Genomic DNA, 56,317 nt, shown 5'->3' on the forward strand with positions numbered 1-56,317 from the left:
CGTAGAGCGCCGCCAGGGGGAACTCCTGGGAGACGCCGCCTCCGCCGTGGGCCTGGATGGCGCGGTCGACGACCCAGGTCGTCACCTCGGGAACGGCGACCTTGATGGACTGGATCTCGGTGTGCGCGCCCTGGTTGCCGACGGTGTCCATCAGCCACGCGGTCTTGAGCACCAGCAGCCGGGCCTGCTCGATCTTCACCCGGGATTCGGCGATCCAGTGCTGCACCACGCCCTGCTCGGCCAGCGGCTTGCCGAACGCGACGCGCTCGGAGGTGCGCCGGCACATCAGCTCCAGCGCCCGCTCGGCCATGCCGATGGCGCGCATGCAGTGGTGGATGCGGCCGGGACCGAGCCGCGCCTGGGCGATCGCGAAGCCCTCGCCCTCACCGGAGATGACGTTGTCCACCGGCACCCGGACGTCGTTGAACACGATCTCGGCGTGACCGCCGTGGTCGGCGTCGTCGTAGCCGAAGACGTGCATGCCGCGCTTGACCTCGACGCCCGGGGTGTCCTTGGGTACCAGCACCTGGCTCTGCTGGCGGTGCCGCTCGGCGTCCGGGTCGGTCTTGCCCATCACGATCAGGATCTTGCAGCGGGGGCTCATCGCGCCGGAGGAGAACCACTTGCGCCCGTTGATGACGTAGTGGTCGCCGTCGCGGGTGATGCGGGTGCCGATGTTGGTCGCGTCGGAGGAGGCGACGTCGGGCTCGGTCATGCAGAACGCCGAGCGGATCTCGCCGTCCAGCAGCGGCTGGAGCCACTGCTTGCGCTGCGCGTCGGTGCCGAACTGCGCCAGCACCTCCATGTTCCCGGTGTCCGGTGCGGCGCAGTTGGTGGCCTCCGGTGCCAGCTGACCGGAGCGGCCCATGATCTCCGCCAGCGGCGCGTACTGCAGGTTGGTCAGCCCGGCACCGTGCTCACCGGGCAGGAAGAGGTTCCACAGGCCGCGCTTGCGCGCTTCGGCCTTGAGCTCCTCCATGATCGGCGGGTGCGCCGACCAGCGATCCAGTCCCTCGTCCATCTGCTCGGCGAACACGGGCTCGGCCGGGTAGATGTGCGAGTCCATGAACTCCAGCAGCTGACCGCGCAGCTCCTCGGTCCGTGCGTCGAACGCGAAATCCATCTCTCATGCCTCCTTGAGGGTCGCCAGGCCCTGCGCGACGAGCGGAGCGACCAGGCCACCGACGTGCTCGAAGCCCTCGCCGACGGTCTGGTCGTGGATGAAGCGGTAGTGGATCCCTTCCAGGATCACCGCGATCTTGAAGTAGCCGAACGCGAGGTACCAGTCCACATCGGACAGATTCAGTTCGCTGCGCTCGGCGTAGCGCGCGAAGAGCTGCTTGGCGCTGGGGAACCCGTACTCCGGCCCGACGCCCTTGGCGATCGGGTTGTTCTCCAGGCCGCTGAAGCCCTCCCAGTACACGGCCAGCAGGCCGAGGTCGGTGAGGGGATCGCCGATGGTGGCCATCTCCCAGTCCAGCACGGCCTTGATCCGCTGGTCGTCGCCGACGATGACGTTGTCCAGCCGGTAGTCGCCGTGCACGATGCCCACCCGCCCGCTGGTCGGCACCGAAGCCGCCAGCCGCTGGGAGAGCTCGTCGATGCCCTCGACCTCGCGGCTGTGGGAGGCCTTGAGCTGCTTGGTCCACCGGCGCACCTGGCGTTCCAGGAAGCCCTCCGGGCGGCCGAACTCGGCCAGGCCCACCGAGGCAGGGTCGATGGAGTGCAGGTCGGCGAGCACGTCCATCAGCTGGAAGGACAGGTCCTGGCGCTGCTGCTCGTCGAGCGTCTCGGTCTGCCCGGCCGAGCGGAAGACGGTGCCGCGCACGTACTCCATGATGTAGAACGGGGCGCCCAGCACCTCCTCGTCCTGGCACAGCAGCTCGGTGCGCGGCACCGGCACGCGGGTGGTGGCCAGGGCGGTGAGCATCCGGTGCTCGCGGCTCATGTCGTGCGCTGTGGCCAGCACGTGACCCAGCGGTGGGCGGCGCACGACCCATTCGCGGGTGCCGTCGCCGACGATGTAGGTCAGGTTCGAGCGGCCGCCCTGCACCAGCTCGCCGGTGAGCTCGCCGGTGACCATGCCGGCCATCTCGACGTCGAGGTACGCCCGCAACCTGTGCAGGTCGAGGCCGGGCAGCTCGTCGGTCTCGGGTGCGTTCACCTGGTCTCCTCGTCTTGCGGTACGGATCCGGTCGGCAGCAGTTCGGCCAGCCGGGTTCGGGTCTCCGCCGGGCCGGTGTGCAGCACGGCGTGCATGCCCAGGGCGCGGGCGGCGTCGACGTTCGGCGCGCCGTCGTCGACGAAGGCGGTCTGCTCGGCGGGCAGGCCGAGCTCGTCCAGGCTCATCCGGTAGATGCTCGGGTCGGGTTTGCGCAGCCCGACCTGGCCGGAGAGGACGGTGGACTCGAACAGGCCCGTCAGCTGCTCCCACGGGTAGGCGTCGATGTTCCCCCAGCTGTTGGACAGCAGTGCGGTGCGGATTCCGCGCTCGCGCAGTCCTCGCACCAGATCCAGCATGGCCGGTTCCGGGCGCATCCGCGCGAACAGGCGTCCGAGCAGGTCATCGGGTGCGACGGGCTCATCGTCGAGGGTGCGCAGCCGGGCGGCCATGGCCTTGTTGAAGCCGTCGGCGTCGAGCTCCCCGGTCTCCAGCAGGTGCACGGGCGTGCCCGCGGGCGCGTGGCGGGAGAGCCACTCCTTGAGCGCGGCGGAGAACAGCTCCGGGCGGATCCGCTCCTCGGTCAACCAGGCGTTGATCGAGTCGCGGGTGGGTGTGGTCAGCACACCTCCGTAGTCGAAGACGACCGCGCGGACGGTCGGGCCGGCAGCACTGGAACCCATGGACAGGACCGTACCGACTAGACGGTATGTAGCGCTAGCCCCAGTTCGGAGGGGTCGGTCGGGCCCGGGTGGGAGGGTGATGTCCGGGTCGCCCGGATGGAGGTCGCGCGATCACGGCGGGTCAGCGGGCGTCCGATTCATCCTGATCGAACGGAGCTGGTCAGGCCAGTGGCGCTCGTCGAGGTGGCGGTTGCGGGAACTCGTTTCGCTCAATCCGGTGACGCTGGGTCAAAGGTGGTAAGTCCGGCAAAAACGTCGTCGTTGACCTGGTGTTTACTCGTCGGTAGGTTACGAAATCGCCGCGCGGACAGCACTTTTCGACTCCCACCGATCGTGCAGGAGAGGCCAATGAAGTCCGTCCTCAGTGGAAGGCGCGCCGCGATCGCGGCCGCCTTCGCCGCAACCGCAGCCCTCGCCGCCGCCCCGCAGGCGGTGGCGGCCCCCTTCGACATCAACTTCGACTGCAACGGTGATGCGCCGACGGGCGCTCAGCAGTTCACCCTGCAGCAGAGCACCGATGTCTCCGCTCCCGAGACCGTGGCTCCCGGAGCGGCTTTCGACGTCGTCGTCGATCCCGCCGTGAACACCATCCCGGGCGAGGTCAACGGCAACACCGTCAAGGAGGTCGGCGGTTTCGACCTGAGGCTCCCGATCCCGGCGAACTCCACCTACGTCTCGGCCGAACTGGCCGGTGGCTCGAACCTGGGCCCGAACCCGCCGACCATCAACGTCGAGAACGGCGTCGCCACGGTGCACCTCGACGGCCCGATCGCCGGTGGCAGCGAGTTCGAGCTCCCCACGATCACCGTGCACCTCACCGCGGGTGAGTCCGGCACGATCGAGACCAAGCTGGCCGGGACCAGCTACGAGGACCCGGGGCTGACCTTCACCGCGGTCGTGTCCTCGATCATCGGTGACGTCGACGTCCCGTCGTCGTGCTTCCCGAACCCCAACCCGACGCTGACCACGACGACGATCGGTTGATGCCGGGAGTGGCGGGGCGCCACGGCGTCCCGCCACTACTTCCGCGTGATCAGGTGCGCGCCGATCCCGGCGATCAGACCCCAGAACACCGAGGCGATGCCGAACGCCGTCACGCCCGAGGCGGTGACCAGGAAGGCGATCAGCGCGGCGGTGCGGCTGCCGGTGTCGGCGGTGGCCTTGGCCATCGACCCGCCGATCGTGTCCAGCAGGCCGATGCCGGCCAGCGCGGCGATCAACGCGCCGGGGAACGCCGCGATGAGGCTCGCCAACGTCGCACCGAACACCGCGATGACCAGGTACAGCGCACCCGAGGTGATCGCGGCCTTGTAGCGCTGGCCGGGATCGGAGTGGACCTCCTCGCCCATGGCCAGCGCAGCGGTGATCGCCGCCAGGTTGATGCCGAAGCACCCCAGCGGAGCCAGCAGCACGTTCACCGCTCCGGTCCACGACAGCACCGGCGAGATCGGTGTGGTGTAGCCGTGGGTTCGCAGCGTCACGACGCCGGGCAGGTTCTGCGAGGTCATGGTGATCACGAACAGCGGGATGGCGATGCCGACCACCGAGTGCACCGAGAAGTCCGGCCACGTCCACACCGGAGTCGCCAGAGCCAGGTCGATGTCGCCGGCCCGCAGGCTGCCCCCGAACGCGGTTCCGGCCACGCCGATGACCAGCGCGATCAGCACCGCGTAGGGCGGGAGGAAGCGCTTGCCCAGCAAGTAGCCCACGAGCATCGCCGCGACCAGCGCGAACTGCTCCCGCATCGTGGTGAACAGGTCGATCCCGAACCGCAGCAGCACGCCGCCCAGCAGCGCGGCGGCGATCGCCGGCGGGATCAGGTTCACCGCTCGCTCGAACAGCCCGGTCACGCCGACCAGCAGCGACAGCGCCGCGGCCAGCAGGAACGCGCCGACGGCCTCCGGCATCGACAGCCCGTGCCCGCTGGCCGCCAGCAGCGCCGCGCCCGGGGTGGACCAGGCGAGCACGATCGGCGCGCGGGTGCGCAGCGACAGCGCGATCGACGTGACGCCGATGCCGATGCCCAGTGCCAGGATCCACGAGGAGATCTCGGCCGGTGTGGCTCCCAGCGCGCGTGCGGCCTCGAAGACGATGGCGGCCGAGCTCACCACCCCGACCAAGGTGGTGATGGACCCGGCGACCAAGGTGGAAACCGGTGCGGCGGGGATCCGCTGACGCAACTGCACGAGACCCGTCCGTTCTGTATATGGAACGATCGGGGATGTTAGGAGGTGCCCGTGGAACCGGTCAAGCTCGTCGGGGAGAACCTGCGCGCGGCCCGCACCGGCCGCGGCCTGTCGCTGTCGGAGGTGGCCAGGCAGGCCGGCATCGGCAAGGGCACGCTCTCCGAGCTCGAAGCGGGCAACCGGAACCCGACCCTGGAAACCCTCTACGCCCTCGCGACGGTGCTCGGCATGCCCCTCGGGCGGCTCCTGGCCGCCGAACCCGAGCCGCGAGACGGGGGAGCTCTCCACGTCCACCGCGCCGCCGGGCCCGAGATCTCGGGCCGCGCCGCCGACGTCGAGCTGCTGGACAGCGTCGACGACGGCCGGACGCGCCTGGAGATCTACCGGCTGCACGTCCGCGCGGGCACCCGCTACACCTCCCCGGCGCACCACCCCAGGGTGATCGAGCAGATCCACGTCCACACCGGAACCCTCGTCACCGGACCGGAATCGGACCCGCGGACGCTCGGTCCCGGCGACTACATCCGCTTCGACGCCACGGTCCCCCACGTCTACGAAGCCCCCGACGACGCCACCACAGCAACCCTCGTCATGCGCTACCCGGACTGACGAGCGGGCTCACGGTGGCCGAGGGCGTTTCGAATTTTGCGCGAAATTCGACACCACCCACGCGGTCGGGCGTGTGCTGGCTGGTCAGGAGCGCGCTGGGGTGGGAAAGCGAAAGTCCCTCCGGGACGGGGGACCGGAGGGACTTCCAGGGGTGAGCACCTGCCGTGTCGGGGCGGTTCAGGGGCTCGGGTGCGGGTGCCCTCGCAGGAGGAGGGCACCCGCCTCGTGAACGCTCAGGCGTTGTCCTGCTTGAGCATGTCGGAGCACTTCTCGCCGATGGCCATGGTGGTGATGTTGGGGTTCACCGCCACCAGGAACGGCATCACCGAGGCGTCGGCGACGCGCAGGCCCTGCACGCCCTTGACGCGAAGGCGCGCGTCCAGCGGCTTCGAGTTGTCTTCCGCGGCGCCCATCTTCACCGAACCGGCGGGGTGGTAGACGGTGTTGTGGGTGCGCTTGATGTAGTCGGCGATCTCGTCGTCGGTCTGCACGTCCTTGCCGGGGAAGAGCTCCTCGCCGGCCCACTCCTGCATCGCCGACTGCGCGACGATCTTGCGGGCCAGCTTGATGCCCTCGGTCATGACGCGGAGGTCGTGACCTTCCGGGTCGGTGAAGTACTTCGGGTCCACCTTGGCCTTGTCCCGGAAGTCCTTGCTGCGCAACCGAACCGTGCCGGTGGAGCGCGCGCGGGTGACGTTCGGGGTCAGGCAGAAGGAGTTCTCCGACGACGGGTAGCCCTGCCGCACGGTGTGCATGTCGAACGGCACCGAACCGTAGTGGAACATCAGGTCCGGTCGGTCCAGTCCGTCCTCGGTCCGGGTGAAGATGCCGATCTCCCACCACTGGGTGGAGTCCTCCACCATCGGCTTCTTGGCCTCCCAGCTGATCACGCCCTCGGGGTGGTCCTCCAGGGTGGAACCGACGCCGGGGGAGTCGACCAGCACGTCGATGCCGAACTCGCGCAGGTGCTCGGCCGGTCCGATGCCCGAGAGCATCAGCAGCTTCGGCGTGTCGATCGCACCGGTGGACAGCACGACCTCCTTGCGGGCGGTGATCGTCCGCGAGTGGATGAGGTCGTCGCTGAGGTACTCCACACCGTTGGCGCGGGTGCCGTCGAAGGTGACCTTCTTGGCCCAGGCGTTGGTGCGGATCTCCAGGTTCGGCCGGTCCATGATCGGGTGCAGGTAGGACACCGACGAGGAGGAACGGGTGCCGTCCTGCTTGGCGTTGATCTGGAACCAGTTGGCGCCGTGGGTGACGGTCTTGCCGGAGTTGAACTCGGTGGTCGGAATGCCCTGCTGCTCGCAGGCTTCCAGCAGCGCGGCACCGGTCGGGTCCTTCGGCGGGACCGAGCGGATGGTCACCGGACCGCTGCGGCCGTGGTGGTCACCCGGTCCGTCGTTGGTCTCCAGCCGCTTGTACAGCGGGAACATGTCCGCAGAGCCCCAGCCCGGCAGGCCCATCGACTCCCACTCGTCGAGGTCCTCGGCGGGCGCCCAGAACGCGATGCAGGAGTTGTGCGAGGAGCAGCCGCCCAGCACGCGGGCACGGGCGTGCCGCATGAAGGAGTTGCCGTTCTCCTGCGGCTCGATCAGGTAGTCCCAGTCGTAACCGGACTCCAGCAGCGCCATCCACTTCTTGAGCTCGAGGATGTTGCTGTCGCCGACGTCGGACGGGCCGGCTTCGAGCAGGCACACGGTGGTGCCGGGGTCCTCCGACAGCCGCGCCGCGACCGCCGCACCCGCGCTACCGCCGCCCACCACGACGTAGTCGAACTGATCGGTCATGGTCATTCCTTTCAGAACTCAGACGAGGGAGGTCTTCTCGTCGCCTTCGGAGTCCTTCTCGGACACCGCGTGGTCGGCGAGCACACCCACCTTGTGCCGCTGGATGAACCAGTAGTAGGCGAATCCGCCCACGGCCGCGATCCCGACGAACAGCACCGAGCTGTACTGCAGGTACCAGTGGTACGGCGGTTCGGCGTTGTAGACGTCCTTGCGCGGCCACGCGAGGTTGATCGACATCCCGAGGCCCCACAGCACGGCCAGGACGTTGATCGGAAGGCCGAGCTTGCCGAGGCTGAAGCGGCCCTCCTCCTTGGTCGACTTCCACTTGCCGCGCAGGCGCGCGACCAGCATCGGGATCGTCACCAGCAGGTAGGAGATGTAGATCAGGATGATCGCCAGCGAGGTGATGGCGGTGAAGATCTGCGGCTGACCGATGTTGACCAGCAGCAGCACGACCGCGACGACACCGATGAACACCGCCGGGGCGACCGGGGTCTGGAACCGCGGGCTCACCCGGGCCAGCAGCTTGCCCGCGGGCAGCGCGTTGTCGCGGGCCATGGCGAACATGATGCGGATCGCGGCGGTGTGCACGGCCAGCACGCACACGGTGATCGCCACGAAGATCGCCAGCAGGAACAGTCGGCCGACGAACGGGCCGAGCGCGTCGCTGAGGACGAACTGCAGACCGGATTCGGCCAGCTCCGGGGCGCTGAAGTCGCGGGTGGCCATCATGCCGAACAGCAGGATCAGACCGCCGAGGACGAACGAGGCGATCAGCGCACGCAGGATGGCGCGCGGCGCGTTCTTGTGCGGGTCGATCGACTCCTCGCCGAGCGAGGCGGCGGTGTCGAAGCCGTACATGACGTAGGACGAGGCGATACCGGCGACCAGGAAGGCGCTCAGGTAGCTGCCGCCGTAGGCGGCCTCGGTGCCGTTGGTGTCGAGGACGACCGTCGGCGGGTTCACCACGACCAGCGCCAGCGCGATGATCAGCAGTACCGCTGCGGCGAGCTCGATGAACACACCGGTGGAGTTGATCTGCGCCATCAGCTTCACGCCGTAGGCGTTGACCAGCGTGGTGAACAGGATCAGCACCAGCGCCAGCAGCACCGCGTTGACCGCGGAGTCGGTGGCGCCGGAGCCGTCACCGACCAGCTGGAAGCCGGACCAGATCTGCGGCAGGGTGTTCTGGTAGGCCAGCGCGGTGGCCGAGATCGACACGATCGAGGCCAGCAGCATCATCCAGCCGGCCAGCCAGCCGACGTGGGGACCACCGAGCTTCTTGGCCCAGTTGTAGATGGAACCGGCGATCGGATAACGCGATGCCAGCTCGGCGAAACTCAACGCCACCAGCAACTGCCCCAGGAACACGATCGGCCAGGACCACACGTAGGCGGGTCCGCCGAAACCGATGCCGAAGTACGACAGTTGGAAGGCGCCGGTGAGCACCGAGATGTAGCTGATGCCCGCGGCGAAGGTGTGGAAACTTCCCAGGCTTCTCTTCAGCTTGTTGGTGTACCCGAACTCGTTGAGCTCGGCGTCGTGATTGGTGGGCGCGCTCATGCCCCGAACTCCTTCCCCGGCCGACCTCTCCCGCCCGGATGGCAGGAGCGGCGACGCGGGTTGGTTGTTTGCTTAGCGCGAAATCCCGCTTCCCGCAGTCGTTCTGCGGGCGGTGCGGTGGCGCGTCCGGCCACCGCACCGGCACAAGATTCCTTCCTTACTTCGAGGAGAACCAGTTCTGCGGACCGGGCCGCAGGTTCTGGTAGACGTGCTTGGCCTCCTGGTACTCGCCGAGACCTGCCCGGCCGAGTTCGCGTCCGATGCCGGACTGCTTGAAACCACCCCACTCGGCCTGCGGGAGGTAGGGGTGGAAGTCGTTGATCCACACGGTGCCGTGCCGCAGCCGGTTGGCCACGCGCTGCGCCTTGGCCGGATCGCCGGTGAACACCGCGCCCGCCAAGCCGTAGTGGGTGTCGTTGGCGATGCGGATCGCGTCGTCCTCGTCGGTGAAGCGCTCGACGGTCAGCACCGGGCCGAACGATTCCTCGTTGACCGCATGGGTTCCCTGCTTCACCTCGTCGAGAACCGTGGGCAGGTAGTAGTGCCCGTCGGCGTAGCGCTCGCCCTCGGGGCGCTTGCCGCCGGTGCGCAGCACCGCGCCCTCGGAGACCGACTGGGCGACGTAGTCGTCGACCTTCTGCAGGTGCGCGGCGGAGATCAGCGGGCCGGTCTCGGCGTCGTCGTCGAACGGGCCGCCGATGCGGATCTGCTCGGCGCGGCGCACGATCTCGTCGACCAGCGCGTCGTGCAGCTCGTCCTGCACGATCAGGCGGGCGCCCGCGGAGCAGACCTGGCCGGAGTGCAGGAAGATCGCGGTCAGCGCGAAGTCCACGGCGGTGTCGAAGTCGGCGTCGGCGAAGACCACGTTGGGGTTCTTGCCGCCGAGCTCCAGGGCGACCTTCTTGACGGTCGGCGCGGCCATCGCCGAGATCTTGCGGCCCGTGTGCAGACCACCGGTGAAGGAGATCAGGTCGACGTCGGGGTGCTCGGCGAGCACCGAACCGACCTCGGCACCGGTGCCCAGCACCAGGTTCCCGACGCCGGCGGGCAGTCCGGCTTCCTCCAGCGCGCGCATCAGCAGGATCGCGGTGGCCGGGGTCAGCTCGCTGGGCTTGAGGATGAAGGTGTCGCCCGCGGCGATGGCCGGCGCGACCTTCCAGGCGACCTGCAGCAGCGGGAAGTTCCAGGGGGTGATCATCCCGCAGACGCCGACGGGCTCGTACTGCACGCGGCTGATGGCGTCCGGGGTGCCGGTGTCGACGAGGCTGCCCGCGTCGGTGCCCGCGATCTTGCCGAAGTAGCGGAAGCACGCGGCGATGTCGTCCATGTCGTACTCGCTCTCGACCAGGCGCTTGCCGGTGTCGAGCGATTCGGCGCGGGCGAACTCGTCCTTGTCGCGGACGAGGATGTCGGCGACGCGCAGCAGCAGGTCACCTCGGTCCCAGGCCGAGCTGGTCGACCAGACGCCCTCGTCGAAGACCCGGCGCGCGGCGGCGATGGCCTGCTCGGCCTCGGCGCGACCGCCCTCGGAGACGGTGGCGACCAGCTTTCCGTCGGCGGGGCAGTGGATCTGCCGGGTGCGGCCGTCGGCGGCCGGCACCCACTTGCCGTCGATGAACAGCGTGGCTGCCGAATTGTCTGCTTGCGGCATGACTCTTCCCCGTTTGTCGCTCGTTTGTCCGCGTTCGCGGCCATCGTGAACACGCCTCGCGAGAGGCTGCTGGATCACAATGCGGCGGACGCCGATTCATCGCCACACGAATCCGCACCGGATGATGCGGAGCAATTCGCCGAATAGCGCCCCACATGGGCGCGATTCGTTCTCCGAATTCACCTCCTGGTGGTCCATTCGGTGGCTATCTGGCGCGTTTCTCGTCCAATTCGCACGACGCATTTCCGCATCGCGCACGTCCATTGGCTGCGGTGCCGGGAGAAGACACTAACACCAGGCATGTACATCTGTACATCATCGAGTGTTCAGGATTGGTCGAACTCGTGGAAAAATGCGCGTTGAACTGGTCAAACGCCTGGTCGGTGACGTGGACCGCATCGCGATCGGGGCGGACGTGGCAAGCTGGATCTCCGGATGCGGGCCGATCACCCCACCCCCGAATCGGTTCGCCACCCGGATGCCGAAGAACGTTCACGCGCTGTGACAGGGGAGGAACACCGAGCGCATGTCGAGCACCCAGCCCGCGGCGCCCGCTCGCCGCAAGGACCCCGATCGCCGCGAGCGCATCGCGCGCGCCGCGATCGAGGTGGTCGCCGAACGCGGCGTCGAGAAGCTCACGCACCGCAGCGTGGCGGCTGCCGCGGGTGTCCCGCTCGGATCCACCACCTACTACTTCGCGACCCTCGATGACCTGCTCGCCAGCGCCCTGCGGCAGGCTGCCGAAGACGACGTCGAGCACATGCGGAAGTGGGCGGCCGGCCTGGAGTCGGGCAGCGACCTCGCCCAGGCGCTGACCGACCTGGTGCTGCACTACCTCGGGCCCGCTCGCGCGCAGACGGCCGTCGAGCACCAGCTCTACATCGCCGCGCTGCACAAGCCGGCCTTGCGCCAGGTGAGCCAGGAGTGGGACACGTGGTTGGCCGAGCTGTTCGCCTCCTACACCGACGAGGCGACCGGCCGTGCCCTGTCGGTGCTGTTCTGCGGTTGGCAGCTGCAGGGGATCGTCCGGGAATCGGTGCCGAGCCGAGACGAAATCGAGATGACTTTTCGGCGGATGCTGCAGCCGGGCGCGAAAACCTGATTTCAACAGGCATTTCAGGGCGGGTGTCCGGACGGTCAACATCGGATGTCCGTTGGATTGCACTGGAATCAGGGCAGTTGATCTCAATGCTGTTTGCGAGGAAGATGTAGGCATAGCGATCCGTGGCATCGGTGTCGGTGATGTCGTCGAAGTTGTCGGTTTTCGGCCCGGCGGGCGCATCAACGGATGAATCACCGGTGCGGGCACGGACTTGCCGCGTCGGGGCGTGGCTCGCTCCCAGCAAAATTGATCAACTCAGGTGGGGTGAGACCGTGGGGCACAACGAAGACCGCGAACTGGTACCGCTGAAGGCGGATTTCGACACCGTCTGGTACGGATACCGTCGCTCGCAGGTGAAGTTCTACATCCAGCAGACCGAGGCCGAGCTGCGCCTGGTCACCGAGGACCGGGATTCGGCGTTAAGCCAGGTCAACGAACTGTCCGCGCAGCTCGACCAGGCTCGCGCCCAGGTCGAGGAGCTCAAGCAGGAGCTCGACGCGCAGGCGCAGGAGCCGATTTCCCTGGACGCGCTGTCCGACCGGATGCGCCGCATGGTCCGGCTGGCCCAGGACGAGGCCAAGGAGATCGTGGCCAGCGCTCAGGCGGCTTCCGAGCACGAGTGGGCCCGCTCCGAGCAGGCCGCAGCCGAGCTGCGCAACCGCTACGAGAAGCTGGTCTCCGAGGCCGATGAGTGGCGCCGCCAGTCCGAGGAGCAGCGCAACGAGCTGATCGCGCGCACCCGTTCCGAGGTGCAGGCGATGGCCAAGGAGGCCGAGCAGCAGCGCAGGCAGCTCGACGCGGAGGCCGAAGAGCGCCGCGTCCAGGTGGAGCACGACTTCGAGACCTCCATGTCCGCCCGCCGCGACGAGGCCATGCGCATCCTCGCCGAGCGCGAGCAGGCCAGCCGCGAGGAAGCTCAGCGTCGCGTCCGCGAGGCCACGGCCGAGGGCGAGCGCCGGATCCTGCGCGCCGACGAGTACTCGGCGACGATGCACAAGACCCGCCAGCAGCTCGCTGAGCAGGTGCGCAACGCGCAGCGGATCCTGGGCAGCGCCGAGCCGTTCCTGGTGGCCACCGAGAGCGGTTCCGACACCGAGGCTTCGGACGCGTACGTCGCCGAGACCGTCCACAATGGAGACTCGGACGTCGAGGTCCCGAAGCAGCGCGACGAGGAGACGCTGCCGCAGGAGGCAGAAGCCACCGTCTGATCGATCGGCCTCAGCCCGCGGGCCGCCCGCCTGGTGTTCGGCGGGCGGCCCGCTGCCGCGTCCGGGGGAGGTGTCGAGAACTCGCCCCGCGCTTCCCGGTGATCCGCTCGGCTGGCTAGATTGCTCCGATCGTTGTGCTCACCGGGAGGTCGGATGAACTGGCGCGGATGGGGAACCATCGCCGTGGCCTGCGCGATGTTGCTGGTCGGGATGCCTGCGGGGGCCGCTCCGCCGGAAGACCTCGCCCAGCGGCTGGAGGAGCTGCCGGGCATGACGGTGGTGGGGGAGCGGCCCACCGAACCCGGCTTCCGGTTGTTCGACCTGACCTTCACCCAGCCGGCCGATCACCGGCACCCGGACGCCGGTTCCTTCGAGCAGCGGCTCACCCTGCTGCACCGCGACCCCAGCCGGCCCGCGGTCCTCCACACCACCGGCTACGGGCTTCCGACCAGCACCAACCGCACCGAGCCGACGCAGCTGGTCGACGGCAACCAGGTGAACCTGGAGCACCGCTTCTTCACCCCGTCGCGCCCGGAACCCGCCGACTGGAACGATCTCGACATCTGGCAGGCCGCCACCGATGAGCACGAGGTCATCTCGGCGCTGCGCGGCATCTACGACCGGCAGTGGATCACCACCGGTGCGAGCAAGGGCGGCATGACGGCGGTGTACCACCGCCACTTCTACCCGGACGACGTGGACGGAACCGTTGCGTACGTCGCACCGAACGATGTGGACAACGATCGCGACGCCTACGACCGGTTCCTCTCTTCAGTCGGTACCGATCCAGCCTGTCGCGAGGCGCTGACCGCCGTTCAGCGCGAGGCCCTGATCCGCAGGCCCGAGATGATCGCCAGGTTCCAGTCGTTCGCCGACTCGCAGGGCATGACCTTCGACCGGATCATCGGCGACATCGATCGAGGCCTGGAGCTGGTCGTGCTCGACGCGTCGTGGAGCTTCTGGCAGTACCGCGGTCAGCAGGACTGCGGGCAGGTTCCGGCGTCCACCGCGAGCACCGACGAGATCTACCGGTTCCTGGACGAGACCGTCGAGTTCGCCTTCTACACCGATCAGGGCATGGAGCCCTACACGCCGTACTACTACCAGGCGGGAACCCAGCTGGGCTGGCCCGGCGTCTCCGACGAACCGCTGGCGGACCTGCTGCACCACCACGAGCTCAGCCAGCCGCGCAACCTGGTGCCCCGGGAGATCCCCATGGAGTTCGAGCCGGGCGTGATGCGCGAGGTCGACACCTGGGTCCGCAGCCAGGGCTCGGAGCTGATGTTCGTCAACGGCCAGAACGACCCGTGGAGCGCCGAGCCCTTCGAACCGGGCCGCGGCGACTCGCACTCCTACCTGGTTCCGGGCGCCAACCACGGCGCCAAGATCGCCGGACTGCCCACCGACCAGCGAGCCCAGGCCGAGGCCACGGTTCGCCGCTGGGCCGGGGTCGACGTCCCCGCGCTGCGCAGCACCGGCATCGACCACCAGCCGGTGGAGCGTCACCCGCGCTGACCTGCGACCGTCCGGTCGTAGAAGCGCATCAGGAAGTCGTGGGCCGGGCGTTCGACCGTCCTGGTCAGCGCCCAGCCCACGGCCGTGCCGGTGGCCAGCATCGCCAGCGTCTGCAGCAGCGGCGGCACGCCGCTGGTGTCCAGGTAGTGCAGCAGGACGTAGCCGATGGTCTGGTGGCTGAGGAACACGCCGTAGGAGATCCCGGCGAACCAGGTCACGCCGCGCGCCAGCGTCGGCGGCAGCTTCCAGTCCGGACCGCACGCCACCAGGGTCAGCAGCAGCATTCCCAGCCACATGCCGAGGGTGGATCCCCAGTCGCAGTCGAGCTGCCCGTCGGGCAGCCGGATGTAGTTGTGCATGGCCTGGGCGAACATGCAGCCGCCCAGCAGCAGCGCGAAGTGCCCGCGCGAGAGGCGCCCGGTGGAGACCATCCAGATCGCCACCCCGGCCGCGAACAGGTGCCAGCGGTGCGCGCCGAAACCGTCCACGAGCATCCGGTAGGTCTCCGGCGCTCCGGAGATGCGGATGTGCCACTGCGCGAGCGGCAGCAGCACCGCCGTCCACAGAACGCAGACGATCTTGTTGCCGTGGCCCAGTTTGGTGGCGTAGAGCACCGCGGCGAAGGTGAATCCCAGCAGCTGCAGCGGGACCGTCCAATGTGAACCGTCGAGGAAGGCGTAGACCGACGGCTTCCAGTTCCACAGCATCAGCAGGTGGCCGGCGAGGTCCCGGCCGTTCGGTTCCACCCAGCTGGGCGGGCGCAGGAAGCGCAGGACCAGCCAGATCAGCACCACCGCGCCGACGAAGGGCGGAAGGAGGCGCGCCATCCGCTTCCACCAGTAGCGCAGCAGGCTGCCGCGCCCGATGGTGGCCGCGGCGAAGTAGGCCGAGATCACCAGCAGCATGCTCGCGCCGACCTGGTACGGGAAGACGAGGGTGCGCGGGGAGAGCTCGGGATGGGTCACTCGGCTCATGTGGGTCGCGTGGTAGATCATCACCAGCACCACGCATCCGGTGCGCACGGCGTCCCAGCTGACTTTCCGGGTGCTCCGCTGCGGGGCGCTTCTCGCGCGCGTAGCGGTCAGTTCTTGCACGCTCGCTACCTCAAGGTCGGTCCGTCCGCATTCTCTGCTGGTAGAAGTGTGAATCTGGGCGAACAGTCTAGATGCCTGAGCTGTTCGGGTGAGGTGGGGGCGTGGGTGCGGTGCGGGCCAGCAGCGCGAAGCTCAGCGGCTCGGGCGTGCGCAGGTCGGCGTCGCCCGGTTCGGGCCGCCAGTCGGCTACCGGCACCGCGCCGGGCTCCAGCGGTTCGGCATCGCCGAGGAAGGACAGCACGGTGGCGCGGTCGCGCATGGCCGGGGGCGGGCAGTCGGGCAGCACCGCGAGGATGTCGTGCGCCGGTTTCGGCGCGAACTCGTCGGTGAAGTGCGACAGCGCCAGCAGCGAGCCGGGGGCCAGCGCGCCGGTGTAGTGGCGGATCACCTCGGCCGGCTGGTGGTGCTCGCCGAACTGGTGCAGCACGCCGAGCATCAGCACGGCCACCGGCTGGTCGAAGTCCAGCAGCCGCCGCGTTTCCTCGGCGGCCAGGACGGATTCCGGATCGCGGACGTCGGCGTGCACCATCGCCGCGGTCTCGCTCCCGGCGAGCAGCAGCTGACCCTGGGTGGCCGCGATCTGCTCGTTGTCGACGTAGACCACGCGCGCGGCGGGGTCCGCCTCGGCGGCGATCTCGTGCGGGCTGCCCGCGATGGGGATGCCCGAGCCGAGGTCCAGGAACTGCCGGATGCCCTGGTCGAGGCAGGTGCGCATCATCCGCCGCAGGCAGTTGCGCGCGGCCAGGGCTTCTAGCCTGGCGTAGGGGGCCTGCGCGAGGATGCGCCGGGCCAGCGCGCGGTCGGCGGCGAAGTTGCTGCCGCCGCCGAGCAGGTAGTCGTGCACACGAGCGTCGCTCGGACGGTCCAGGTCGAGGGTCCTGGTGATCATCGGTCGGTCCGCCAATGTGTCTGCGAGTGACTTTGCTGCTGCGTAGCGTAGTGATAGGCGCCCGCACTGATCAGGTGAAAAATCCCCAGCGTAGTGACGCAGCGTCACCTCTATGGAGTAGTGCGAAAGATCTGCGAATGGTGGCGACCGAGTTCCGGGACGGCGCGAAAAAGCATCTCCGCTTTTGTGAAAAAACCGAAAAAACTACGTGCATAACCGGCAGGGTCAGCTCCGGATGAAGATCGAATGCCGAGCTGGTTGGCACAGTGAGGCGAGTATCACCCAAAAGAGAGTCATCGGCTGTATGCTCTCCGTTACTATCTGCGTCGCGTACCAACGTGCCCAAAGCGAGCCCGACCCCGCATCCGGCGATGAGGAACCGTTGATGTCGACCGAGACCCAGCTGCAACCGCGCGGAGAGTTCCCCTACCGGATTCCGGCTGTCGTCGCGTTCGTGCTCACCCTCGTCATCTCCGGCGCGATCTTCCTCTGGGCCGTCCTCCAAGTCCCCGCGGGCACGGGATCCGTCGCCGTGATCGGCGGGCTGCTCGTCGTCGCGCTGTCGGTCGCCGTCGCCGGGGCCGTTCGCGGCGTGCAGATGACCCGGCACTACCGCCTCGCCGCGGCCAGCATGAACAGCGACATGGTGCGGCTGGCCGACGAGGCCCTGCCCGGCGTAGCTCGGCAGCTGCGCGCGGGAGTCGCCTCCGAGGAAGCGGTCAAGGAGCACAAGCTGGGATTCAGCGTTCCCCACCGGCGCGTCATCAAGGCCATGACCAAAGAACTGGCCACCAGCGAGAAGATGCGCGCCGCCGCGCTGTCGACGTGCGCCAACGCCGCAGGACGGGTTCAGGCGCTGGCCACCGGGATGCTCGCCGACCTCCGCGAGATGGAGGGCAGGCACGAATCCGAAGACGTCCTCACCGACCTGCTCAAGCTCGATCACAGCACCGCGCAGGCCGGCCGTCTCGCCGACAGCATCGCGGTGCTCACCGGAGCGCGCAGCGGCAGGCGCTGGACCAAGCCGATCGTGATGGAGAGCGTTCTGCGCGGCGCGATGGGCCGGATCAGCTCGTACCAGCGAATCCGCTTGCACTCCACCAGCACCGTCGCCGTCGTCGGCTACGCGGCCGAGGGCGTGATGCACGCGCTGGCCGAGATCATGGACAACGCCACCAAGTTCTCGCCGCCCACCGAGGAAGTGCACGTCTACGTCGAAGAGGTCCAGAGCGGTGTGGTCGTGACCGTTGAGGACAGCGGACTGGCGATGGGCGACGCCGCGCTGGCCCGCGCGGAGCAGGCGGTGTCCGACACCCCGCTGGACCTCGGCGAGATCTCCGGCAGCCGGCTCGGCCTGGCCGTGGTCGGATGCCTGGCCCGCAAGCACGAGCTGTCGGTGTCCTTCCGCGCTTCGGCGCGCGGCGGGACCGGCGTGGTCGTGATGATCCCGCACAAGCTGATCACCCAGCCACGCCAGGACAGCGAGCCTCCCGCGGAGGAGCCGGCCAAGCCGACCCTCGACGCGCACGCCGACACCGAGACCGAATCGACCGAACCCGGCGAGCTCCCCAAGCGCCGCCGCGGACGAACCCTCACCTCAGCGCGCTCGGCCCCCGCCCCCAGGCAGGCCGAGAGCAAGCGGCCCGACGCGGGCTCGCGCTTCGGCGCGTTCTCCAAGTCCCGCCGCGACGACTCGTCCACTTCGGACGAGGAACCCCGATGATGCCCCCGAAGACCCCGATTGGAGGTGTGGGGCAGCGGGTCACCCCGCCCGCCGTCCCGCAACCGCGATGACCATCGACACCCGTGAACTCGACTGGATGCTGGAGAACCTGCTGCAGAACACCCCCGGCAGCAGACATGCGCTGGTGCTGTCCAAGGACGGCCTCAAGCTCTGCCACACCGCCGGACTGAGCGCCGACCAGGCCGACCAGCTCTCGGCCATCGCCTCCGGGATCCAGAGCCTGTCCTACGGCGCGTCGGTGGAGTTCGGCGACGGCAGCGGGGGAGTGCGCCAGTCCATGACCGAGTTCTACGGCGGCGTGCTGTGCATCGTCGAGGCCGGGTTCGGCGCGCACCTGGCGGTGCTGGCCTCCGACGAGACCGACGTGGGCATCGTCGGCCACAACATGAACGAGCTCGTCGAGCAGATCGGCGAGCACCTGCGGAGTCCGAACCGGGCCGAGGTCTCATGACCAGGCGGCTGCTCGACGACGAGAACCCGGACCGGCTCTACATCGTCACCGGCGGCCGCACCCGTCCCGCCGACGACGCCTTCGACTCGGTGACCCTGGTGGTCGCCGAGGGCGAAGCGACCCCGGGCATGCAGTCGGAGCACGCCGCCATCCTGCGGCTCAGCCGCCAACCGATCTCGGTGGTCGAGCTCTCCGCCGAACTCCGCCTCCCGGTGAGCGTCGTGCACATCCTGCTCGGTGATCTCCACGCGATGGGCAAGATCACCGCACGACACCCCTCCGCCCGGCGCGACCCGTCGGAGATCCCGACTCCCGATTTCCTCAAGCAGGTGCTCGTTGGACTTCGCAACATCTGACCGAACCCCGTTGCTGCGCACCGCGTCCGACGGGTTGAAGATCGTCATCATCGGCGGCTTCGCGGTCGGCAAGACCACCATGGTGCGCTCGGTCAGCGAGATCAGGCCGCTGAACACCGAGGAGACCATGACCACCGCCAGCGTCGGCGTGGACTCCACCGCCGGCGTGGGCGCCAAGACCACCACCACGGTGGCCTTCGACTTCGGCCGCATCACCCTCAACGAGCGGATGGTGCTGTACCTGTTCGGCGCACCGGGGCAGGAGCGGTTCTGGTTCATCTGGGACCAGCTGTTCAGCGGCTGCCTCGGCGCGGTCGTGCTGGTGGACTCCCGGCGCATCGCCGACTGCTGGTACGCCATCGACCGGCTTGAGGAGCAGGGAACGCCGTTCGTCGTGGCGCGCAACAACTTCGGCGTTCCCAAGCACGGCCTGGAGCAGGTGCGCGACGCGCTGGACCTGTCCGGCGAGGTGCCGATGCTCGACTGCGACGCCCGGGACCGGGAGTCCAGCAAGGAGGTGCTGGTGCGACTGGTGGAGCACCTGCACGAGATGTCGCTGGCCCGGGGCCTGTGATGGACCCGCACGTGAGCACGACTCCCTTCTACGGCGCGCGTTTCCAACGCGACCCGGCCGCGGTGTACCGACAGCTGCGGCGCGACCACGGGCCGGTGGCGCCCGTGCAGCTGGAGGGCGGCGTCCCGGCCTGGTGCGTGCTCGGCTACCGCGAACTGCACTACGTGGTGGGCAATCCCGAGCTGTTCGGCCGTGACCCGCGGCGCTGGAACCGCTGGCACATCGTCCCGGAGAACTGGTCGCTGCGCGCCTACGTCGAGCCCCGGCCGTCGGCGCTGCTGGCCGACGTCGACGAGCACCGCACCCGCGGCGCCGTCGTGCGCGAAGCACTGGACACAGTGGACCAGTTCGAGCTCTCCGCTGCGGTGGAACGGATCTGCGACACGCTGATCGACCGGTTCGCCGGTCGCGGCTTCGCCGACCTCGTCGTGGAGTACACCCACCAGATCCCGCTGCTGGCGATGGCCAAGATCTACGGGCTGGCCGACGACGAGGCCCCGATGCTCACCCACGACGTCGCGCTGTCCGGGCAGGAGGGCGAGGAAGCGGTGCGCGCGCACGAGCGCACGGTCGCCCGGATGCTGCGGCTGGTCCGCGAGCGACGCGCGAGACCAACCGGAGACCTGGTGTCCCACCTGGTGAAGCACCCGATCGGCTTCACCGAGGACGAGATCGCCGCGGACCTGTTCATCACCCTCGGCAAGGCGCATCTGACCACATCGGACTGGATGGGAAACGCGCTGCGGCTGATGCTCACCGAACCCCGCTTCGCCGTCGACTTCGCGGGTGGGCGCAGCAGCGTCGGGCACGCGCTCAACGAGGTCCTCTGGGAGGACACCCCGATCCAGAACCACGTGGGCCGCTGGGCGACCCAGGACGTCCAACTCGGCGGAAAACCCATCCGGGCGGGAGATCTGCTGGTCCTGGGCCTGGCGGCGGCCAACGCCGATCCGCAGGTCCGGCCCCACGGGCACGAGGGCGCCACCGGCAACCACGCGCACCTGTCGTTCAGCCACGGCGAGCACGGCTGCCCCTACCCGGCCCAGGAGATCGCCCGCACCATCACCACCACGGGCATCGAAGTCCTCCTCGACCGACTCCCGGACACGAACCTCGGCGTCGACCCCGAAGACCTCACCTGGCGCCCATCAGTCCTGATGCGAGGCCTCACCTCCCTCCCCGTGACCTTCTCCCCGCACTAGGGCACATTCAGCATGCGGCGGAGCCGCATTCTCTTCTCACCACTCTGGCAACTCGCACCGGCGCGGGTTCTGAGCGGCTTCGTGGCGAGTACGCCGGGACGCCGATGTCCACCCTGGGGTAAGCGGCATACATCAGGAGCGGCGCACTGAGTCCACGGAGCCGCTCAGGTTCCGCTACCCGCACCGTTCAGCAGGGTGACCACACCCATTTCCTACAGCCAGCGGTAGCGGCGTTCTGGGCGGCCTGTTCCTCCGTAGCGGAGGCGTACTTCGGCTCTTCCGGACTCGACGAAGTGCTCCAGGTACTTCCGGGCGCTGACCCTGGAGATCTCGGTGGCGTCGGCGCACTCGGTCGCGGACAGGTCGCCGCCTGCGGCGGAGCGGTCGCGGAGGATGTCCTCGACCACGCGCGAGGTTTCGGAGGAAAGGCCCTTCGGGGGCGTGACGCCCCGGGCGCGGGTGCCGAAGAGGCGGTCGACGTCCTGCTGGGCGGCGGGCGCGTCGCCGGGGAGGTCGGCGAGGGTGCGGTGCAGCGAGCGGAAGCTCTCCAGGCGCTCCCGCAGCGCCTCGTAGCTGAACGGTTTGATCAGGTAGTGCAGCGCGCCGCCGTGGATCGCTCCCCGGACGGTGTCCAGGTCGCGCGCGGCGGTGATCACGATGACGTCCGGGTCGGCGGACGGACGGCCGCGCAGCTGGCGCAGCACGGTCATGCCGTCGATGTCGGGCAGGTAGATGTCCAGCAGCACCAGGTCCGGGCGCAGCTCGTCGGCGGCGACGACCGCGTCGGCTCCGGTGTGCGCCACGCCGACGACCTCGAAGCCGTCCACCCGCGACACGTACCCGCTGTGGACCTTGGCGACCATGAAGTCGTCGTCGACCACCAGAACTCTGATCATGCTCCCTCCCACGGCAGCCGCGCGGTGAACACCGCGCCGTCGGCGTTGTGCACCTCCACCGATCCGCCGCGCCTGCGGCAGATCTGCCTGGTCAGCGCCAGGCCCAGCCCGCGCTCACCACCGCGCGCCGCCTTGGTGGTGAAGCCGTGCCGGAACACCTCCTCGACGATCTCCGGAGCCACTCCCGGACCGGAATCGCGCACCACGACGGTGATCTCGTCGTTCTGCCGCAGCTCCACCTCGATCCACGCGTCGCGCGTGGACTCCAGCGCGTCGAGGGCGTTGTCGATGAAGTTGCCGAGCACGGTCACCACGTCGGCGGAGAGCTCCTCGTCGATCTCGCCGAGGAATCCGCCCTCGTTGAGCCGCAGCCCGACCCCGCGCTCGGCGGCCAGGCTCGCCTTGGCGATCAGCAGCGCGGCCGTGGCCGGGTCCTGCACGCGGGCGGTGACCTCGGCGTGCCACTGATCGCTGTGGTGGCTGATGCGCTGCACGTAGCGCTGCAACTCGGCGTACTCGCCGAGTTCCACCAGCCCGGAGATGGTGTGCAGGCGGTTGGAGAACTCGTGGGCCTGGGCGCGCAGCGTGTCGGTGGTGTCGCGGTGGACCGCGAGCTCGCGCTGCAGGTCGACCAGTTCGGTGCGGTCGCGCATGGTCACCACCGCGCCGACCGTGGAGATCGGCATCCGGTTGAGCACCACGACCCGGCCCTTCCGCAGCACGATCTGGTCCACGCCGTCGGATCGGCCGGTGAGCACGTCCCGGGCGCGGTCGCCCAGTTCGAGGGAGTCGATGTCGTGGCCGAGGCAGTCCTGCGGCAGCGACAGCAGGCGCAGCGCCTGGTCGTTGACCAGCGTGATCCGGTTCTGCTCGTCCACGCCGACCACGCCTTCGCGCACCCCGTGCAGCAGCGCTTCGCGGTGCTCGACGAGCCGGGTGATCTCCTGCGGCTCCAGCCCCAGCGTTTGGCGCTTGACCCGCCGGGCCAGCAGCACCGACCCGGCGATGCCCAGGAAGGCGGCGAAGGCCAGCAGGGCGAGGGGGTTCTCCGGGGCTTCGCGCAGGCCCTGCAGCAGGTCGGGGGTGTTGCGGCCGGCGGCGACGACGCCGACGAGCCGCGCGTCGTTGGCGATGACCGGAACGTGCGCCACGAGCGTGTCGGTGCCGTCCGCCGAGATCTCGCCGACCCACGCCGAGCCGCGCAGCACGCTCGATTCGCCCAGCGGCAGCGGCTGACCGCGCTGACCCGGATCGGGCGAGGTCAGCACCTTGCCGCGAGCGTCGGCGATGATCACCTGGTCGGCCCCGGACAGGCTGCGCGCGCTCTCGGCGAGGATCGGGAGCGCATCCCGCCGGTAGGGGTCCGCCAGACTCGCCCGGACGGTCTCGGTGGCCGCCAGGTCCTCGGCGACCGAGAGCATCTTGCGCCCCTCGCTCGCCCGGAACGCGACGTCGCTCTGGGCGACGGAGTACACGGCGACGGTGCCGAGCAGCACGAGGATGATCAGCAACTGCCAGCTCAGCAGCTGCCGGGACAAGCTCCCCTGCACACGCAACACCGCGCACCTCCTCGCCCGGAACGTTAACCGCTCGCAACCGCACCACCGAAGAGAACCTGCCCGAAACGCCCGTTCCCCGGGGCACGGAAGGGAAGGGGATCAAGGTCCGGAAGGGCCGGGCTGGTGGAGGGGGATTTCAGCGCGTTCTGCTCGATGTTCGTGTTCTTCACACGGCCGGGTTACAGAAGTTCCGTAAGTGTCGTTACGTGCCTAAGCGAGACACGGCGGTGCGCGGGCGTGCAGCATGAGCCAGCTCACGTTCCGACCACAATGGAGAGGCGGGATTGCCCGTGCGGCTACGCAGCGCGCTGGCTGCCATCGCAGCCGTGCTGCTGGTGCTCCTGGTGCCGCCACTGATCAGCACCAGCGGTGACAGCAGTGCCGAAGCACAGATCCGGGGCCTGCGAGTGCTGGTGCCCAACTCGCCCGGCGGCGGGTACGACATCACAGCCCGGACCGCGGTCAAGGCGATGGAAGACGCCGGACTGCAGAGCAACACCGAGGTGTTCAACCTCCCCGGCGCCGGCGGCACCGTCGGCCTCGGACGCGTCGTCAACGAGCGCGGCAACGGCAAGCTCGCCATGTCGATGGGGTTGGGCGTGGTTGGCAGCGTCTACACCAACCACTCGCCGGTGTCGCTGCAGGACACCACCCCGATCGCCAAGCTCGTCGAGGAATCCGACGTGATCGTGGTCGGCAAGGACTCGAAGTACCAGAACCTCGACCAGCTCATCGACGACTGGAAGGCCCGCCCCGGCGAGGTCCCGGTCGGTGGCGGTTCGTCCCCTGGCGGGCCCGACCACCTGGCGCCGATGCTGATGGCCAAGGCCATCGGCCTGGCCCCCAAGCAGGTCAACTACGTGCCCTTCGACGGCGGTGGCGAGCTGCTCGCCTCGGTGCTCGGCGGCAAGGTGGCCTTCGGCGTCTCCGGCATCGGCGAGTACCGCGACCAGATCGAAGCCGGCGAACTGCGAGTGCTGGCGGTGACCGGTCCGGAGCGCCTGCCCGGCGTCGACGCGCCGACGCTGCTGGAGTCCGGTGTGGACGTCAACTTCACCAACTGGCGCGGCGTCGTCGCCCCGCCGGAGATGAACGAGCGCGACCGCGCCAAGCTCGTGTCGCTGTTCGAGCGCCTGAACGCGACCCCCGAGTGGAAGGAAGCGTTGCAGCGCAACGGCTGGACCGAGGCGTACCAGCCGGGACCGCAGTTCGGTGAGTTCCTGGCGCAGGAGAACGACCGGGTGGCCACGGTGCTCAAGGAGTTGGGGCTGGCATGACCGAAACCGCGACCAAGACCCCCGAAACCGAAGGCCCCAAGCGGAACTGGCTGCGCGAGCACTCCGAGCTGGGCATCTGCGTGCTGCTGGCGCTGCTGGGCGTGCTGGTGCTGTCCGACGCCGCGTCGATCTCGACCGACTTCACCCAGCGCGGACCCGTCGGGCCCAAGACCGTGCCGTTCCTCATCGGCGGGCTGCTGCTGCTCGTCTCGGTGCTGCTGGCGCGCGACGTGCTGCGCGGTGGGCACGGCGAGTCCGAAACCGGTGAGGACGTCGACCTCTCGGCGCCCAGCGACTGGCGGACCGTCCTGCTGCTGTCGGCGTCGTTCCTGGCCAACGCGGTGCTGATCAACATCATCGGCTTCCCGCTGTCCGGGATGATCCTGTTCTGGGGCTGCGCGTACGCGCTGGGCAGCCGCAACGCGGTGCGGGATCCGCTGCTGGCGGCCGTGCTGTCGGTGGTGACCTACTTCGTGTTCAACAACCTGCTCGGTGTCCCCCTGCCCGGCGGCCCGCTGATGGGGGTGCTGTAACAGATGGAATCGCTGAACCTGCTGCTCGACGGTTTCGCCACCGCGCTGACCCCGATGAACCTGGTGTGGGCGGCGCTCGGCGTGCTGCTGGGCACCGCGATCGGCGTCCTGCCCGGCATCGGACCGGCGATGGCGGTGGCGCTGCTGCTGCCCGTCACCTACGCGCTGGAGCCGACGAGTGCGTTCATCATGTTCGCCGGCATCTACTTCGGCGGCATGTTCGGCGGGTCGACGACCTCGATCCTGCTGAACACGCCGGGCGAGAGCTTCTCGGTGATCGCGGCGCTGGAAGGAAACCCGATGGCCCGCAAGGGTCGTGGCGCGCAGGCGCTCGCGACCGCGGCCGTCGGGCACTTCATCGGCGCGATCGTCGGGCTGACCCTGCTGGTGCTGCTCGCCCCGACCGTGGCCTCGCTGGCGGTGGACATCGGTGCGCCGGACTACCTGGCGATCACCGTGCTGGCGTTCATCGCGATCACCTCGGTGCTGGGCAAGTCCCGGATCCGCGGCTTCGCGTCGCTGCTGATCGGTCTGACGATCGGGATCATCGGTCTGGACGAGATGACCGGTCAGCAGCGGCTGACCTTCGGGCTGCTGCACCTGTCGGACGGCATCGACGTCGTCATCGTCGCGGTGGGCCTGTTCGCCATCGGTGAGTCGTTGTGGGTCGCCGCGCACCTGCGTCGCAGCAACGCCGCACCGATCCCGGTCGGCCGCGCCCTGCTGTCCGGTTCGGACGTGCGGCGCACCTGGAAGCCGTGGCTGCGCGGCCCGTTCATCGGGTTCCCGTTCGGCGCGATTCCCGCCGGTGGCGCGGAGATCCCGACGTTCCTGTCCTATGTGGCCGAACGTCGGCTGTCCAAGCACCGCGAGGAGTTCGGCAAGGGCGCGATCGAGGGCGTGGCCGGTCCGGAGGCCGCGGCGAGCGCGTCCGCGGCGGGCACCATGGTCTCGATGCTGACGCTGGGCCTGCCGACGACGGCGGTGGCCGCGGTGATGCTGGCAGCGTTCCAGCAGTACGGCATCCAGCCCGGCCCGCTGCTGTTCGCCCGCGAGTCCGAGCTCGTCTGGGCGCTGATCGCGAGCATGTTCATCGGCTCGGTGCTGCTGCTGGTGCTGAACCTGCCGCTGGCGCCGGTCTGGGCGAAGCTGCTGCAGATCCCGCGGCCGTACCTGTACGCGGGCATCCTGTTCTTCGCCAGCGTCGGTGCGTACGCCGTCGGTGGTGAGCCGATGGACCTGCTGCTGCTGTTCGTGATCGGCCTGATCGGCTTCGCCATGCGCCGCTACGGCCTGCCGGTCCTGCCCGCGATCATCGCGGTGATCCTCGGACCGACGTCGGAGCAGCAGATGCGCCGGGCGTTGCAGATCAGCGACGGGAGCCTCAGCGGTCTGGTCAACACGCCGTTCTCGATCGCGGTCTACTGCATCGTCGCGGTGATCCTCGTCTGGCCCTTGCTGGCTCGCCTCCTGCCCAAGCGCGAGGCGAACCTCCAGGAACCCCAAGAGGGGGAGAAGGTGGACGTCTAACCCCCGAAGACGCCACCTCCTCCGTGGCCCGGTCGAACGCACCCCGTTCGACCGGGCCACTTCGTGGTTCCGCTGCTGGAACGCGCTGTCGAGCCCCGTGTCAGCGGTGCGGGAACGCTGTCGGCCCCAAATCGGCCGCAGGCCCCAGGAAGGTCCGACGAGGCCGCCGCAGCGGAACTTTTGCGTTGTGCGGCCGGATGTGCGCTGGGCACGGCCATCGGCGCGGCTTGCGCGGAGTTACTACACTGTGCGAGGTGGTGGACTATCGGATCGACGACCTCGCCCGGACCGCGGGAACGACGGTGCGCAACGTGCGCGTCTACCAGGACCGCGAGCTCCTGCCGCCGCCTCGCAAGGAGGGGCGCACGGCGATCTACTCCGATGCGCACCTGACCCGGCTCAAGCTGATCATCAGCATGCTGGAGCGCGGGTACGCGTTCGCCCAGATCAAGGAGATGCTCGGCGCCTGGGAATCCGGCCGCAGTCTCGGCGAGGTGCTCGGTCTGGAGGAGGCCGTCGCCGACCGCACCTGGGCGATGGAGGAACCGCGATCGGTGACGCTGGGAGAGTTGCACAAGAAGTTCGGTTCGCAGATCACCCCGAGCGCGATCAAGCGCGTCATCGCCCTGGGGATCCTGGAGCGGCGCGGACGGGGCTTCGTCACCACGAGCCCGCTGCTCTACGACGCCGCCGCGGAGATGGTGGCCCTCGGCATTCCGCTCGATGAAACGCTGACGATCGCCGAGGACATGCTGAAGAAGGTCGACGAGCTCGGGGACGACCTCGCCGACCTGGTGCGCAGCCACGTCGTGACGCGCGTGTCGACCGTCGAGGAGGCGACGCCCTTCTACAGCGACGTCATCGACCGGCTTCGGCCGCTGGTGTTCAACGCGCTGCAGGCGGCGGCGATCCGCTCCGCTGAGCGGCTGATCCCCGCCGTCGTCGGCGAGCGCATGGCCGATGTGATGGCCCAGGGCAGCGTGCCGGAGGGCAGCCGGGAGGCGGCGAAGCGCTGAGCAGCCCGGATGCCGCTCGTAGTCCCCGTTTTCTGTTCGGTGTGGACGTAGTCCGCGTCACAAGATCGGTTCAGCTCACGGCGCCGAATCCCGTCCGGACGGTCCTCGACGTCGCTCGGTCGCGAGGAAGTGGCGACCTGCCGGAACGCGACGTCTACCCTTCTTGGACCGGTGATCGGTCCGTGTGAGACAACGGATTTTGGTCGCGATCCTCGATGAGCTGGAAGGCGCGAGAACATGACAGCGAACCCGGCCGGTTGGCGAGCTTCGTCGCGGTCTCAGAACGTGAGTTCCCGCGTCGAGGTCGGTACTTCGAGATGCGGTGTTGCCGTGCGGAATTCGGCGCACCGCGAGGACGACCACCTCACCGCTTCGGCCGAGCAGTGGAGATCGTTCGTGATGGCGGTCAAGGCCGGGCGTTTCGACCGGTGACGTGCGAAGGGGCCCCTCCGAAGCGATTCGGAGGGGCCCCTTCCGCTCTTCGGCTTCAGTTCTTGCCGAAACCTGCCTTGCGCAGGGCATCTGCCATCGCGCCGCTGGGGGCGTCGTTGCGCTGACGGCCTCCGCCACCGCGGTTCTGCTTGCCGCCGCCGTTGCGGTTGCCACCGCCACCGCCGCGGTTGCCGCCTCCGCCGTTCCCGCCGCCGTTGCGCGGGGCGTTGCCCCGGCCGCCGCCGTTGCGCGCGCCCTGCTCGGCGCGCTCGGGCTTGCCGCCCTTGCCCGGCTCGTCGTCGAGCCGCAGCGTCAGCGAGATCCGCTTGCGCGGGATGTCGACGTCGAGGACCTTCACGCGGACGATGTCGCCGGACTTGACCACGTCGTGCGGGTCGTTGACGAAGTTCTTCGACATCGCCGAGACGTGCACCAGACCGTCCTGGTGCACACCCACGTCGACGAACGCGCCGAAGGCGGCGACGTTGGTGACCACGCCCTCCAGCGTCATGCCCTGCTGGAGGTCGGCGATCTTCTCCACGCCCTCGGCGAACGTCGCGGTCTTGAACTCCGGACGCGGGTCGCGGCCCGGCTTGTCGAGCTCGGAGAGGATGTCGCTGACCGTCGGCAGACCGAACTGCTCGTCCACGAAGTCCTGCGGGCTCAGCTGCCTGAGCAGCTTCGCGTTGCCGATCAGCCCGTCGATCTCGCTCTGGGTGCGCTCCAGGATCCGGTGCACCACCGGGTACGCCTCGGGGTGCACCGCGGAGGAGTCCAGCGGGTCGTCGCCGTCGGGGATCCGCAGGAAGCCGGCGCACTGCTCGAACGCCTTCGGCCCCAGCCGGGCCACGTCCTTGAGCGCCTTGCGGTTGCGGAACGGGCCGTTGCCGTCGCGGTGACCGACGATGTTCTCCGCAAGGGTCTCGCTGATGCCGGAAACCCGGGTCAGCAGCGGTGCCGACGCGGTGTTGACGTCCACGCCGACGGCGTTCACGCAGTCCTCGACCACCGCGTCCAGCGAGCGCGACAGCTTCGACTCCGAGACGTCGTGCTGGTACTGGCCGACGCCGATCGACTTCGGATCGATCTTGACCAGCTCGGCCAGCGGGTCCTGCAAACGGCGGGCGATCGAGACCGCGCCGCGCAGCGACACGTCCATGTCCGGCAGCTCGCGCGAGGCGTACGCGGAGGCGGAGTAGACCGACGCGCCCGCTTCGGAGACCGAGACCTTGCTGAGCCCCAGCTCCGGGTGCTTGCCGATCAGGTCACCGGCGAGCTTGTCGGTCTCGCGCGAGGCGGTTCCGTTGCCGATGGCGATCAGGTCGACGTCGTGCTGCTGGGCGAGGGCGGCCAGCTTGGCCAGCGCCTGGTCCCACTGCCGCTGCGGCTGGTGCGGGAAGATCGTGTCGGTGGCCACGACCTTGCCGGTGCCGTCGACGATCGCGACCTTGACGCCGGTGCGGTAGCCCGGGTCCAGGCCCATCGTGGCGCGGGATCCGGCGGGTGCGGCCAGCAGCAGGTCGCGCAGGTTCGCCGCGAACACCCGCACCGCCTCGTCCTCGGCGTGCTGGCGCAGCCGCAGCCGCAGGTCCACGCTCAGCCGGGTCAGGATCCGGGTGCGCCAGGCCCAGCGGACCACGTCGGACAGCCACTTGTCGGCCGGGCGGTCCTGCGCGGAGATGTTGAACTGCTGGGCGATCCGCAGTTCGTAGGAGGTCGGGCCTTCGACCGGCGTGCCGTCGTCGGGCTCCAGCGAGAGCTCCAGCGCGTCCTCGTTCTCGCCGCGGAACAGGGCCAGGATGCGGTGCGAGGGCAGCGCGGTGAAGGGCTCGTCGAACTCGAAGTAGTCGGCGAACTTCGCGCCCTCTTCCTCCTTGCCCTCGCGGACCTTGGAGACGATCCGGCCGCGCGTCCACACCTGCTCGCGCAGCTCACCGATGAGGTCGGCGTCCTCGGAGAAGCGCTCCACGAGGATCGAGCGGGCGCCGTCCAGCGCGGCCTGGGTGTCGGCGACGCCCTTGTCGGCGTCCACGAAACCCTCGGCGGTGGCCTGCGGATCGTTGCTCGGATCCGCCAGCAGCTGGTCGGCGAGGGGTTCCAGACCGGCCTCGATGGCGATCTGGGCCTTGGTGCGCCGCTTCGGCTTGTAGGGGAGGTAGATGTCCTCCAGCCGCGCCTTGGAATCGGCGGCGTTGATCTGGGTTTCGAGCTCGTCGCTGAGCTTGCCCTGCGAGCGGATCGACTCCAGCACCGTGGCGCGCCGCTCTTCGAGCTCGCGCAGGTAGCGCAGCCGTTCTTCGAGCGTGCGCAGCTGGGCGTCGTCGAGTGCCCCGGTCACTTCCTTCCGGTAGCGCGCGATGAAGGGCACGGTCGACCCGCCGTCGAGCAACTCGACAGCAGAGGCCACCTGGCCTTCGCGGACCCCGAGCTCCTCGGCGATCTTCTGATGAACAGTCGTCACGTTTCCTGGTTCCGCCTTCTCTGCGATCTTCGCCAGATCCGATCGAGCATTGTGCCCGAAGGGACACCAGCGCAACCGTGCCACTCGACTCGGCGTGTCGGGTCGGCCGGGGTGCTCCGAGGATCCGGTGAGACGTGCCGATTTCGAGATCCTGTGACCCTTGTCTCAGGCGAGTGCGGGTCTGTATACAGTTGTGGACAGTCCGCTCGGCGTTGAACGAGGCGAACAATGCGGCACTCTCCGACGAAGGTGATCCCGTGGGTGGTGGCGGTGCTGCTCACCGGAGCGGTGGTCGCCACCGCCCCAGCCGAGCAGCGGCAAGGCAGCCCCGTGGCGCAGGTGCTCGGCGACCGGCAGCTGCGGTTGATGGCACCGGCCGCGCCCGGCGGCGGCTGGGACCAGACAGCGCGCGAGATGCAGAGCTCGTTGCAGGACAGCGTCGGCCGCACCGAGGTCTACAACGTCACCGGCGCGGGCGGGACGATCGGGCTCAGCCAGTTCGTCCGCTACCAGGGTGATCCGGCCCAGCTGCTGGTGACCGGGCTGATCATGGTCGGCGCGGTGAAGGCCAACGACTCACCGGTCTCGCTCGACGACACCACACCGCTGATCCGGCTGACCACCGACGCCGAAGTCATCGCGGTGCCGAAGGATTCACCGATCCGGTCGCTGCAGGACCTCACCGCCCGGGTGCAGGGCGACCTGCGCTCGGTGTCCATCGCGGGCGGATCGGCCGGGGGAGCCGAGCACATCCTCGCCGGCCTGCTCGCCCAGGCCGTCGGTGCCGATCCGGCGCAGCTGTCCTACGTCGCGCACTCCGGCGGCGGTGAACTGCTCAGCACCGCGCTGTCCGGGCGGGCCACCATCGCGATCTCCGGCGTCTCCGAGCTCGAACCGCAGATCACCTCCGGGCAGATGCGGGCGCTGGCGGTCTCCAGCGCGCAGCGGGCACCGACGCTCCCCGACGTGCCGACGCTCAAGGAGCGCGGCTTGGACGTGGAGTTGGACAACTGGCGGGGAATCGTCGCGCCGAAGGGCATTTCCGCTGAGCAGGAGCGGGCTTTGGAGCAAGCGCTGCTGGAGATGACCCGGTCGCCGAAGTGGCGCGAGACGCTGGCCGAAGAGGGCTGGGGCGACGCGACCCTCGGTGGCCCGGAGTTCGAGACCTTCCTCCGCGCCGAGCAGGACCGGGTGTCCGACGTGCTCGGCAAGATCGGGTTGGGGTGATGGCCGTGCAGGACCGTCGAACCGCGCTTTCCACCGGCCTGTTCGGGGCGCTGATGCTGATGGGCGCGGTGGTGATCATCGTCGACGCGATGCGGCTGCCGGACCAGAACTCGGCGATGGGACCGGCCGTGATGCCGGTGATGGTCGCGGTGCTGCTCGGCGCGGTCGGCCTCGGCCTGCTGGTGCAGGCCAAGATCCGGCTTCCCGGAGCCGCGCGCGCGGAGCTGCACGGCGCCTGGTGGCGGGTGGTCGCGCTGGTCGCGGTGCTGCTCGCGTTCGCGGTGCTGCTGCCGCTGGCCGGCTACGTGCTCACCGCGACGGGGCTGTTCGTGGGTTCCGCGCTGCTGCTCGGCGCTCCGCGCCGCTGGGCCCTGCTCGCCTACGGGTGGGCGCTGGCCGCGGCCGTGTTCTTCGTCTTCGACCGGCTCATCGGATTGAGCCTGCCCAGCGGACCTTGGGGCTTCTAGTGGAACAGATCGGACTGCTTCTCGACGGATTCGCCAACGCCCTCACACCGGGACACCTGCTGTGGGCTCTGGTGGGCGTGACCATCGGCACGGCCGTGGGGGTGCTGCCCGGCATCGGTCCGGCGCTGACCGTGGCGCTGCTGCTGCCGATCACCTTCCGGCTGGAGGCCTCCAGCGCGCTCATCCTGTTCGCCGGGATCTACTACGGCGGCATGTACGGCGGGTCGACGACCTCGATCCTGCTCAACACCCCCGGTGAGAGCGCCTCGATGGTCTCCGCGCTGGAGGGCAACAAGATGGCGCGCGCCGGACGAGCCGCCTCCGCGCTGGCCACCGCTGCGCTCGGCAGCTTCGTGGCCGGGACCATCGGCACGCTCGGGCTGACGTTCCTGGCGCCGGTGGTCGCCGGGTTCGCCACCAGCTTCGGGCCGCCGGAGTACGTGGCGCTGATGGCGGTGGCGTTCGTGACCGTCAGCGCGCTGCTCGGCCCTGACCTGCTCAAAGGGGTCGCGAGCCTGCTGGTCGGGGTGGCGGTCGGTCTGGTGGGCATCGACTCGCAGACCGGGCAGCCCCGGCTGACCTTCGGAGTGGACTCGCTGCTGGACGGCATCGACGTCGTCATCGTGGTGATCGCGCTGTTCGCGCTCAGCGAGTCCTTCGGGCACCTGCTCAGCGGGACGGGCTCTTCGACGGTGCAGCCGCTGCGCGACCGGGTCGTGCTGTCGCGCTCCGACCTTCGGCGGTCCTGGCCGGCGTGGCTGCGCGGGACGGCGCTGGGCTTCCCGATCGGCAGCCTGCCCGCCGGGGGAGCGGAGGTGCCGACGTTCCTGAGCTACAGCGTGGAGAAGCGGCTGACCAGGCATCCGGAGGAGTTCGGGCACGGCGCGGTCGAGGGCGTGGCCGGGCCGGAGGCGGCCAACAACGCGGCCTCGGCGGGTGTGCTGGTGCCGCTGCTGACCATCGGGCTGCCGACCTCGGCGACCGCGGCGGTCATCCTCACCGCGTTCCAGTCCTACGGGCTGCAACCGGGACCGGAGCTGTTCGAGGAGTCCGGGCCGCTGGTGTGGACGCTCATCGCCAGCCTCTACATCGGGAACCTGATGCTGCTGGTGCTCAACCTCCCGCTGGTGCGGATGTGGGCGAAGCTGCTGACGATCCCGGCCTACGGCATCTACGCCGGGGTGCTGGTCTTCGCCGCGCTGGGCACCTACGCCGCGGGCGGCACGACCGTCGACCTGGTGGTGCTGTGCGCGCTGGGGCTGCTGGGGCTCCTGATGCGCCAGGCGGACGTCCCGGTCGCCCCGGCGGTGGTCGGTCTGATCCTGGGACCGATCGCGGAGCAGCAGCTGCGCCGCGCGCTGACCATCTCGGAGGGCGACCTGTCGATCCTGGTCTCGGGTCCGATCGCCATCACGCTCTGGGGCGTCGCGCTGCTGGCGCTGCTCGTCGCGATCGGGGCTCCGCTGCGCAGGGCGGTCACGCGCAGTGCCCGGTGACGGGGCGCGCTCGGACGAGCAGGGGGTCTGCCGGGGTGGCGTGGGGCTGTGGTTAGATTCGGCTGGCCCTGGGCGCATCTGACGGTGCGTAACCGAATATGTGGGCATTGATACCCGATGGGGTGAAACTAGGTAGTCGTCTAGGTATAAACCTCGATGGCAGACCACTCTCCGTCGCGGAGTGTGGGGCTCGTGAAACCCGAGACCCCCGACCACAGCAGATCCCCCGAAAGCAACGACCCCGCCTCGACCCCGAAGCACGAGGCGACCGAGCGTGGGTGGCACGCCAAGACGCCGGGCGCTGACAACGCCGCTCGCACGGCAGCGGATCGCGTCGGCCAGTGGTTCGCCCCGCTGCTCCAGCGACTGATGCAGTGGCTGTCGCCGCTGCTGCAGCGCGTGCAGAACGCCCCCGCCGTGCGGCGCCTCCGGGAGAGGGTTGCGCCGCACGTCCCCGAGTCCGTCAAGCGCGCCCCCCGGCTGCGCTCCGTGCAGGTGGGCGCCGGAATCGCCGCAGTGGGCGTCGTCGGCCTGATCATCGGCGGCGTCGCCGGTGGTAACGACGAGCACGACGTCGAAGAGGCCGCCGTGGCCGCCCCGATGCAGCAGGCGGCCGCCCCGCAGCCCGCTGCTCCGCAGGCCGTCGAGCAGAAGAAGGCCGACCCGCCGCAGACCCGCGCGGAGACCAAGTCCGAGGCGGAGACCAAGTCCGAGGAGCCCAAGCAGGACGCTCCGGTGGGCCCGCCGATCGAAGGCATCGACGTTTCCAACCACAACGGGAGCATCGACTGGAAGAAGGTCGCCGCGGACAACAAGAAGTTCACCTTCGTGCTCGCCAGCGACGGCACCGACTTCTCCAACCCGAAGTACTCCGAGCAGTACCACGGTGCCAAGGACGCGGGCCTGATCGCGGGTGCCTACCACTTCGCGCGGCCTGACGACTCCGACGGCGCGACCCAGGCCAACCGCTTCCTGGACATCATCGACTACAAGAACGACGGCAAGACCCTCCCGCCGGTCCTCGACCTCGAGGTCGACCCCAACGGCGGCAGCTGCTACGGCAAGAGCGTCGACCAGATGCACCAGTGGACCAAGTCGTTCAACGACACGGTCAAGCAGCGCACCGGCAAGGACCCGATCATCTACGCGAACCCGTCCTTCTGGAAGCAGTGCATGGGCAGCACCGACACGTTCAAGGACCACGACCTGTGGTTGGCCGCCTACGAGGTCGACAGCCCCACGGTGCCCAAGGGCTTCCAGGACTGGGACTTCTGGCAGTACACCGACAAGGGCAAGGTCGCCGGAATCAGCGGCAACACCGACATCAACCAGTACAAGGAAGGCTTCGAGCGCCTCAAGCAGCTCGCCAGCTGACCGAGCGCGCGGTTCCTGGGAGCGGGTCGTCCATCGCATGGGCGACCCGCTCCTTTCGCGCGTGCGGGGGAAAGGTGGCCGCGGCCGGTCTGCACGCGCGCCAAGAACGATATTCTCGTCCTCGGCGATCACCCGATCGGAGGGCGCGGCGGAATGTCACGGTGGGAGCAAGAGGTCACGCGAGCGAGGCAGTTGCTGCTCGACAGTGATCACGACGCCGCTGCGCAGGCGTTACGCACCGTGCTGGAGGAAGGCGACTACGAAGCGGCCGCTCAAGCCGGCCTGATGCTCGGGGCGATCCTCACCGAGAACGACGCGCTCGCCGCCGCCCGCGACGTCTACCAACGAGTGATCGACTCCGGGCACCCCGTGCACGCCCAGGCCGCCGCCCTCGCCCTCGGGCACCTGCTGCTCAACACCGGGGAACTGCCCACCGCCCAGGTGCTGCTGCGCTTCGCCACCGAAGGCGCCGAACCCGACGAGGCCGGCCGCGCCGACGTCCTGCTGGCCCAGGTGCTCCAGCAGCTCGGCGACGTCGCCGGCGCCCGCGAGGCCCGCACCCGCGCGCTGTCCTGCGGCGATCCCGCCGTGGTCGAAGCCGCCCAGCAGCTCACCCTGCCGCCCGAGCGCACCGAGGGAACCGAATTCCTGCAGATCGCCTACCAGCGCGCGCTGGCGATGCTGGAGCAGGGGCGCGACCACGACGCCGAACCGCTGCTGCGCAAGCTGCTCGACAGCGGACACCCGCACTACGGGTCGCTCGGCGCGGGCAAGCTCTACGCGCTGCACGTCGACGACACCGAGGTCACCCGGCGGCTCGCCGAGCAGATCATCGAGCTCGGCCACCCCGAACACCTCGCCTGGGGCCACGTGCTGCGCGGTGGTGTGCTCGTGGCGCTCGACGATCCCGACGGAGCCGTGCGGGCCTACGAACGCGCCGCGCAGGACCCGCGCCCCAGCGTGCGGCTGCGGGCGCTGATCCAGCTGAGCCTGCAACTGCGCCGCACGGACCGGATCCCGCAGGCCCGCGAGGTGCTGCAGCGGGTCATCGACAGCCGCCACCCGCGCTACGGCCTGGAGGCGCTGGGCGTGCTGGCCGAGCTGCAACGCGACACCGGCGAGGTCGAGGCCGCGATCGAGACGTTCGGCCAGGTCGTTGCCTCCGGGCACCCGGACAAGGCGCCGCGCGCCGCCTACCACGTCGGCGTGCTGCGGTACGACCGGGGAGACGAGGCAGCGGCGGCGGAGGCGTTCCGGCTGGCGGCGGAGGCCGAGGACGCCCACGTCGCGCACGAAGCGGCACTGGCGCTGTCCATGATGGACGCCGAAGAGCCGGACGTGGAGGACACCGCGCAGCTGGTCCTCCCGCCGATCGAACCCGCGCCAGCCGAGCCCGCCGAGGCCGTCGACCCGGCCGAGCTGGAACGGCGCGCGCGGCAGGCCGCGGCCTCCGGTGACATCACCGGTGCGCGCGAGGCGTACCAGCTCCTCGTCGACGGCGACTCCGAAACCGCTGCGCGCGCTCAGGTTTCGCTGGCCATCGCCGAGGCCGCGCTGGGTGATCCCGGCCGCGCCCGGGAGCTGCTGCGCCGTCTCGCGGCCACCGGCACCGGCCCGGACGCGCGGCACGCCGCGTTCATCGACGCGCTGCTGGACGAACCCGCAGCGCGAGGCGTGCTTCCCGTGCTGCTGCGCGTGGAGCGCGATGACGAGTCCGAAGTGGACGCACTGCTCGCAGGCGCGGAACCGGCCGTGCGCGAACTCGCCGAGGCCGCCCGCGCCGAACGCGGCGAGGACACCCCGGTGGAAGACCTCACGCGGCTCGCCGAGTCCCCGAACAAGCTGTGCGCCACCGCCGCGCGCTACGCGCTGGCCGAGGACCTGCTGCTCGGCGACGACCAGGAGCAGGCCCGCCGGTTACTGCAACGCGTCGTCGACGAGGGGCACCCCGCGCTGCGGCCGTGGGCCGCCAGCAGGCTGGGCGAGCTGCTCATGGAGCAGGGAGATCCGGACGGCACCATCGCCGCGTTCGAAACCGCGCTGGCCACCAGGCATCCGGCGATCCTCGGCGACGTGTTCGGCAAGCTGTCGCTGATCTACCGGACGCTGGAGCGCAACGAAGCGCTGATCGACCTCTACCAGCGCACCGCGGCCAGCGGGCACCCCGAGGTCGGGCCGCGCGCGGCGTTCCTGCTCGGCGAGCACCACGTCGACAACGACCGCCTGGATCTGGCGCTGGAGATGTTCACCCGAGCCGCGGGATCGTCGTCGACGGTGGCCCCGGCGTCGGTGTTCGCGATGCGCGCGCTGCGCCAGGAGTTCGAACCGGCGCGCGCGAGCTTCATGTGGCTCGCAGACGAGGACGAACCGCACTTCACCGTCAGCCAGCTCTGCCTCGACCTCGCGCACTGCTACCTGCGGCGCGGCGTCCCGGAGTTCACCGACTGGGGGCTGCGGCTGATCGCCGAGTCCGGGCACGTCGAACTGCGCCAGCGCGCCCTGCTGCTCCTCGGTGCGATGCGCGAGGAGAAGGGCGAGGCCGACGGTGCGCTGGACGCCTGGCGCCGTGCGGCCGGCGGCTCGGACCCGGAAGAAGCCGCCGTCGCGAAGGTCAGCATGGCGGCTCTGCTGCAGCGCGGCGGAAAGCTCGAGCACGCCGCTGAACTGCTCGCCGAGGTCGCCGCCGCCGGGGTCGGCAAGTCCGAGGAGGCCGCCGCGCGCCTCGCCGAGATCCGGGCAGCCCTCCCGGTGCCGGAAACCCCTGCTGGGGATGAGGAATCCGTTGACGAACGCGCGCACCGGCTGCTGCGCCAGGGCGAGGTGGACGCCGCGCGCAGCGCGGTGGTCGAGCACTACGGCTCCGAGCCGGTCGCCGACTTCTGGTGCGCGGCCTGGACGGATCTGGCCGCCGCGGCCCGGGTCCTCGCCGACGCCGCTGACGAGGACGCGCGCATCTGCTCCGAACTGGGCCTGGACTTCGGCCGCCGCTCGCAGGCGTCCGGTGGCCCGGACGCGTCCGCGTTCTTCCGCCTGGTCGCCGACCACGGTCACCGCACCGCGCTGCCCAAGGCGCACATAGCGCTGGGCAAGATCGCCGATGAGCGGGGTGAGAACGCCATCGCGCTGAGCTGGTACCGCCGCGCGATCCGCACCGGCGAACCCGCCGCCATAGCGCGCGCCGGCGTGCTCATGGCCCAGTTGCTGATCCGCGTGCACGACCTCAACGGTGCGATCGCCGTCGCCCGCCACGCCAAGACCGAAGGCGCCGGGACCGCGGCGGTGGAGGCCGGCGTGCTGCTGGGGCACCTGCAGCACCGGGTCGGCGAGTCCGCGGCGGCCAGGCAGACCTGGGACGAGACCGAGCGCGACGCCGAGTCGGCCGAGATCTTCGGCATGGCGCTGCAGCGCCGCATCCGCGCCGTCGGCGAATCCGCGCCCGAATCAGCGGAGATGCTGCTGCGCGCCGCCGAATCGGAAGACCCCTCCACCGCCGTCCTGTCGCACCTGCTGCTCGCCGACCGCGCCGAGGAGCGGTCCGAGACCCTGCGCTGGCTGGAACGCGCGGTCGCGCTGGGAGTTCCGGTGCACTCCGACTCCGCCCGCAGCCGCCTCGGCGAACTGCTGCTGGAGGACGGCGACCGGGACGCCGCGCAGCGCCACTTCGAGCGCATCGGCAACTGCGAGGACCCGGAACTGGCTGCGCGAGGCGATTTCGGCATCGGGTTGATCCGGTACGAGACCGGTGACCTGCCGGGCGCGGTGCACGCGTTCGTCAGGGCCGCGATGCACGTGCCCGAGGCGGAGCTGGGCGAGGACGCGTTGAACAACGTGCGCGTCGTCCTCGACGAGCAGCGCGGTCACGGCGACCACCTGGAGGCCGCCGACACGCTGCGGCGGATGACCGCGGTGGTGCCCGAAGCGCACGTCGCGGAATGGGCGCAGGAGACGGGTTCGGCGCTGCTGGCCGACGACGACCCGGACTCGGCGCTGGTCTACCTGCGCTGCGCGGTCGAGATCGGCGCACCGGATCCGGCACCGGAGGCGGTGCTGAGCCTCGGGGAGGCGCTGCACCGGCGCGGTGATCTGGCCGGAGCGCGCCAAGCCTACGAACGGGTCCTCGGCGCGGGCGAGCACCTCGCCGCCCAGGCCAACTACCGCCTCAACGAACTGCGGGCGGCGGAAACCCCGGTGGGCAGCCGCGAAGCGCGCTAGCGATCCGGCGCTTCAGGCCCGGATCAGCGGTTTCGGCAGGGCGAGGACCTGGTCCACGACGTCGACGACGTTGCCGTTCGTGCGCCAGTAAGCCGCGTTGTCGTCGGTGCGGATCTCGCCGCGGCGCGGTACTCGCGCGGCGCGGACGTGGTCTTCGGCCAGGACCTCGACGATGTCGATGACGTCACCGTGCGGGCGCACGTAGATCAGCGCCTCCAACTCGCCGGTGCCGTCCCGCACAGGCGGCATGAGTTGAAACCCCCGCAGCACCAACTGGCGCAACCACATGCTCGGGTCGGGTTCGCCGACCTGTTCTGACGAAGTCATCTGAAGCCCCCAGATCGTTCGTCGCGGCTCATCTGCACGTGCACGTGCAATTCGCCAGACTTTAACACAGCGGAGAGCTACAGGTCGATCACGGAAAGTGATTGCAGGGGCCGTTCGCAGGGCGAACGCGGACCGGTCCGGTGCAACCAAACGCTTGCTTGTTTTACGCGTCTCGCCGAGACTACTCTCGAGCTGGCCACTGGTGCCGACGAAAGGGACTCCTCATGGCGGAGGCTTACATCATCGACGCGGTTCGCACGCCGGTCGGCAAGCGCGGCGGCGGACTCAGCGGGGTTCACCCGGCGGACCTGTCCGCGCACGTGCTGCAGAACCTCGTGGACCGCACCGGGATCGACCCGGCGGGGGTCGACGACGTGATCTGGGGCTGCGTCGACACCGTCGGTGCGCAGGCGGGCAACATCGGCCGCACCGGATGGCTCGCGGCCGGCTATCCCGAGCACGTCCCCGGCGTCACCGTGGACCGCCAGTGCGGTTCCTCGCAGCAGGCGGTGCACTTCGCCGCCCAAGCGGTGATGTCCGGTGTCAACGACCTGGTTGTCGCGGGCGGTGTCCAGAACATGACCGCCATCCCGATCGGCAGCTCGCTGCGCGGGTCCGACCAGCTCGGATTCCCCCGCGCCTACGGGCCGGACTGCGGATCGGAGGGCTGGGCCAAGCGCTACGGCGACGAGGTCGTCACCCAGTTCCGGGGCGCCGAGCTCATCGCCGAGCAGTGGGACATCTCCCGCGAGGCGATGGAGGAGTTCGCGCTGCGCAGCCACCTCCGCGCGATCGCCGCCATCGACGGCGGGCACTTCGACCGCGAGACCGCACCAATGGCCGGCGTCGAGCACGACGAGGGGCCGCGGCGCGACACGAACAAGGACAAGCTCGCCGGGCTCAAGACCCTCGCCGACGGTGGCCGCCTCACCGCGGGTGTGGCCAGCCAGATCTCGGACGGTTCGGCGGCGCTGCTGGTGGCTTCCGAGCAGGCCGTCCGCGAGCACGGGCTGACCCCGCGCGCCCGCATCCGGCACATGAGCGTGCGCGGCGACGACCCGGTGAAGATGCTGACCGCGCCGATCCCGGCCACGAAGCACGCGCTGGAGAAGACAGGCATCGCGGCATCGGAGATCGACGTGGTGGAGATCAACGAAGCCTTCGCCAGCGTCGTCCTGGCCTGGCAGAAGGAGATCGACATCGATCCCGCCAAGGTCAACCCCAACGGCGGCGCCATCGCGCTCGGCCACCCGCTCGGCGCCACCGGGGCGAAGCTGATGACCACCATGCTCAACGAGCTGGAGCGCACGGGCGGGAAGTACGGCCTGCAAACCATGTGCGAGGGCGGCGGAACCGCCAACGTCACCATCATCGAGCGGCTGTGAACCCCTCCCAGGGGAACGCCTTGCTCAGCGGTGCCGGTGGTGGAAGGAGAAGGTGTGGCGATCAACAGGGATTACATCGGGTTCGAGTTCAGCTCCGACGAGGCGTACGAGGTCACCCGGGGCAAGATCCGCGAGTTCGCCGATGCGATCGGTGACCCCAACCCGGCCTACCGGGATCAGGCGGCGGCTCGCGCGCTCGGGCATCCGGACGTGATCGCGCCGCCGACGTTCGGCATCGTGGCCACGGGTGCGGCGTCGGAGAAGAACCCGATCCTGCGCCCGGACTTCGGGCTGAACTACCGGATGGTGGTGCACGGCGAGCAGAAGTTCAGCTACCGGCGCCCCATCCGGGCCGGTGACGTCCTCAGCACGAAGGGCCGGATCGTGGAGATCCGCGACGCGGGCACCAACGAGCTGGTGCGCATCGAGACCGACATCGTCGACGTCCACGGCGACGTGGTCGGAACAGCGGTCAACACGATCATCTCTCGTGGAACCGCAGAGGGAGGGCAGTGAACGTGGCTGCGAGCGTGGCTTTCGACCAGGTCGAGGTCGGCACGGAGATTCCTCCGCAGCGCTACCCCATCCAGCGGCTGACGCTGGTGCGCTACTGCGGCGCCTCGGGCGATTTCAACACCATCCACTGGAACGAGCGGATCGCCAAGTCCGCCGGGCTGCCGGACGTCATCGCCCACGGCATGCTCACGATGGCCGAGGCCGCCCGGCTGGTCACCGACTGGGTCGGTGACCCGGGCGCGGTCGAGGAGTACGGCGTGCGGTTCGCCAAGCCCGTGGTCGTCCCCGACGACGACACCGGCGTGGAGGTCGAGGTCGCCGGCCAGGTGACCGAGAAGCTCGACGACAACCGCGCGGTGGTGGAACTCTCAGCCACCTCCGCCGGAGTCGAGGTCCTGGCCAAAGCCCGAGCCGTCGTCCGCCTGGCGTAGGGGTGTCATTCACGATGCGGCGATAGCCGCCGTCTCAGGTGTGGGACTCAGCTCGCACCGCCGGGGGTTCTGAGCGGTGCTGTGGCGAGCACGTCGCGACGCCGTGCATTGGCATGCATCAGGAGCGGCGCGCGGAGTCCACAGCGCCGCTCAGGTTCCCCTACCCGCACCGCCCCGCAAAACGACGACCAGCAGCTCCTAGGCGGTGGGTCCCGAACAGCTGAGTCGCGGCGTGGGCGCGCTTGAGGTGCAGGTGCGCTTCGTGCTCCCAGGTGATCCCGATGCCACCGTGCAGCTGCACTCCTTCGGCGGCGATCGCGTAGTAGGCCTCCGTGCAGGCGGATTTCGCCATCGCCGCCAGCTCGCTCGCCCGTTCGTCCTGAGTGGACACCGACCAGGACGCGGCGTAGGACAGCGAGCGCGCGGACTCCACGGCCACGTAGCAGTCGGCCAGCCGGTGCTTGAGCGCTTGGAACGAGCCGATCGGACGGCCGAACTGGGTCCGCATCTTGGTGTACTCGACCGTTTCGCGCAGCCACCGCTGAGCGGCTCCCACCGATTCCGCGGCCAGCGCGACCGCGGCGACGTCGACGATGCGCTGCACCGGGGGAGTGCCCAGCAGTCGCGCCGGGGTGTGGTGCAGGTGGATCTCGGCCATCCGGCGGGTCAGGTCCAGGGGAGTGGTGGCGGTGGCCTCGGGCTCGACGACCTCGAACAACGCGGGTCGTCCGTCGGCGGTGGCCAGCACCAGGACGGTGTCGGCCTGCGCCCCGTCGAGCACGTGAACCTTGCGCCCGTCGAGCAGCCACCCGTCGCCGTCGCTCCGGGCCGTCGTGCGGAAACCGTCATGCGCCCAGCCGGTTTCAGGCTCTGCCCAGGCGAGGGACACCACCTGCTCGCCCGAGGCGATCCCCGGCAGCAGTCGCTCGCACGCCGTCCGATCGCCCGTGGCCAGCACCGCCTCGGCGGCCAGGACCACGTTGCCCAGGAACGGGATGTCCGACAACCGCCGACCCAGCTCCTCCACCACGATCAACGTCTCCAGCAGGCTGAACCCACCACCCCCGAACTCCTCCGGAATCCCCAGCGAGTGCGCCCCGACCTGCTCGGCGAGCTGCGCCCACACCTCCCGGTCGAATCCCTCGGCCACGACATCGGGTTCCCGAACCTCCGGTCCACCCCGCCGGTCCACCAACCGCCGCACGACTTCGCGCAACTCGTCCTGCTCCTCGGTGAAAGCAAACCGCACAACAACCTCCCAAGTTCTGGGCCCGCACCCGACTCGAATCCTTGTCCCGTCCCGGCGGGGGTTCCCGATTTCAGTGGAAATCGGATTCCTGATTTCCACTGAAATCCGGTACCTGAGTTCCATTGAAATCGCCGAACCCCGTGCGGTCAGGGGCTTCCGATGGGGGTGTCCGGGTCTGCGGTGAGGGAACGGGCGATGCGGCGGCGGTGCCAGGCGGGGGTGCCCCAGGACTGGCGCAGCGCCGCGGTCTTGGTGAGGTGGCGGTGCAGGTCGTGCTCGGCGGTGTAGCCGATGGCGCCGTGGACCTGCAGGGCGGTGCGGGCGGCGAGGTGGGCCGCCTCGCCTGCGGCGAGTTTCGCGGCGGAGGCGTCGCGGCCGGCGTGCTCGGAGCCCGCCGACAGAGCAGCGCCGCGGATGAGCGGGCGGGCGAACTCCAGCTTGAGCAGCGCGTTCGCCAGGTGGTGCTTGACCGCCTGGAACTCGCCGACCGGGCGCCCGAACTGCTGTCGCTGCTTGACGTGCTCGGTGGCCAGGTCGAGCATCCGGTGACCGAGCCCGAGCAGGTAGGCCGCGCAGCCCAGGACCGCAAGGTCGAAGGCCCGCTCGAACTCCGCTCCGGGGACCTCCTCGCCCCAGGTCGACCCGACCTCGAACAACCGGCGAGCCGGATCGAAGGATTCTTCGCGCCGCAAGGAGATCCCGGACAGAATCCGGGTCGACTCCGGTCCGCACTCGTAGACCTCGTCGGCGAGGTCGGCGTCCAGCGCGCACGGGACGTGCGGCGCGACGACTGCCGTGCGCACCGCCGCGTCGGCGGTGAGGTCCGGCAGCAGCGCGGGCAGCAGCGCCAGCGACTCGATCACGGGCCCGGGAAGCCCGGCGTAGCCGCATTCCTGCAGGCAGAGAGCAAGTTCGACCGGGCCGAGACCGAGCCCGCCGCGCTCCTCGGGCAGCGTCACGCCGGTGACGCCGAGGTCGGCGAGGCTCCGCCACAGCTTGCGCCAGCTCTCGGCGTCCCCGTCGGCCCAGGAGCGGGCGATGGCCGGCACGTCGGCGGCGGTGAACATCGCGCGCAGGGTGTCGGCCATGTCCTGCTGCTCGGGTTCGAGCACGAATCTCATCGCGACCCCCTCGGCAGTCCGAGCACTCGCTCGGCGGCGATGTTGCGCTGGATCTCGTTGGTCCCGGCGTAGATCGGCCCGGCCAGCGAGAACAGGTAGCCCTCGACCCACGAGCTCGTCTCCGCCCCCGGTCCGAGCAGGTCCCAGGCGGTTTCGTGCATCGAGGTGTCCAGCTCGGACCAGAAGATCTTGTTCAGGCTCGCCTCGGCGCCCAGCCCGGCACCGTCGAGCACCTTGGTCACCGTCTCGAACGTCGCCAGCCGGTAGGCCTGAGCGGACACCCACGCGTCGACCACCCGGTCGTCGTCGAGCCCACCGGGCAGCTCGGTCAGCTTCCGGGCGGTGGCCAGGAACCGGCCCGGACTGCGCAGCGTGAGCCCGCGTTCGTTGCTGGCCGTGCTCATCGCGACCCGCCAGCCGTCGCCGACCCCGCCCAGCACGTCGGCGTCCGGGACGAAGACCTCGTCGAGGAACAGCTCGGCGAAGGCGGGTTTGCCGTCGATCCGCTGGATGGGCCGCACCGTGACCCCGGGGGCGTCCAGCGGGAACAGGAAGTAGGTCAGGCCCTTGTGGCGGGGCGCGTCCGGGTCGCTGCGGAACAGGCCGAAGGCGATGTCGGCGAACGCCGCGCGCGAGCTCCACGTCTTGTTGCCGCTGAGCAGCCAGCCGCCGTCGACGCGCCGCGCGGTCGAGCGGATCCCGGCCAGGTCGCTGCCGGCCTCGGGTTCGGACCAGGCCTGCGCCCAGATGTCCTCGCCGGCGGCCATCCGCGGCAGGTAGCGCTGCTTCTGCTGGTCGGTTCCGTGCTCGAAGAGCGTGGGGGCCAGCAGGAAGATGCCGTTCTGGCTGACGCGTCCGGGAGCCCCGGCGGCGTAGTACTCCTCCTCGAAGATCACCCACTGCAGCAGCGAGGCGCCGCGACCGCCGAACTCCTCCGGCCACGACACCACCGACAGCCCGGCCGAGCGCAGCAGTTTCTCCCACTCGCGGTGCGCGGCGAACCCCTCAGCGGTCTCCAGCGACGGCAGCGGCTCGGCGGGCACGTGCTCGCGCAGCCAGGCGCGCACCTCCTCGCGGAAGGCCTGATCGGTGTCCGAGAACTCCAGATCCACGGCTCACCCACGCTCCTCGTTGGACTTCTTCATGCTGCGCGCGTCCATGCCCGCGAGGGAGTCCTCGCCGACCTCGGCGTTGTGCGCGTGGGCGAAGTGGTGCAGCCCGAAGGCGGAGTCCATGCCGCTGTGCATGCCCATCAGGTCCTCGGCCTGGTTGATCGCCTTCTTGGTCAGCGACAGCCCGAACATCGGCATCGCCGCGACGTTGCCCGCCAGGTTCATCGTCGCGTCGGCGAGCTCCTCGCGCGGCACGACCTGGTTGACCATGCCGACCTCGTAGGCCCGCTGCGCGCTCATCCGGTTGCCGGTGAACAGGAACTCCTTGGCGATCCGCGGGCCGAGCTTCCAGGGGTGGGCGAAGTACTCCACGCCGGGGATGCCCATCTTCACCACGGGATCGGCGAAGAAGGCGTCGTCGCTGGCCACGATCAGGTCGCACACCCACGCCAGCATCAGGCCGCCGGCCACGCACGCCCCTTGCACGGAGGCGATGGCGGGCTTGGGCATCTCGCGCCAGCGGCGGCACATGCCCAGGTAGACCTCCTGCTCGCGGGCGAAGCGCGACTCGCCGCCGGAGTGCTTGGTGTGGTCCCACCACAGACCGGCCCGGCGGGGGTAGCTGACGTCGATGTCGCGCTCGGGGGAGCCGATGTCGTGACCGGCGGAGAAGTGCTTGCCCTCGCCGGCCAGCACGATCACCTTGACCCGGTCGTCCTCGCAGGCCCGGTAGAACGCGTCGTCGAGCGCGTAGGTCATCACCGAGTTCTGCGCGTTGCGGTAGTCGGGCCGGTTCATCGTCACCACGGCGACCTGGTCGCGGACCTCGTAGTGGACGACCCCTTGTTCTGCTGCCATCGGGCGCTCCTAGCTCGGCCTTGCGATTGCGGCACGTCGAGGTTAGCCGAACAAGCAAGTGCTTGGTAGAGTGCCGACGCGTTAACGACGCCGAGGAGGCGGTTGTGGACCTCACCGACAGCGCCGAGGAAGCGGCCTTCCGCCGCGAAGTCCGGCAGTGGTTGTCCGAGCACCTGACCGGCGAGTTCGCCGAAGCACGAGGACTCGGCGGACCCGGACGCGAGCACGAGGGATTCGACGTGCGGCTCGCCTGGGACCGGCTGCTCGCCGAACACGGGTGGACGTGCCTGGGGTGGCCCGTGGAGTTCGGCGGGCGTGAAGCCGACGTCGGCCAGCAGATCATCTTCCACGAGGAGTACGCCCGCGCTCAGGCGCCGGTCCGCGTCGGCCACATCGGCGAGGAACTGCTCGGGCCCACCCTGATGGCCTTCGGCAGCCCCGAGCAGCAGAAGCGGTTCCTCCCCGAGATCGTCGGCGCGCGCGAGCTGTGGTGCCAGGGCTACTCCGAGCCCGGCGCGGGCTCCGACCTCGCCAACGTCGCCACCACCGCTCGCCTGGAGGGCGACGAGTGGGTGCTCAACGGCCAGAAGGTGTGGACGTCGATGGCGCACGTCGCCGACTGGTGCTTCGTGCTCGCCCGCACCGACCCCGACCAGCGCCGCCACCAGGGCCTGTCGTACTTCCTGGTGCCCATGGACCAGCCCGGGATCCGGGTCCGGCCGATCATGCAGCTCACCGGCACCTCGGAGTTCAACGAGGTGTTCTTCGACGACGCCCGCACCGCAGCCGGGCACGTCGTGGGCGAGGTCGGGCAGGGCTGGAAGGTCGCGATGGGCACGCTCGGGTTCGAACGCGGCATCGGAACCGTCGACCAGCAGGTCGTCTTCCGCCGTGAGCTCACCGAGATCACCGAGCAGGCCCGCGCCAACGGGGCCCTCGACGACCCGCTGCTGCGCGACCGCATCACCCGCGCCTGGACCGACCTGGAAGCCCTGCGCTGCACCGTCTTCCGACTGCTCGGTGCCGAAGGGCCGCCCGGCCCCGAATCGTCGGTGGTCAAGCTGCTGTGGTCGAACTTCCACCGGGACCTCGGGGAACTCGCCATGGCGGTCGCCGGGCCCAACGGGCTCATCGCCCAGGGCGAGCCCTACGACCTCGACAGCCGTCAGCGGCTGTTCCTGTTCACCCGCGCCGACACGATCTACGGCGGCTCCAACGAGATCCAGCGCAACATCATCGCCGAGCGGGTGCTCGGCCTGCCGCGCGAACCCCGACCCCAGGAGGGCACCCGATGACCCAGGCCCCGCCCGCGCACGGACTGCTCAACGGCAGGACCGCGGTGGTCACCGCCGCGGCAGGCACCGGAATCGGCTCGGCGGTCGCGCGCCGGATGCTCGAAGAAGGCGCGCAGGTGCTCATCAGCGACCGGCACGAGCGCCGGCTCGCCGAGACCTGCGCCGAACTCGCCGAGCTGCCCGGCGCGAAGGTCGCCTCGGTGGCCTGCGACGTCACCGACGAGACCCAGGTGCAGCGCATGTTCGACACCGCGACAAGCACCTTCGGCCAGGTCGACGTGGTGGTCAACAACGCCGGCCTGGGCGGCACGGCCTCGATCCTGGAGATGACCGACGAGCAGTGGGACAAGGTCGTCGACGTCACCCTCGGCGGCACCTTCCGCTGCACGCGCGCCGCGACCCGGCTCTTCCGCGACCAGGGCAACCCCGGCGTCGTGGTCAACAACGCCTCCGTCGTCGGCTGGCGGGCGCAGGCCGGGCAGTCGCACTACGCGGCAGCCAAGGCCGGTGTCATGGCGCTGACCCGCTGCGCCGCGATGGACGCCGCCGAGCTCGGCGTCCGGATCAACGCCGTCGCCCCGAGCCTGGTGATGCACGAGAACCTGGCCAAGGTGACCTCCGACGACCTGCTGACCACGCTCACCGAGCGCGAGGCGTTCGGCCGCTCGGCCGAGCCGTGGGAGATCGCCAACGTGATCGTCTTCCTCGCGTCGGACTACTCGACCTACCTCACCGGCGAGGTCATCTCGGTCTCCAACCAGCACCCATGACCCTCCGGCGCGCAACGCCGCGGCGGCTTTGAGAGGATGGACTCGTGGTCTCGACCAAGCGCTTGTCCGCACGCAACCGCCCGGCGCGGGAGAACGGCTCCGAACGCCGAGCCGAACTGCTCGCCATCGCCGGCGAGCTGTTCGCCACCCGTGGGTTCCTCGCGACCACGGTGCGCGACATCGCCGACGCCGCCGGCATCCTCTCCGGCAGCCTCTACCACCACTTCGACTCCAAGGAGGCGATGGTGGACGAGATCCTGCGCGAATTCCTCGACGACCAGCGGCAGGCCAACGCCAAGATCATCGAGGAGGCCGAGGACCCGCGCACCGCGCTCACCGAGCTGATCAAGCGGTCCTACGCGGCGCTGCGCCAGCACCCGGCCGCGATCGCGATCTTCCAGAACGAGGCCAACTACCTGGCCCAGTTCGAGCGCTTCGACTACCTGCCCGGCGTGGCCGACGAGTTCGAGAAGACCTGGCTCAAGGTCCTCCAGGAGGGGCAGAAGAGCGGGGTCTTCCGGGAAGACCTCAACGCCAAGCTCACCTACCGCTTCATCCGCGACACCGTGTGGACGACAGTCCACTGGTTCAACCCGAGCGGCAAGCTGAGCATCAAGTCCATCGCGGACCAGTACATCAACATCCTCTGCGACGGCATCGTAGCCCGCTGACCAGCGGCAACGAGCCTGCTTGCGCGGGCGATTCCAATTTCGCGCGAAATTCGAGTCCGAACTCCGGAGGTCGAATTTCGCGCGAAATTCGAATCAGGCGCTGAGCGCGCCGGTCCGGCGGAGGGTGTCGCGGGCCTCGGTGATGAGGGTGTCGATGAGCTTCTCGCAGCTGGGGAGCTCGTCGATCATGCCGACGACCTGGCCCGCCGGGAGGACTCCCGCTTCTGGGTGGCCGTCGACCAGAGCTGATTTGATCAGCATGGGGGTGTTGGCCGCCAGGAGGACCCTGTTGAGGGGGAGCTTCTGGGCCTTGCGCATGGCGAGGCCATCGGTGACGAGCTGGCGCCAGGTCATGCCGGTGAGGGCCTTGAAGGCGACCGCCTGGCGCAGCGCGCGGGGGAGCCGTCGCAGCAGGCCCTGCGACTCGGCGGAGTCGGTGAGATCGGTGCGCAGCATCCGGTGCGGCAGACCGTCCACCTTGGACGTGACGACGGTGTCGCCGACCTGCGCTTCCAGGTAGGAGCCCTTGACATCGTCGGGAACCCGGCTGTCCGTGGTGAGCAGGAAGCGGGTCCCCATCGCCACTCCCGCCGCGCCGTAGCACAGCGCGGCGGCCAGGCCGCGGCCGTCGAAGAACCCGCCCGCGGCGATGACCGGGATGTCCACCGCGTCCACCACCTGCGGCAGCAGCAGGGTCGTGGCCACCGCGCCGGTGTGGCCGCCGCCCTCGCCGCCCTGCACCAGCACCGCGTCCGCACCCCACGCCGCGACCTTCTCGGCGTGCCTGCGGGCGCCGATGGACGGGATCACCACGACCCCGGCGTCCTTGAGCTTGCCGATGAGCCGCTGCGACGGCGCGAGCGCGAACGAGGCCACCTTCACGCCCTCGCGGATGAGCAGGTCGACGCGCTCCTCGGCGTCACCCGCGTCGGCGCGCAGGTTCACCCCGAACGGCTCGCCGGTGCGCTCCTTGACCTCGCGGACCGCGTCGGTGAGCTGCGGCAACGTCATCGTCGCCGAGGCCAGCACGCCCAGCCCACCCGCGTTCGCGGTCGCCGAGACCAGGCTCGGGCCGGCCACCCAGCCCATGCCCGTCTGCACGACCGGGTGGCGCACACCGGTCAGGTCGCACAGCGGCGTGCGCAGCAGCTGCTCGGTCACGCCGGAACCTCCTTGTCCCGCAACCCCTTCGGGTCGATCCGGTTCCGGATCAGGGCGAGCTCGTCGTCGGTCGGCGACCGGGTTTCGGCGACCTCGTCGACGGCGAGCTCGAAGCCGGTCTTCTCCCGCACCTCGTCCACGCTCACCCCGGGGTGCACCGAACGCAGCCGCATCGAGCCGTCCGGGCCCTGGAAGTCCAGCACCGCCAGGTCGGTCACCACCACCTGCACGTCGTGGTACTTCGCACCGACCTGACGCGCCCGGTCGTGCCCGACACCGGCCACCAGGTCCACGGATTCGACGAAGATCTTGGTGCTGTGGTTGGGGATCCAGTAGTTCGTGGTGTGGTTGACGGAGTTGCCCGGCGCCCCGCGCACCCCGATCAGCTGCACCTTGGGCTGGGCCCAGTCACCGATGCGGGAGATGTTCTGGTTGCCGAACCGGTCCACCTGCGAAGCGCCCATCATCACCCGGCGCTTCCCGCCCGCCAGCAGGTCCAGGACCTTGCCGTAGGGCAGCCAGCCCTCGACCGCGGCGGTGGACTCCTCGCCCAGCGGCGTCGTCTCGGCGATCAGCATCGCCTCGCCGTCGGAGAGCAGCAGCTCGGGCGCGCTGGTCAGCCGGGCCAGCCGGGCGCCGATCGAGGGGATCGTGCCGAACGGCGAGGCGATGACCGACCCCGCGTCGGCGAAGCTGTCGGCGCAGGCCACCGCGCAGACCTCGGCCCTGGTGATCGTCATGCCGGTACCTCCGCGCGCGCGTGGAACTTCTCGACCGCCGCCTGGTAGTCCGCTTCGTCCCCGTCAAGGAACTCGGCGCGGAACGCCTCCCACTGGCCGGGTTTCGCGCTGGTGACGTAGTGCCGCTGGAACGCCTCGTCGCGGCCGTAGTCGGGCACGCAGCTGGTGAAGTGCGCGCCGTGGGGCGTCTCCACCACGCCCTGCAGGTGGAGGCGGTTGATCAGCAGCGACTGCGGGGGAGCGGTCTCGGTGAGATCCTCGGTCGCGACGATCCGCTCGCAGCTGAGGAAGCTGGTCTCGGCCGCGGCGCACATCAGGTCGTCGAAGTACGGGTCGGGGCCGAGGTACTGGCCGTTGCCGTAGCGGTCGGCGCGGTTCATGTGCACCAGCGCGACGTCCAGGTTCAGCGCCGGCATCGCGACCAGTTCCTCGTCGTCGGCGTAGGGGGAGCGGACGGTGCGCAGCTCCGGGTTCAGCGCCATCACGTCGGAACCGAGCCCGGCGCGCGTGGGCAGGAACGGCAGTCGTGCCGCGGCCGCGCGGAGCCCCGCCAGCACCATGCCCTCGTCGTACTCGGCCACGTCGAGCTCGCCGCGCTGGCGGGCCGACCGGAAGTGCGGGTCGAGCGGGATCGAGTCCAGCGAGACGAAACCGTAGACGACCTTGCGGAGCTTGCCCGCGGCGCACAGCAATCCGACGTCCGGACCGCCGTAGGACACCAGCGTCAGGTCCTCGAGGTCGGAGCGCAGGATCGCGCGCACCAGCGCCATCGGCTTGCGCCGGGAACCCCAGCCGCCGATGCCGATCGTCATGCCGTCGCGCAGGCGGGAGACCACCTCGTCGACGGTCAGCTGCTTGTCCTGCACCTACGCCTCCTTCTCGCGGCCGAACTCGGCGCGGATCTCGTCCGACACCCCGGTGAGGTTGAGCTCGAAGGTGAAGCCCTGCTCGAACCGGTAGCTGCGGTTGACGTCCACCGGGTCGATGCCGTTGAGCGCGGCCTTGGCCTTGCGGATCACCAGCGGGTTCTTGGCCGCGATGTCGGCGGCCACCTCCAGCGCGGCGTCCAGGAGTCCTTCGCGCGCAACGACCTTGTGCACCGAGCCGAACTCGGCCAGCTGCTGCGCGGTGGCCGTCTGTCCGGTGTAGAACATGGCGCGCATCATGTGCTGCGGCACCAGGCGGGACAGGTGCGTGGCCGCGCCGAGCGCTCCCCGGTCCACCTCCGGCAGGCCGAAGGTCGCGTCGTCGCTGGCGACGATCACGTCGGAGTTGCCGACCAGGCCGATGCCGCCGCCGACGCAGAACCCCTGCACGGCGCTGATCACCGGTACCGGGCACTCGTAGACGGCCTTGAACGCCTCGTAGCAACCGTTGTTGACGGCGACGAGCTTGTCGTGGCCGGGATCGGCGGCCAGTTCCTTGATGTCCACACCCGCGTTGAAGCCGCGTCCCTCGGCGCGCAGCACCACGACCCGGGTCTGCGGTTCGGCACCGCTGTCGCGCAGCGCCTCGGCGAGGTCGAACCAGCCCTTGACCGGCAGTGCGTTCACCGGTGGGTGGTCGACGGTGAGGACCACGATTCCGCCGTCCCGCCGTTCGATTTGCGTGCCCATGCCACCTGCCAAACCTAGCACTTGTTTGGTTGGGTTGTTACCGTAGCAACACCGCAGGACACCCCGCCAGGGGCGAGAACGCAGGGAGCGGCGGATGGGCATCGAGATCGACCTCACCGGCCGGGTCGTGCTGGTGACAGGAGGAACGCGGGGTCTCGGAGCGGGCATCGCCGAGACGTTCCTGCGCGCCGGGGCGGAGGTCCACGTCTGCGCCCGCAAACCTGTCGACGAACTTCCCTCGCACGGCTCGGCCACCGCGCACTTCGCGCAGGTCGACGTCCGGGAGAGCGAGCAGGTCGCCGAGCTGATCACCGACATCCGGCAGCGCTCCGGGCGGTTGGACGTGCTGGTCAACAACGCGGGTGGCACTCCGGTCGCCGACACCGCGAGCGCGTCGATCCGCTTGCACCGCAAGGTCGTCGAGCTGAACCTCATCGCACCGCTGCTGCTGGCCCAGCACGCGCGCGACGCGCTCGTGGAGACCAGGGGCTCGATCATCAACATCAGCAGCGTCTCCGGCCGCCGACCGTCACCGGGCACCGCGGCCTACGGCGCGGCCAAGGCGGGCCTGGACAACCTCACCGGCACGCTGGCCCAGGAACTGGCCCCGGACGTCCGCGTCAACGGCGTGGTGGTGGGGCTGGTCAGCTCCGAGGGCCAGGCCGACCACTACGGCGAGACCGATCTGAGTTCGATCGTCCCCCTGGGGCGCCTCGCCGAACCGTCCGACGTCGGCAACGCCTGCCTCTTCCTCGCCTCCCCGCTGGCCGCCTACGTCACCGGCTCGACGATCACCGTCGACGGTGGAGGCGAACGAACGGCCTACCTCAACGCAATCCGCACGTGACCACAACACCCCCAAGACCGTCACCCCTCCCCAAGACGGTCCCCGATTTCAGTGGAACTCCGGTTCCGGGTCTGGATTTCAGTGGAAGTCGGGTTTCCGATTTCAGTGGAAGTTCGGGTTGTGATTTCCACTGAAATCGGGTTGGGGGTGGAGTTCGCAGATGCCGGTGTTGGTTGTCGGCAACGACTTCTAGGAGGACGAACGTGATTTGTGAAGGCAGGGTCGTCGTCGTGACCGGGGGTGCGCGCGGGATCGGCCGTGCGCATGCCGTGGAGTTCGCTCGGCAGGGGGCCAAGGTCGTCGTGAACGACATCGGGGTGCAGTTGGACGGCAGCGGGGGTGACGGGTCCGCTGCTGCGGAGGTCGCCGAGGAGATCCGGGCGCTCGGCGGCGAGGCCGAGGTGCACGGGGCCGACGTCGCGGACTGGGGGCAGGCGCGGGAGCTCGTGGAGTTCGCCGTCGAGCGGTTCGGGCGGTTGGACGTGCTGGTCAACAACGCCGGGTTCGTGCGCGACCGGATGTTCGTCAACATCGCCGAGGACGAGTGGGACCAGGTCATCCGCGTCCACCTCAAGGGCCACGCCGCCACGATGCGGCACGCCGCCCAGCACTGGCGCGACCGCACCAAGGCGGGCGAGACCGTGGAGGCGAGGATCATCAACACCACGTCCGGTGCGGGACTGCTCGGCAGCATCGGCCAGACCAACTACGCCGCGGCCAAGGCCGGGATCATCGCGCTCACCCTCAACACCGCCGCCGAGCTCGCCCGCTACGGCGTCACCGTCAACGCCATCGCACCGTCGGCGCGCACCCGCATGACCGAGACCGTCTTCGCCGACATGATGGCGCGGCCGGACCAGGGATTCGACGACATGGCCCCGGAAAACGTCTCGCCGCTGGTGGCCTGGCTCGGCAGCGCCGACTCCGCCGAGGTCACCGGTCGGGTCTTCGAGGTCGCCGGTGGCGACATCACCGTCGGCACCGGCTGGACCCGAGGGCCCTCGCGCGACGCCGGCCGACGCTGGGACGCCGACGAGCTCGGACCCGTGGTGGCGGAACTGCTGGCCGAGGCCCCCGTTCCCGACCCCGTCTACGGCACCTGAGGAAGCGGGGTGGTACATCTCTTTTTAGGAGATTCGTCAAAACTCGGAGGACAACGGTGAGCGATCGGCACGCGTGGATCGAGCCCGGCGTGGAACAGGTCGGGCCTGGCGTGCACCGGATTCCGCTGCCGCTGCCCAACGACGGACTGCGCGCGGTCAACGTCTACGCCATCGAGGACTCCGACGGGCTGGTGCTCATCGACTCCGGCTGGGCGCTGGAGGAAGCGCGCACGCAGCTGGAGAAGGGCCTCGGCGAGATCGGCTACGACTTCGCCGACGTGCAGCGGTTCCTGGTGACCCACGTGCACCGCGACCACTACACGCTCGCGGTGCAGCTGCGCCGCACCTTCGGTTCCAAGATCAGCCTCGGCGCCGGTGAGCAGCCCACGATGGACGCGATCCTCGAAGGCGGCACCGAACTCGCCGAGATGCGGCGGTTGCAGCGCTGGGGTGCGCAGGAACTGCTCGGCAAGCTCGCCGAGGCCTACGGCGGCGCACCGCCGGAGCGCAAGGGGGAGAACCCCTACGAGCAGCCGGACGAGTGGCTGCACGGCAAGGTCGAGATCCCGCTGGGATCGCGCACCCTGCTCGCGGTGCCGACGCCCGGGCACACCCGGGGACACGTGGTGTTCCTCGACGCCGACTCCTCGACGCTGTTCTCCGGCGACCACATCCTGCCGCACATCACGCCCTCGATCGGCGTCGAATCCGCCCGCCCGGAGCTGCCGCTCGGCGACTTCCTGGACTCGCTGCAGCTGATGCAGACCTACCCGGACCTGCGGTTGCTGCCCGCGCACGGGCCCGTCGGCGGCAGCTCCCACCAGCGCATCGACGAGCTGCTGCGCCACCACGACGAGCGCCTGCAGCAGACGGCCGAGGTCGTCCGCGACGGTGCGGGAACCGCCTACGAAGCGGCCCTCAAGCTCGGCTGGACGCGGCGGAACAAGGACTTCGCCGATCTCGACCTGTTCAACCAGGTGCTGGCGGTCGGCGAGACGAGCGCGCACCTCGACCTGCTGGTCACGCGCGGCGAACTCACCGCCGCTCAGAACGGTGATGTCGTGGAGTACTCAGGCCAGCAGTAGCCGAACGGTCAGTTCGAGCCGGTTGGACACGTCGGTGGCCGAGGCGCGGCGGGTCACCCACGCGACCAGGTTGGACAGCCAGACGTCGCCGATGACCCGCGCGATCGCCCGCTGCTCCTCGGTGGGCTCGTCGGGAGTCATGGCGTGCGTGAACAGCTGCTCCATCAGCAGCGCCACGGTGTCGACCTCGTTGGCGACCGAGGTGTCGGCGAACATGAACGCCCTGGTCATCGCCTCGGTCAGCTCCGGGTTGCGCTGAAGCTGCCGGGTGGTGCGGTTGAGCACGTGCAGCACCCGGTCGTAGGGCGTGTCGCCGGGGATCTTCGACCGGTCCATCTTCTCCTGCTCGCGCGCGAACTCCCGCGCCAAGCCGACCACCAACAGGTGAATCTTGGAGGGGAAGTAGCGGTACAGGGTGCCCAGGGCGACGTCGGCCTTCTCGGCGACCGCGCGCATCTGCACCGCGTCGTAGCCGCCCTTGCTGGCCAGCGCGATGGTGGCGTCGATGATGCGCTTGCGCCGCTCGGCCTGCGCCGTGGTCCCGGTGTTGCTGCCGCCCCGGAGCGCTTCCAGCACGTTCTGCGAGCTTTCCATGGGCGGGGGCTCTCCTTGAACAGTCGACGGACATCAGGTGACGGCGAAGCGTGTTCGTCGCCACGCGGCTCATCGTGCGGGGCTACTAACGGGTTAAGGTAAGCGGGTTACCTCGACCGAAACATGTTCCAGTCTACCCAGCCCGCGGCCCCCGGGCAGTGTGAGGTGAATCGTGCGGATC

At 69.7% G+C, this 56,317-nt stretch carries 53 protein-coding genes (2 of these 53 only partly in view); 31 read left to right on the top strand and 22 right to left on the bottom strand.

The genetic code is table 11. The features are described 5' to 3' along the window. The 3 genes in view from AB0J78_RS24860 to AB0J78_RS24870 are tightly spaced (at most 3 nt apart) and all read right to left on the bottom strand, a layout consistent with a single transcriptional unit that may run on beyond the window. On the bottom strand, positions 1-1,123 hold the 5' portion of the coding sequence (locus tag AB0J78_RS24860; RefSeq protein WP_363792921.1) for an acyl-CoA dehydrogenase family protein. 95 nt of this gene lie to the left of the window's left edge; only the first 1,123 of its 1,218 coding nucleotides appear in the window; its start codon is at positions 1,121-1,123; the stop codon falls past the left edge of the window. A gap of 3 nt (positions 1,124-1,126) precedes the next feature. Beyond that, positions 1,127-2,164, bottom strand: a complete 1,038-nt coding sequence (locus tag AB0J78_RS24865) for a phosphotransferase family protein (protein ID WP_363792923.1) — start codon at positions 2,162-2,164, stop codon at positions 1,127-1,129. Further along, positions 2,161-2,844 (bottom strand): HAD family phosphatase, encoded by a 684-nt coding sequence (locus AB0J78_RS24870; protein WP_363792925.1) that lies wholly within the window; start codon positions 2,842-2,844, stop codon positions 2,161-2,163. The genes AB0J78_RS24865 and AB0J78_RS24870 overlap by 4 nt, the downstream gene beginning before the upstream one ends. A gap of 348 nt (positions 2,845-3,192) precedes the next feature. On the opposite strand from AB0J78_RS24870, the gene AB0J78_RS24875 reads away from it, so the two are divergent. After that, entirely contained in the window at positions 3,193-3,828 is a 636-nt protein-coding gene (locus AB0J78_RS24875) for a cyclase (RefSeq protein WP_363792927.1), read from the top strand. 35 nt (positions 3,829-3,863) lie between these two features. Here AB0J78_RS24875 and AB0J78_RS24880 read toward each other — a convergent pair whose 3' ends face one another. Beyond that, positions 3,864-5,030, bottom strand: a complete 1,167-nt coding sequence (locus tag AB0J78_RS24880) for a benzoate/H(+) symporter BenE family transporter (RefSeq protein ID WP_363792929.1) — start codon at positions 5,028-5,030, stop codon at positions 3,864-3,866. A 51-nt stretch (positions 5,031-5,081) separates the two neighbouring features. Between AB0J78_RS24880 and AB0J78_RS24885 the strand changes: the two genes are divergently transcribed. Further along, positions 5,082-5,639, top strand: a complete 558-nt coding sequence (locus AB0J78_RS24885) for an XRE family transcriptional regulator (RefSeq protein WP_363792930.1) — start codon at positions 5,082-5,084, stop codon at positions 5,637-5,639. Positions 5,640-5,872: 233 nt separating this feature from the next. Here the strand turns inward: AB0J78_RS24885 and AB0J78_RS24890 are convergent, their stop codons facing one another. The 3 genes from AB0J78_RS24890 to AB0J78_RS24900 all read right to left on the bottom strand — a co-directional run bounded on the left by AB0J78_RS24890 (position 5,873) and on the right by AB0J78_RS24900 (position 10,640). Then, positions 5,873-7,426, bottom strand: coding sequence for a GMC family oxidoreductase N-terminal domain-containing protein (locus AB0J78_RS24890; RefSeq protein WP_363792932.1), 1,554 nt, complete (start codon positions 7,424-7,426; stop codon positions 5,873-5,875). Positions 7,427-7,444: 18 nt separating this feature from the next. Next, on the bottom strand, positions 7,445-8,989 hold the full coding sequence (locus tag AB0J78_RS24895; RefSeq protein WP_363792934.1) for an amino acid permease: 1,545 nt from the start codon (positions 8,987-8,989) through the stop codon (positions 7,445-7,447). A gap of 157 nt (positions 8,990-9,146) precedes the next feature. Further along, on the bottom strand, positions 9,147-10,640 hold the full coding sequence (locus tag AB0J78_RS24900; RefSeq protein WP_363792936.1) for an aldehyde dehydrogenase family protein: 1,494 nt from the start codon (positions 10,638-10,640) through the stop codon (positions 9,147-9,149). 352 nt (positions 10,641-10,992) lie between these two features. Between AB0J78_RS24900 and AB0J78_RS24905 the strand changes: the two genes are divergently transcribed. The 4 genes from AB0J78_RS24905 (at position 10,993) to AB0J78_RS24920 (ending at position 14,465) form a co-directional block, all read left to right on the top strand. Continuing rightward, on the top strand, positions 10,993-11,145 hold the full coding sequence (locus AB0J78_RS24905; protein WP_363792938.1) for a hypothetical protein: 153 nt from the start codon (positions 10,993-10,995) through the stop codon (positions 11,143-11,145). 21 nt (positions 11,146-11,166) lie between these two features. Then, positions 11,167-11,742: a TetR family transcriptional regulator gene (locus AB0J78_RS24910; protein ID WP_363792940.1), complete on the top strand. Its 576-nt coding sequence runs from the start codon at positions 11,167-11,169 to the stop codon at positions 11,740-11,742. A 272-nt stretch (positions 11,743-12,014) separates the two neighbouring features. Beyond that, entirely contained in the window at positions 12,015-12,950 is a 936-nt protein-coding gene (locus AB0J78_RS24915; protein WP_363792942.1) for a cellulose-binding protein, read from the top strand. Positions 12,951-13,103: 153 nt separating this feature from the next. Further along, the gene (locus tag AB0J78_RS24920; RefSeq protein ID WP_363792944.1) at positions 13,104-14,465 is read left to right on the top strand and encodes a S28 family serine protease; all 1,362 of its coding nucleotides are present in this window, start codon (positions 13,104-13,106) and stop codon (positions 14,463-14,465) included. Here the strand turns inward: AB0J78_RS24920 and AB0J78_RS24925 are convergent. Then, positions 14,453-15,559, bottom strand: coding sequence for an acyltransferase (locus AB0J78_RS24925; protein WP_363792946.1), 1,107 nt, complete (start codon positions 15,557-15,559; stop codon positions 14,453-14,455). The genes AB0J78_RS24920 and AB0J78_RS24925 overlap by 13 nt on opposite strands. A gap of 67 nt (positions 15,560-15,626) precedes the next feature. After that, complete coding sequence (locus AB0J78_RS24930) at positions 15,627-16,448, bottom strand: SAM-dependent methyltransferase (RefSeq protein WP_363792948.1); 822 nt, start codon at positions 16,446-16,448, stop codon at positions 15,627-15,629. 385 nt (positions 16,449-16,833) lie between these two features. Between AB0J78_RS24930 and AB0J78_RS24935 the strand changes: the two genes are divergently transcribed. From AB0J78_RS24935 to AB0J78_RS24955, 5 genes are all read left to right on the top strand, one after another. After that, positions 16,834-18,171, top strand: coding sequence for an ATP-binding protein (locus tag AB0J78_RS24935; RefSeq protein ID WP_363792949.1), 1,338 nt, complete (start codon positions 16,834-16,836; stop codon positions 18,169-18,171). Positions 18,172-18,238: 67 nt separating this feature from the next. Further along, positions 18,239-18,643 (top strand): roadblock/LC7 domain-containing protein, encoded by a 405-nt coding sequence (locus AB0J78_RS24940; RefSeq protein ID WP_363792951.1) that lies wholly within the window; start codon positions 18,239-18,241, stop codon positions 18,641-18,643. Next, positions 18,640-18,999, top strand: a complete 360-nt coding sequence (locus AB0J78_RS24945; protein WP_363792953.1) for a DUF742 domain-containing protein — start codon at positions 18,640-18,642, stop codon at positions 18,997-18,999. Before AB0J78_RS24940 ends, AB0J78_RS24945 begins: the two co-directional genes overlap by 4 nt. Positions 19,000-19,012: 13 nt before the next feature. Next, on the top strand, positions 19,013-19,573 hold the full coding sequence (locus AB0J78_RS24950) for an ATP/GTP-binding protein (protein ID WP_363793224.1): 561 nt from the start codon (positions 19,013-19,015) through the stop codon (positions 19,571-19,573). A gap of 11 nt (positions 19,574-19,584) precedes the next feature. Continuing rightward, positions 19,585-20,775, top strand: coding sequence for a cytochrome P450 (locus AB0J78_RS24955; protein ID WP_363792955.1), 1,191 nt, complete (start codon positions 19,585-19,587; stop codon positions 20,773-20,775). A 212-nt stretch (positions 20,776-20,987) separates the two neighbouring features. Here the strand turns inward: AB0J78_RS24955 and AB0J78_RS24960 are convergent, their stop codons facing one another. Then, positions 20,988-21,671 (bottom strand): response regulator, encoded by a 684-nt coding sequence (locus AB0J78_RS24960; protein WP_363792957.1) that lies wholly within the window; start codon positions 21,669-21,671, stop codon positions 20,988-20,990. Further along, the gene (locus AB0J78_RS24965) at positions 21,668-23,227 is read right to left on the bottom strand and encodes a sensor histidine kinase (RefSeq protein ID WP_363793226.1); all 1,560 of its coding nucleotides are present in this window, start codon (positions 23,225-23,227) and stop codon (positions 21,668-21,670) included. Before AB0J78_RS24965 ends, AB0J78_RS24960 begins: the two co-directional genes overlap by 4 nt. Before the next feature lie 293 nt (positions 23,228-23,520). Here AB0J78_RS24965 and AB0J78_RS24970 point away from each other — a divergent pair, with 293 nt between their 5' ends. From AB0J78_RS24970 to AB0J78_RS24990, 5 genes are all read left to right on the top strand, one after another. Further along, positions 23,521-24,507, top strand: a complete 987-nt coding sequence (locus AB0J78_RS24970) for a tripartite tricarboxylate transporter substrate binding protein (protein ID WP_363792958.1) — start codon at positions 23,521-23,523, stop codon at positions 24,505-24,507. Then, the gene (locus AB0J78_RS24975) at positions 24,504-25,040 is read left to right on the top strand and encodes a tripartite tricarboxylate transporter TctB family protein (RefSeq protein WP_363792960.1); all 537 of its coding nucleotides are present in this window, start codon (positions 24,504-24,506) and stop codon (positions 25,038-25,040) included. The genes AB0J78_RS24970 and AB0J78_RS24975 overlap by 4 nt, the downstream gene beginning before the upstream one ends. A 3-nt stretch (positions 25,041-25,043) precedes the next feature. Then, positions 25,044-26,570, top strand: coding sequence for a tripartite tricarboxylate transporter permease (locus tag AB0J78_RS24980; protein ID WP_363792962.1), 1,527 nt, complete (start codon positions 25,044-25,046; stop codon positions 26,568-26,570). 254 nt (positions 26,571-26,824) lie between these two features. Continuing rightward, positions 26,825-27,586 (top strand): MerR family transcriptional regulator, encoded by a 762-nt coding sequence (locus AB0J78_RS24985; RefSeq protein WP_363792964.1) that lies wholly within the window; start codon positions 26,825-26,827, stop codon positions 27,584-27,586. Between the two features lie 237 nt (positions 27,587-27,823). Beyond that, a complete protein-coding gene (locus tag AB0J78_RS24990) occupies positions 27,824-28,018 on the top strand; it encodes a DUF397 domain-containing protein (protein WP_363792966.1) in 195 nt (64 codons plus the stop codon). Positions 28,019-28,073: 55 nt separating this feature from the next. Here the strand turns inward: AB0J78_RS24990 and AB0J78_RS24995 are convergent, their stop codons facing one another. Then, entirely contained in the window at positions 28,074-30,479 is a 2,406-nt protein-coding gene (locus AB0J78_RS24995; RefSeq protein WP_363792969.1) for a Tex family protein, read from the bottom strand. A 228-nt stretch (positions 30,480-30,707) separates the two neighbouring features. Here AB0J78_RS24995 and AB0J78_RS25000 point away from each other — a divergent pair, with 228 nt between their 5' ends. The 5 genes from AB0J78_RS25000 to AB0J78_RS25020 all read left to right on the top strand — a co-directional run bounded on the left by AB0J78_RS25000 (position 30,708) and on the right by AB0J78_RS25020 (position 39,255). Next, positions 30,708-31,706 carry a tripartite tricarboxylate transporter substrate binding protein gene (locus AB0J78_RS25000; RefSeq protein ID WP_363792971.1) on the top strand — a complete coding sequence of 333 codons (999 nt, stop codon included), beginning with the start codon at positions 30,708-30,710 and terminating at the stop codon, positions 31,704-31,706. A 5-nt stretch (positions 31,707-31,711) separates the two neighbouring features. Next, positions 31,712-32,173 carry a tripartite tricarboxylate transporter TctB family protein gene (locus AB0J78_RS25005; RefSeq protein ID WP_363792973.1) on the top strand — a complete coding sequence of 154 codons (462 nt, stop codon included), beginning with the start codon at positions 31,712-31,714 and terminating at the stop codon, positions 32,171-32,173. Beyond that, positions 32,173-33,669: a tripartite tricarboxylate transporter permease gene (locus AB0J78_RS25010; protein WP_363792975.1), complete on the top strand. Its 1,497-nt coding sequence runs from the start codon at positions 32,173-32,175 to the stop codon at positions 33,667-33,669. Before AB0J78_RS25005 ends, AB0J78_RS25010 begins: the two co-directional genes overlap by 1 nt. Before the next feature lie 192 nt (positions 33,670-33,861). Beyond that, positions 33,862-35,043 (top strand): lysozyme, encoded by a 1,182-nt coding sequence (locus tag AB0J78_RS25015; RefSeq protein ID WP_363792977.1) that lies wholly within the window; start codon positions 33,862-33,864, stop codon positions 35,041-35,043. Positions 35,044-35,235: 192 nt separating this feature from the next. Continuing rightward, positions 35,236-39,255 (top strand): tetratricopeptide repeat protein, encoded by a 4,020-nt coding sequence (locus tag AB0J78_RS25020; protein WP_363792979.1) that lies wholly within the window; start codon positions 35,236-35,238, stop codon positions 39,253-39,255. A gap of 12 nt (positions 39,256-39,267) precedes the next feature. Here the strand turns inward: AB0J78_RS25020 and AB0J78_RS25025 are convergent, their stop codons facing one another. After that, entirely contained in the window at positions 39,268-39,582 is a 315-nt protein-coding gene (locus tag AB0J78_RS25025; RefSeq protein WP_363792981.1) for a hypothetical protein, read from the bottom strand. 224 nt (positions 39,583-39,806) lie between these two features. Between AB0J78_RS25025 and AB0J78_RS25030 the strand changes: the two genes are divergently transcribed. From AB0J78_RS25030 to AB0J78_RS25040, 3 genes are read left to right on the top strand one after another with little or no spacing between them, the layout of a single operon-like run. Beyond that, positions 39,807-40,967: an acetyl-CoA C-acetyltransferase gene (locus AB0J78_RS25030; protein WP_363792982.1), complete on the top strand. Its 1,161-nt coding sequence runs from the start codon at positions 39,807-39,809 to the stop codon at positions 40,965-40,967. A 54-nt stretch (positions 40,968-41,021) separates the two neighbouring features. Continuing rightward, positions 41,022-41,483, top strand: a complete 462-nt coding sequence (locus tag AB0J78_RS25035) for a MaoC family dehydratase N-terminal domain-containing protein (protein ID WP_363792984.1) — start codon at positions 41,022-41,024, stop codon at positions 41,481-41,483. Positions 41,484-41,485: 2 nt separating this feature from the next. After that, positions 41,486-41,914 carry a MaoC family dehydratase gene (locus AB0J78_RS25040; RefSeq protein WP_363792986.1) on the top strand — a complete coding sequence of 143 codons (429 nt, stop codon included), beginning with the start codon at positions 41,486-41,488 and terminating at the stop codon, positions 41,912-41,914. A 160-nt stretch (positions 41,915-42,074) separates the two neighbouring features. Here the strand turns inward: AB0J78_RS25040 and AB0J78_RS25045 are convergent, their stop codons facing one another. The 4 genes from AB0J78_RS25045 to AB0J78_RS25060 all read right to left on the bottom strand — a co-directional run bounded on the left by AB0J78_RS25045 (position 42,075) and on the right by AB0J78_RS25060 (position 46,254). Continuing rightward, the gene (locus AB0J78_RS25045; RefSeq protein WP_363792987.1) at positions 42,075-43,163 is read right to left on the bottom strand and encodes an acyl-CoA dehydrogenase family protein; all 1,089 of its coding nucleotides are present in this window, start codon (positions 43,161-43,163) and stop codon (positions 42,075-42,077) included. Between the two features lie 146 nt (positions 43,164-43,309). Continuing rightward, positions 43,310-44,284 carry an acyl-CoA dehydrogenase gene (locus tag AB0J78_RS25050; RefSeq protein WP_363792989.1) on the bottom strand — a complete coding sequence of 325 codons (975 nt, stop codon included), beginning with the start codon at positions 44,282-44,284 and terminating at the stop codon, positions 43,310-43,312. Then, on the bottom strand, positions 44,281-45,396 hold the full coding sequence (locus tag AB0J78_RS25055; RefSeq protein WP_363792991.1) for an acyl-CoA dehydrogenase family protein: 1,116 nt from the start codon (positions 45,394-45,396) through the stop codon (positions 44,281-44,283). The genes AB0J78_RS25050 and AB0J78_RS25055 overlap by 4 nt, the downstream gene beginning before the upstream one ends. A 3-nt stretch (positions 45,397-45,399) precedes the next feature. After that, on the bottom strand, positions 45,400-46,254 hold the full coding sequence (locus AB0J78_RS25060) for an enoyl-CoA hydratase (RefSeq protein WP_363792993.1): 855 nt from the start codon (positions 46,252-46,254) through the stop codon (positions 45,400-45,402). A 104-nt stretch (positions 46,255-46,358) separates the two neighbouring features. Here AB0J78_RS25060 and AB0J78_RS25065 point away from each other — a divergent pair, with 104 nt between their 5' ends. Genes AB0J78_RS25065 through AB0J78_RS25075 form a run of 3 tightly spaced genes read left to right on the top strand, consistent with a single transcriptional unit; the run spans position 46,359 to position 48,990 of the window. Further along, positions 46,359-47,549 carry an acyl-CoA dehydrogenase family protein gene (locus tag AB0J78_RS25065; protein ID WP_363792995.1) on the top strand — a complete coding sequence of 397 codons (1,191 nt, stop codon included), beginning with the start codon at positions 46,359-46,361 and terminating at the stop codon, positions 47,547-47,549. After that, a complete protein-coding gene (locus AB0J78_RS25070) occupies positions 47,546-48,319 on the top strand; it encodes an SDR family oxidoreductase (protein WP_363792997.1) in 774 nt (257 codons plus the stop codon). The genes AB0J78_RS25065 and AB0J78_RS25070 overlap by 4 nt, the downstream gene beginning before the upstream one ends. 44 nt (positions 48,320-48,363) lie before the next feature. Further along, on the top strand, positions 48,364-48,990 hold the full coding sequence (locus AB0J78_RS25075) for a TetR/AcrR family transcriptional regulator (RefSeq protein WP_363792999.1): 627 nt from the start codon (positions 48,364-48,366) through the stop codon (positions 48,988-48,990). A 93-nt stretch (positions 48,991-49,083) separates the two neighbouring features. On the opposite strand, the gene AB0J78_RS25080 is transcribed toward AB0J78_RS25075, so the two are convergent. The 4 genes from AB0J78_RS25080 to AB0J78_RS25095 are packed head-to-tail and all read right to left on the bottom strand — an operon-like array spanning position 49,084 to position 52,507. Then, the gene (locus AB0J78_RS25080; protein WP_363793228.1) at positions 49,084-50,136 is read right to left on the bottom strand and encodes a nitronate monooxygenase; all 1,053 of its coding nucleotides are present in this window, start codon (positions 50,134-50,136) and stop codon (positions 49,084-49,086) included. Positions 50,137-50,147: 11 nt separating this feature from the next. Continuing rightward, on the bottom strand, positions 50,148-50,891 hold the full coding sequence (locus AB0J78_RS25085; RefSeq protein ID WP_363793001.1) for a CoA-transferase: 744 nt from the start codon (positions 50,889-50,891) through the stop codon (positions 50,148-50,150). After that, complete coding sequence (locus AB0J78_RS25090) at positions 50,888-51,757, bottom strand: CoA-transferase (protein ID WP_363793003.1); 870 nt, start codon at positions 51,755-51,757, stop codon at positions 50,888-50,890. The genes AB0J78_RS25085 and AB0J78_RS25090 overlap by 4 nt, the downstream gene beginning before the upstream one ends. Continuing rightward, positions 51,758-52,507, bottom strand: coding sequence for an enoyl-CoA hydratase family protein (locus tag AB0J78_RS25095; protein ID WP_363793005.1), 750 nt, complete (start codon positions 52,505-52,507; stop codon positions 51,758-51,760). A 94-nt stretch (positions 52,508-52,601) separates the two neighbouring features. Here AB0J78_RS25095 and AB0J78_RS25100 point away from each other — a divergent pair, with 94 nt between their 5' ends. From AB0J78_RS25100 to AB0J78_RS25110, 3 genes are all read left to right on the top strand, one after another. Beyond that, a complete protein-coding gene (locus tag AB0J78_RS25100) occupies positions 52,602-53,354 on the top strand; it encodes an SDR family oxidoreductase (RefSeq protein WP_363793007.1) in 753 nt (250 codons plus the stop codon). Between the two features lie 206 nt (positions 53,355-53,560). Next, positions 53,561-54,457, top strand: coding sequence for an SDR family oxidoreductase (locus AB0J78_RS25105; RefSeq protein WP_363793230.1), 897 nt, complete (start codon positions 53,561-53,563; stop codon positions 54,455-54,457). A 56-nt stretch (positions 54,458-54,513) separates the two neighbouring features. Next, positions 54,514-55,542, top strand: a complete 1,029-nt coding sequence (locus AB0J78_RS25110; RefSeq protein ID WP_363793009.1) for an MBL fold metallo-hydrolase — start codon at positions 54,514-54,516, stop codon at positions 55,540-55,542. On the opposite strand, the gene kstR is transcribed toward AB0J78_RS25110, so the two are convergent. Then, positions 55,528-56,136: a cholesterol catabolism transcriptional regulator KstR gene (gene kstR / locus AB0J78_RS25115; RefSeq protein ID WP_363793011.1), complete on the bottom strand. Its 609-nt coding sequence runs from the start codon at positions 56,134-56,136 to the stop codon at positions 55,528-55,530. The genes AB0J78_RS25110 and kstR overlap by 15 nt on opposite strands. A 172-nt stretch (positions 56,137-56,308) precedes the next feature. Between kstR and AB0J78_RS25120 the strand changes: the two genes are divergently transcribed. Continuing rightward, a protein-coding gene (locus AB0J78_RS25120) for a glycosyltransferase family 4 protein (RefSeq protein ID WP_363793013.1) crosses the window boundary here: on the top strand, positions 56,309-56,317 show its 5' portion. The gene runs 1,248 nt beyond the window's last position; the window shows 9 of its 1,257 coding nt (coding positions 1-9); the start codon lies at positions 56,309-56,311; its stop codon lies off the right edge, out of view.

The organism is Saccharopolyspora sp. NPDC049426 (assembly GCF_040676935.1).
GTDB lineage: Bacteria > Actinomycetota > Actinomycetes > Mycobacteriales > Pseudonocardiaceae > Saccharopolyspora.

Excerpts from the sequence above, each read along its gene's own strand:
- AB0J78_RS24870 (WP_363792925.1), bottom strand. The coding sequence starts at position 2,844 with ATGGGTTCCAGTGCTGCCGGCCCGACCGTCCGCGCGGTCGTCTTCGAC.
- AB0J78_RS24875 (WP_363792927.1), top strand. The coding sequence starts at position 3,193 with ATGAAGTCCGTCCTCAGTGGAAGGCGCGCCGCGATCGCGGCCGCCTTC.
- AB0J78_RS24890 (WP_363792932.1), bottom strand. The coding sequence starts at position 7,426 with ATGACCGATCAGTTCGACTACGTCGTGGTGGGCGGCGGTAGCGCGGGT.
- AB0J78_RS24895 (WP_363792934.1), bottom strand. The coding sequence starts at position 8,989 with ATGAGCGCGCCCACCAATCACGACGCCGAGCTCAACGAGTTCGGGTAC.
- AB0J78_RS24900 (WP_363792936.1), bottom strand. The coding sequence starts at position 10,640 with ATGCCGCAAGCAGACAATTCGGCAGCCACGCTGTTCATCGACGGCAAG.
- AB0J78_RS24905 (WP_363792938.1), top strand. The coding sequence starts at position 10,993 with ATGCGCGTTGAACTGGTCAAACGCCTGGTCGGTGACGTGGACCGCATC.
- AB0J78_RS24910 (WP_363792940.1), top strand. The coding sequence starts at position 11,167 with ATGTCGAGCACCCAGCCCGCGGCGCCCGCTCGCCGCAAGGACCCCGAT.
- AB0J78_RS24920 (WP_363792944.1), top strand. The coding sequence starts at position 13,104 with ATGAACTGGCGCGGATGGGGAACCATCGCCGTGGCCTGCGCGATGTTG.
- AB0J78_RS24930 (WP_363792948.1), bottom strand. The coding sequence starts at position 16,448 with ATGATCACCAGGACCCTCGACCTGGACCGTCCGAGCGACGCTCGTGTG.
- AB0J78_RS24935 (WP_363792949.1), top strand. The coding sequence starts at position 16,834 with ATGTCGACCGAGACCCAGCTGCAACCGCGCGGAGAGTTCCCCTACCGG.
- AB0J78_RS24940 (WP_363792951.1), top strand. The coding sequence starts at position 18,239 with ATGACCATCGACACCCGTGAACTCGACTGGATGCTGGAGAACCTGCTG.
- AB0J78_RS24945 (WP_363792953.1), top strand. The coding sequence starts at position 18,640 with ATGACCAGGCGGCTGCTCGACGACGAGAACCCGGACCGGCTCTACATC.
- AB0J78_RS24960 (WP_363792957.1), bottom strand. The coding sequence starts at position 21,671 with ATGATCAGAGTTCTGGTGGTCGACGACGACTTCATGGTCGCCAAGGTC.
- AB0J78_RS24975 (WP_363792960.1), top strand. The coding sequence starts at position 24,504 with ATGACCGAAACCGCGACCAAGACCCCCGAAACCGAAGGCCCCAAGCGG.
- AB0J78_RS24980 (WP_363792962.1), top strand. The coding sequence starts at position 25,044 with ATGGAATCGCTGAACCTGCTGCTCGACGGTTTCGCCACCGCGCTGACC.
- AB0J78_RS24990 (WP_363792966.1), top strand. The coding sequence starts at position 27,824 with ATGACAGCGAACCCGGCCGGTTGGCGAGCTTCGTCGCGGTCTCAGAAC.
- AB0J78_RS25000 (WP_363792971.1), top strand. The coding sequence starts at position 30,708 with ATGCGGCACTCTCCGACGAAGGTGATCCCGTGGGTGGTGGCGGTGCTG.
- AB0J78_RS25025 (WP_363792981.1), bottom strand. The coding sequence starts at position 39,582 with ATGACTTCGTCAGAACAGGTCGGCGAACCCGACCCGAGCATGTGGTTG.
- AB0J78_RS25030 (WP_363792982.1), top strand. The coding sequence starts at position 39,807 with ATGGCGGAGGCTTACATCATCGACGCGGTTCGCACGCCGGTCGGCAAG.
- AB0J78_RS25050 (WP_363792989.1), bottom strand. The coding sequence starts at position 44,284 with ATGAGATTCGTGCTCGAACCCGAGCAGCAGGACATGGCCGACACCCTG.
- AB0J78_RS25060 (WP_363792993.1), bottom strand. The coding sequence starts at position 46,254 with ATGGCAGCAGAACAAGGGGTCGTCCACTACGAGGTCCGCGACCAGGTC.
- AB0J78_RS25070 (WP_363792997.1), top strand. The coding sequence starts at position 47,546 with ATGACCCAGGCCCCGCCCGCGCACGGACTGCTCAACGGCAGGACCGCG.
- AB0J78_RS25085 (WP_363793001.1), bottom strand. The coding sequence starts at position 50,891 with ATGACGATCACCAGGGCCGAGGTCTGCGCGGTGGCCTGCGCCGACAGC.
- AB0J78_RS25095 (WP_363793005.1), bottom strand. The coding sequence starts at position 52,507 with ATGGGCACGCAAATCGAACGGCGGGACGGCGGAATCGTGGTCCTCACC.
- AB0J78_RS25100 (WP_363793007.1), top strand. The coding sequence starts at position 52,602 with ATGGGCATCGAGATCGACCTCACCGGCCGGGTCGTGCTGGTGACAGGA.
- kstR (WP_363793011.1), bottom strand. The coding sequence starts at position 56,136 with ATGGAAAGCTCGCAGAACGTGCTGGAAGCGCTCCGGGGCGGCAGCAAC.